This window comes from Labrys sp. WJW, from assembly GCF_001676615.1.
In the GTDB taxonomy this organism is placed as follows: Bacteria; Pseudomonadota; Alphaproteobacteria; order Rhizobiales; family Labraceae; genus Labrys; species Labrys sedimenti.
On record NZ_LYXZ01000001.1, the window covers coordinates 403,191 to 460,861 of the forward strand.

Here is a 57,671-nt window from a genome sequence, read left to right on the forward strand (position 1 = left end):
CTTGACCACGGCGCTTCTTGAATAGACCGGATGGTGCTCGGGCAGCGTGTCAAAACGCACATAGCGGGAGGATCGCGCGCCGGCGGCGTGCGCTTCTGAGCTGTAGCGGCCTTCACGACACCTGCCAGGATATTTCCACGACAATGTGCTGATCGAATGCGATCCAAGCAAATTCTATACTGAAGCTTTCATGAGGTCGTTGCGCTGATCTGAAGTGAGCGGTCTGGTCCTTTCTCCTCTCAGCATCAAAAACAGCTTCGCGGTCTCCTCCAGTTCCTCGCTTGCGTATTGGGCCTCGCGCAGCGACTTTCCTGCGACGACCGGACCGTGATTGGCGAGCAGTACCGCGTGGCTCGTGCGTGCCCTCTCGCGGACCGCCTCCGCCAGAGCAATGTCTCCCGGGGCGAAATAAGGCGCCAGCGGCAGCTTCCCAACTCGCATGACATAATATGCGGTGAGTGGGGGCAGCAGATCTTCCGGATCCAGGCCGTCAATCACGCTGACAGCCACCGCGTGCGTCGAATGGAGGTGGACGACCGCCCCTACCCCCTGGCGCGCGCAGTACATGCATTGATGCAGAAACGCTTCTTTCGTGGGCTTGTCGCCATCGACGAAGACACCTTCCGCGGTGAATCTCGAAAGCCGCCCCGGATCAAGCGCTCCAAGGGAGGCGTTGGTTGGCGTCATCAGAAGATCGCCATTCGAGAGTCTCGCGCTGATGTTTCCGGTGGACCCAAAAGTGAAGCCGCGCTCGAACAAGGACTTGCCAACCGCCGCGATCTCATCTCGAACGCGGGTTGTCTCGGAAATCATGGCTGTCATTGCAGCAGCTCCCAGGCCTTCAGGAAAAAGTCGGCTGCACCGAAGTTTCCCGACTTCAGCGCCAGAGCCATCGGCTCCGCCTCCCCCATCGTCAGTGTCCAGGGAACTCCGGGGTCGATTTCCGGTCCGATATAGAGGGCGGCGGGTGCAAGGGCGCCAACCACCGCCCCGGACGTTTCGCCACCGGCGACGATAAGGCGTCGAACACCATTCGCACGCAGCATGATCGCGGTTTCCGCCAGGAAGTGCTCGATGATTTCACCGGCCTTCTGCCGTCCGAGGGCATTCTGCGCGGCGCGAACTTCGCTGGGGTCGGCGCTCGAGTAAATGAGGGGGGTGTTCTTCCCCTGCTCCAATGCCCAATCCGCTGCGCCGCCGACGGTGACACGCCCCTCGGCGATATCGATCGGGTCGATCCGCATAGAGGGCATGCCGGCGGCAATGGCAGCCTGTATTTGGCCCCTCGTTGCCTCCGAACATGAGCCAGCCAAGACGGCAGCGCCGCCGCGTGGTGCCGCAAAGGGACCGGGTTCGGAATTGCCGGATAGCAATCCGGCACGGCGAAAATTCTCCGGCAGGCCGATCGCGATGCCGGATCCTCCGGTGATCAATGGAAAATCGGCAACGGCCTCCCCGATCGTCCGCAAGTCCTGGTCGGATATCGCATCGACGACCAGCACTCGATCGCCGAGCGTGCGCGCGGCCCCAAAGGCCTCACGCAGGGCGTCTACGCCCCGTGCAACAATCTCTTGTCCAACCAGCCCCACCTTGAGGGACGACTGCGCGGCCATCAGCCGTACCAGGGAGGGATCCGTCATGGGGGTCAGCGGATGATTCCGCATCGGGCTCTCTGAGAGAAGCTTCTCGGCGAGGAAGAGATGGCCTTTGTAGATGGTTCGGCCATTTGCCGGAAAAGCCGGGCAAACGATGGTGAGATCCACGTCGAGCGCGGCAACGAGCGCATCGGTCACCGGCCCGATATTGCCCTTTGCCGTTGAATCAAAGGTCGAGCAGTATTTGAAGATGACTTGCCGAGCGCCTGCCGCACGAAGCCACGCCAAGGCCTCAAGCGACATTGCGACGGCTTCTTCGGCTGGGTTGGTCCTGGATTTGAGGGCAACCACCACCGCGTCGATATGGGTGAGATCGACGTCTCCCGGTGGAATGCCAATCGTTTGAATGGTTCGCATTCCCTCTCGGGAAAGCATGAGAGCGAGGTCGCTTGCCCCGGTAAGATCGTCAGCGATAGCGCCGAGTAACATCCCCTTCTCCTGTTTGCGAAAAGGCGGCCCGACTAGGCGGTCGCGCCTTCAATGATGGAAAACCCTGTGTCGATAATTGCAGGCTCAAATGCGCGGTCGGGAGATTTCAGGAGGGTCTCCACCGCCGTCTTGCCGATAGCAAAACGATTGGAAAGCACCGTCGTGAGAGGCTTCGGAAGCGCCTGGCCAATCTCCAACCCGTTGAATCCCATGAGGGCGAGCCGGTCCGGCACTGGTACAGCAGCGGCCAAACAGTGCATGTAGCCGCCGACGGCCATGTCATCGTTGGAAAACGCGACGGCCTCGATCTCGGCCCCGTCGGCGAGGATTGCCGCCAGGGCCCGCCGGCCGCTCAAGGTCGAGCTCGGTCCATCGACTCTATGTTCCGCGACCAGTGCCAGTCCGGCGTCCCCCAAGCCTTCGCAAAGCCCGAGATAGCGCGCACGGGCCCGGCGATCCGCGTCCCAATCATGCCCGACATAGGCGATCTTCGAGTAGCCGCGACGCGTGAGGTGGCGAGCCATGGCCCGCCCCGCCTCGCGGTGAGAAAGGCCGACGGCAAGGTCGATCGGCCTGCGGTCGATGTCCATCAACTCGCCGATGCGAACCTTGCTTCCCTCCAACATCCGCCTCGCGGCATCGGTATGATCGAAGCCCGTGGTGATGATCGCCGCCGGCTGCCACGCCAGCAGCGACGAGATCAGTTGCTGTTCCTTCTCGAGGTCGTAGTCGGTCACACCAATCATCGGCTGATACGATGTTCCCGCCAGCCCGGCATGAATGCCGCGAAGCAATTCCGGAAAGACGATGTTCGACAGCGAGGGCAAGATCACCCCGACGATCATCGAGGAGGAAGATGCGAGCGAGCCGGCTGCACGGTTTGGCACATAACCGAGGGCATCAATGGCTTCGATGACTCGTCGACGCGTCTCCGGCGCAATCGGCCCCTTGTCTCGGACGACCCTGGAGACCGTGTTCTCACTGACGTTTGCCAGTCTCGCCACGTGGGCGAGGGTTGGCGTTTCAAGCGCTGTCAAAGGACGACCTCACCGCAAGATCAGCGCCCCACGACGAATGCCAGGGCTTTATGTGTAAGCGCTAACATCATTCGCTTGATCCTTGCAATAGGATGTGATTAGGAAATGTTAGCGCTGAGATAAGCAAATTCGAGCTGTATTGAAACTGGGAGGCGCCGTCCAAGATGAGCGACCAATCGACGATTGCCGTAATCGGTCTGGGCTCGATGGGATTGGGGATGGCGCGCTCGGCGCTCCGGGCCGGACGGACTGTAAGAGGGTATGACGTCAATGCAGATGCATTGAAGGCGTTCAGCCAGGAGGGCGGTCTGCCGTCCACCAGCCTGCAAGAGGCGGCTGCCGACGCTGACATTGCCGTCATCGTTGTCGTGAACGCAGCCCAGACAGAAGCTGTGCTTTTCGCCGAGGGCGGCATCGTATCTGCCCTGCGGCCTGGGGCGGTCATCGTCTCGTGCGCCACCATTTCACCCTCGGAGGCGAAAGGATTTGCATCACGCGCTGAAGCCGCAGGCCTGCTTTATCTCGACGGCCCAATTAGCGGTGGCGCCAAGAAAGCAGCTTCCGGCGACTTGACCTTCATGGCATCAGGCTCCGCCCAGGCCTTTGCCGCAGCCCGGCCGGCGCTGGAGGCGATGGCCGGAACTGTCTACGAGCTGGGCGACCAAGCGGGCATCGGCTCGTCCTTCAAGGTCGTCAACCAGTTGCTTGCGGGCGTCCACATCGCCGCGGCTTGCGAAGCAATTGCATTCGCCAAGAGCCTAGACCTCGATATTTCGCGCGTCTTCGAAGTGATCACCAAATCCGCCGGCAATAGTTGGATGTTCGAGAACCGTATTCCACATGTCCTTTCCGGAGACTACACCCCCCATAGTGCGGTTTCCATTTTCACCAAGGACCTTGGAATTGTTTCTGACATCGGGAGGAAGGGGAAGTTTCCGCTCCCGATCACAGCTGCAGCACTGCAGCTGTTCATCATGACGGAAGCGGCGGGCATGGGCCGGGACGACGACAGCTCCGTCGCTCGACTGCTCGCCAAGATCGCCGGCCTTCACCTGCCCGGCATGTCGGAAGAGGTTTGATCGAGATGCCCAAATTTGCTGCCAATCTATCGATGATGTTCAATGAGCGCCCCTTCCTGGAGAGATTTCAGGCGGCCTCCGACGCGGGTTTCGGTGCAGTCGAGTATCTGTTTCCCTATGACCATCCTGCGGAGATCGTCGCGGACGCGCTGGCGACGGCCGGCCTGAAACAGGCGCTCTTCAATATGCCACCCGGCGACTGGGCAGCGGGCGATCGCGGCCTGGCCAGTTTGCCCGACAGGCGCGCGGAGTTCCTCAAAGGGCTGGACCTCGCGGTATCCTACGCCAAGACGATTGGAACACCGTTGCTGCACATGATGGCGGGCAATGCTGCTTGGGATTCCCCCGCGTCGATTGCGGCCTACAAGGACAATCTGCACAGAGCCGCGGATGCGACGGCGCAGGCAGGCATTGGCCTCGTTATCGAGCCGATCAACACACGCGACATGCCGGCATACTTCCTGAACGACTTCGATCGGGCACTCGAGTTCATCGACGACCTCGATCATGCGAATGTCCGCCTGCAGTTCGATGTCTACCATCGCCAGATCCTGCACGGCGACGTCATCATGGCCCTGCGACGAATGGCACCGAAGATCGGACATATCCAAATCGCCGCCGTGCCGACCCGCAACGAGCCGACAACCGGCGAGCTCAATGACCGACTTGTGTTCAGCGAGATCGACGCAATCGGCTATCAGGGCTATGTCGGGTGCGAATACCGCCCCGCCGGTGTAACCGAGGAAGGACTTGGCTGGTTGAAGGCGGTGCAGCTCCCCGAGACCGGACCTCGCCCGACACTCGGGTAAGCAAGTTCGTTGCCTGGAGATTCGCAGTGCAGCGCACAGCACCGGCGAATGAAGGCCATTCGTCGGCCCGAAACTTGATCGGATCCGCAACTGACCATCAGCTCCCGCAAAGATGGTTGCCATCGAGACAAACTCAACGGCGGCCGCAAAGGCCCGGGAGGCCATGCAATCGGCCGTTTCTCGCAGATCCTCCTGAGCCTCAACCCGCGCGAGGCACGCGGACGCCGAGCCCCATGAGATCCGGTTCCCAAAGCAATCGGTAGCTGACGCGGGAACTGTGTTGGGACGTGGCACGTGGGCGTCGCAAGACCCTCGCCTCGATCGGCAAGGGCCGGGACCGATATGAGCGCAAAAGCGCCGATATCTACCGTCCTCGAAAAGCTCACAGCCGCGAAGGACTGGCTGGAGCACGCGCGGGCCAGAACTCCCAAGATAAACGGTGCAGTTGAAAAAATATTTTTTGAAAAAATAACTTTAACATCCCTAAATCAGGATTTAAGAGCACAGAATTTTGGCGTCGTTTTTAATATATTAAATTAATTTGATATGCGATTCTAAATTATATCATTCAATATATCGATATTCTTTGAATTTTTGAAATTACAAACTTGAATGTTCCGTTATGACTCGATAATTTCGGCTCATATTCTGCGGAATGATCCGCTTTTCGCTCCTATTTCGCAGGTGTTGGAGGACGCCCACCCGCCTTATCCCCCTCGTCGCCGGTTCAGGCGGTCGCGCGGAACACGGGACGCCCTTGGCATTCGAAAGGAGAAGGTCCGTGACGTCATCGACTGGAAAAGTTCACGCCCGCCCCGCTCTGCCGAGGGGTCCGCTCCTGGGTTTCCTCCTGGCCTCGAGCGCCGTTCTGAGCTGCCAATCCGCCCAGGCACAAGCCACGGCCAGCGGCGGCCAGACAGTCGAGATTGCGCCAGGGCAGGCAACCTGCAGCGGCAAGGACTGCTTCCAGTCCTTTGATGCAGGTTCGCTGCTGCATAACAATGCGGGCACGCCCATTGACGTGACGACCCCGAACAGTTGGCCGACCGAAGGGCCATTCTACTTCGGAGCCATGGCCTGGAATGGCGGGACCATTCATCTCGACGGCGGCGGAACCTTCCACCTTGGCACGGATACCTGGGGGCTTTGGGCCGGCCATCCCTTCAAGGAGGTCACGCCCGGCACGATCACAGGGCACAACCTGACATTCGACATGGATGCCGGAGCCTTCGGAATCGGCGTCAACTACAACAGTACGATCACACTCGACGGCACGACGACCATGACCGCCCGCGGTGGTGGCGGCTATGGCATCGAGGCCCGGTCGGGCACGGTCACCCTGAATGGCCCGATCAAGGCCAGCGGGGTGTGGCTAGACTTCGCCCATGCCGATAGCGGCGACATCTACTTCAATGGCGGCGGCACGATTACTGCCACGGGTTCGACCCGCAGCCTGTTCTCGTCGGGCGGCGGCCTGATTTCGATGCGAGGCGTGACGGCCAGCGCCAGCACGAATTTCTCCGACGGCACCGAGGGAACCGACCTCCTGGAAAGTGTCTGGGACAACAGCCGCTTCCTCGTCGTCGACAGCACCTTCACGGGAACCAATGCTGGCGGCCCCATCAACGGAATCCATGCCATTGGCAGCGGGGACTCCTCCTCCTTTACGCTCGACAACAGTCAGATCACGCTGAACTCGGTCGGTTCCGGCATTCTGGTGGAGGGCACCCATAGCAACGTCACCTTGCTCAATGGATCGGCAATCACACCTGTCGCCAGCAACAAGGGCGGCCTGCTCGCACACGTCACCGGCCTGGATCTTCCGGCGATTGGCCTGTTCAATGCAGGGAGGCTGGCCCTCCGGGCCCACAATTCCACCTTGTCCGGAGACGTGCAGGTGGACGTGCCGGACAAGGCCGGCGCCAACGAATTCGATGGTCGCCTAGAAGGCACGAGTCTCTGGCGCGGCAATCTGACGGTGGCGAAGGGATCGCTCGGCAGCATGACCCTTGCAGACAGGTCGCGCTGGATCGGCACAGCCAACAATGCCACCTCGATCCAGCTCAGCGATCCCAATGCCCTGTGGGCGATACCGGCCGGCAGCAAGGCCACCGTCACCGGCACGGTCACGAATGCCGGCAGGATCGCCTTCCGCCCCGGCACGCCGTCGACACTGACGGTCGGTAATTTCGTCAACAATGGCGGCACCGTCCAGGTCAATGTCGATGCGGCCGGCCACAGTGATTTCATCCATGCCACCGGCACTGTCACCGTCAATGGCGGCACCGTTTATGTCGTTCCCGTCGAGGGCACCTACGAGATCGGCCAGCACTACAAGATTCTGACCGCCAATGGCGGCATCACCGGGCAGTTCGACAAGGTCACCGACAATGCCCCCTTCGTCGACTTCAGCCTGTCCCAGAATGTCAATAACATCTATGTCAATGTCGCGCGCAACAACGCCTCCTTCGCTTCGCTCGCCGCCCTCGATGGCAACCAGCGTGCGGTGGCGCAGAGCGTGGAGGCGCTGGCGCTTGGCAACGAGCTCTATGACGCCGTCGCCCTGTCGCCGGACGACACCAGCGCACGCCAAGCCTTCTCCACCCTGTCGGGCGACGTGCATGCCTCCGCCAGAAGCGCCCTGATCCAGGATAGCGGCCTCATCCGCGATGCCGTGCTCGGCCGCCTCGCCAATGCCGATACGCCGACCCTCGCTTCCGCTCCCCTCGTTGCGGGCCTGACCTCCTATGCCGAGACCCCGACCATGAAGGGGCCTTCGCCTTTCGGCACAGACGCCACGCCGGCCCCGTTCTCCGGCTTCTGGGCCCAGGGCTTCGGCTCCTGGGGCCATCTCGGTGGCGGTGGCCGCGATGCCCGGGTCGATCACGACACCGGCGGCTTCCTCATCGGCTTCGATACCCTGGTCCAGGGCCCGTTCCTGCAGGATTGGCGCCTGGGCGCCTTTGCCGGCTACAGCCATTCCAGCTTCGACGTCGATGCCCGCGCCGCCTCCGGCAAGGCCGACAACTATCATATCGGCCTCTATGCCGGACGCCAGTGGAACGCCCTCGCCCTGAGGCTCGGCGCCACCTACACCTGGCACGACATCGACAGCGATCGCACCGTGGCCATGCCAGGCTATGTCAACCGCCTCACCACCTCCTATGACGCCGCCACCGCCCAACTCTTCGGCGAACTCGGTTATCGCATCGATGCCGGAACCTTCCGCCTCGAACCCTTCGTCAACGCCGCCTATCTCAACCTGCACACCGACGGCTTTCGCGAGACCGGCGGCGACGCCGCGCTCGCCGGTGGCAGCGACAGCACCAATCTCGGCTTCACCACCCTGGGTGCCAAGGCGGCCACCAGCTTCGATCTGACCGAGGGCACCGTCGCAACCCTGCAGGCGAGCCTGGGCTGGCGCCATGCCTATGGCGACGTCAAGCCTACAGCCGCCCTCGCTTTGGCCAATGGCTCTGTCTTCGCCGCCGCCGGCACCCCGATCGCCCGCGACGCCTTGGTCGTCGATACCGGCGTCAGCGTCGCCTTCTCCGAGGCGATCAGCCTCGGCGTCTCCTACAGCGGCCAATTCGGCAACAAGGCCGTCGACCAAAGCGTCCGGGGCAATTTCGTCTGGAGATTCTAAGCGCCGGCTCCGAAACGAACGGGTGGGCGCTCCTGCTTAACAGGCTGCACCCATGGCGACGAGGATCATGGCGAATGAAACGTCGATGCGCCGCTCATGGTCACGAGCGGCGTCATCTTATCATCCACGCGAATGGTCATTTTCAGATGTCTCTGAAACGGGAACGACAGGTCGTGACCCATTCGGGCCCGGAGCGGATGCATTGGACTTGGCGCCTTCGCGAATGGGCCATGTGAGCCGCGCCGCCCCCAATTCCCCTTCGTTAAGGCCGGCCCGACAGTGTCGCGCAATGCCGGAGTCCCATATTATTTGACTATGAATAGAGTAGGCTCGATACAATCGAGTTTGCGAAGCGCTTTGGTCATGCCATTTGATTTCTATGAGATCGCTACCTCAAGGGAAGCATCCGCATGGTGGATCATCGTTGAGCATGCTTCGCATGGCTATGCCCAGATACGTTTCAAGCTTCTTGCCGAGGCGGTCAACGCTTTTGGACCCGGCCGGTTTGCGTCGAGCAGACGGAGGACACGATGAACGATGATCTGATCGAACGGCTTGAGCTAGGCGTGCCCTCCTGTGGAATGCATGACGACAACGAGACGGAACTGTTCGACATCGATGACGCCAACAATACAATGATCGAAGCTGCCAACGTGCTGCGTGCCCAGGACGCAGAGATAGCACGGTGCCATGCTCGACTCGAAATCGACTACGAATACAATGTTGACGTCACAAAGCATGAGTTTGCACGTGTCGCGGCACCAATGGAAAATCGAATATTGAGGGAAGACGGCATCGCCCGCCGGGACGCGACTGCCGACAAGTTGAAACTACATTTAAACAACGCATTGGAGATCTCGGATCGTTATCGGTACGCATTGTGGGCCATCATTGAATGCGTCCAATACAGCGCCGACTCGAACCCCGTCTGGGCGCAGATCGCCAACAAGGTCCTTGCCGAAACGAGTGACCTGCCCCCGCAGGATGGTCCAGGATGATTGCTCGTGGTTGCTAGGTCAGCGCCGACATCTTACCGAATGGTTTGCGGCAGCCGCCCAAGCTGTCCGATGCGTCCCTGGAGACGCACGATGCTGGGCCGCAGCCAATCAAAAGCGACCCGAACCTGATTTGAACCTATCGATTCAACGGGATAGAGCGTGTCGTAGAGTATCGCTGGTTTAACGTGGTCAGCGTGCTGCAATTTGGTTGCGGGGCTCACAGCCACCGATACCGACATTCACTCCAAAGGCCCGTTTGATAGGGCCGATATATAATTGCCCGCTACTTCCTAAGCTCAATTGGCCAGCGCCTGCTATAGGGATAGGGGGAAGCTCGATGGTCAGGGATGCTGCTGGACGCTGAGGCCGCCGTCCACGGTCAGGCAGGCTGCGTTCATGAAGGGACATTCGTCCGAGATCATGAACACCGCGGCAAGAGCGATTTCCTCGGGCGTGGCGATGCGGCCCCCCGGATGCAGCTTCAACGTCTGCGCCCTGGCGGCCTCGGGATCAGGGAAGCTGTTCCAGTAATCGATCACCTTCTGCGTCGAGACATAGCCGGGCGCGAGCGCGTTCACCCGCACGTTGCGGCCGGCATATTCCAGCGCCAGCGCCTTGGTCATGCCGAGCAGGGCATGCTTGGCCAGGGGATAGGGAAAGGTGTGGGGGATGATGGTGAAGGCATGCGTCGAGGCAATGTTCAGAATGACGCCGCCATCGCCTGCAATCATCCCTGGCAGGACCGCCTTGCAGCAGTTCCAGGCTCCCTTGAGGTTGACGTCGAAGCATCGCTGCCACTCTTCGTCCGTCGTCTGCAACGGCTCTGCGAAAACATTGATGCCGGCATTGTTGACGAGGGCGTTGATCTCGCCGATCGTCGAGGCGGCCTGTGAAACGGCACGCGCAATACCTTGCTCGTCGGTGATATCAACGGCCCGGTGAGCGATCGGCGCGCCCTGCCTCGCCAACTCGTCGCCCACATCGGCAAGAAGCGCCTCGTCCCGATCGATCAGGAAAACGCCTGCCCCTTCGTCCAGGAAAGCCCGGACCATCGCCAACCCGATGCCCTGGGCGGCACCCGTCACCAGAATACGCTTGCCTGTCAGCCGACCCGCCATCGCCGTTTCACCCCTACCATTCGGCCACGCTGCCATCCTCGTGGCGCCAGACTGGATTGCGCCAGCGATGGCCCTGCCGGGCCCGCTCCGCCACATAGTCCTCATTGACCTCGACCCCCAGGCCCGGTCCCTGCGGGATGGAAACGAAGCCATCCTCGTAGTGGAACACCTCCTTGTTGGAGATGTAGTCGAGAATGTCGTTGCCCTGGTTGTAATGGATGCCGAGGCTCTGCTCCTGGATGAAGGCATTGTAGCTGACGGCATCGACCTGCAGGCAGGCCGCGAGCGCAATCGGACCCAGCGGGCAATGCGGCGCAAGCGCCACGTCATAGGCCTCGGCCATGGTGGCGATCTTGCGGCACTCGCTGATGCCCCCGGCATGCGACAGATCGGGCTGGAGAATGTCGACATAGCCGTCCGCCAGCACGCCCTTGAAGTCCCAGCGCGAATAGAGCCGTTCGCCAAGCGCGATCGGCGTGGAACAATGATTGGCGATCTCCTTGAGCGCCTCCTTGTGTTCGGACAGGACAGGCTCTTCGATGAACAGGAGCTTGTAGGGGTCGAGCTCCTTGGCCAGCACCTTGGCCATCGGGCGGTGAACGCGGCCATGGAAATCGACGCCGATGCCGACATGGGGCCCGATCGCCTCGCGCACGGTGGCGATGGTCGCGACCGCCCTGTCGATCTTGTCATGCGTGTCGACGATCTGCATCTCCTCCGAGCCGTTGAGCTTGATCGCCTTGAAGCCGCGCGCCACCGCTTCCTTGGCATTGCTGGCGATGTCGGCCGGGCGGTCGCCGCCGATCCAGGAATAGACCTTGATCTTGTCGCGGCACTGGCCGCCCAGCAGAGCGTGGATGGGCTGTCCCAGCGCCCTGCCCTTGATGTCCCATAAGGCCTGGTCGATGCCGGCGAGCGCGCTCATGTGCACTGCTCCGCCGCGATAGAAACCACCACGATAAAGCACGTTCCAGTGGTCTTCGATCAGCATGGGATCCTTGCCGACGATGTAGTCGGCCAGTTCGTGCACGGCCGCCTCGACCGTCAATGCCCTGCCTTCCACGACCGCTTCCCCCCAGCCGGACAGGCCCTCATCGGTCTCGACCTTCACGAACATCCAGCGCGGCGGGACGATGAAAGTGGTCAGCTTGGTGATCTTCATGGTGCTATCCAATGGTTTCTATGGGATCGGCCCGGGGCCCTGGCCCGGCCGCCCGCCGCAATTCATGAATGAAGGATGAGGTCCGCAGCCTTCCCCGCCGCAGCGAGCACGGCGGCATTGGTGTTGCCGCTGACGATGGCCGGCATGATCGAGGCGTCGACGACCCTGAGGCCCTCGATCCCACGCACCCGCAGATCGGGCGCGAGAACCGCCTCGGGATCGGCATCGTGGCCCATCCTGCAGGTCCCGACGGGATGATATCCCGTCTTGACCGTGCGCCGGCAATGGGCGGCGATCGCCTCGTCGTTCGTCACGGCGGGACCTGGGAAGATCTCCTTGTCGATCAGGTCGCGCAGGGGCGCGGCAGCCAGCACCTGCCGCGCAAAGCGGAATCCGGCCATCGTCGTGGCAAGGTCGTGGGGATGGCCGAAGATCTGGGTGTCGATGATGGGGTCGGCGAGAGGATCGGCGCTGGCGAGCGTCACGCGGCCGCGCGCCTTGGGCCGCAGCAGCAGCGAATTGATGGTGACGCCATCTCCAGGGTTGGTGCCCATCACGTCCCTGTCGAGATAGACTGTCGGCACGCAGAACATCTGGATGGTCGGTTCGGCACTGCTCCCGGTCGGATCGAAGAAGGCGCAAGTTTCCACGCCGGTGGTCGAGGCCGGCCCCGTGCCGAACAGCAGATATTGCAGGCCGGCCTTGATCATCGGCCAACCGCGGTCCTGGCGATAGTAGCCGAAGCTTCCCCGCGTCGTGGCGACGACGGGACACTCGTAATGGTCCTGGAGGTTGCGCCCGACGCCGGGCAGTACAACCTTGGCGGCGATACCGTGACGGGAGAGCTCGTCCTCGGGGCCGACGCCCGACAGCATCAGAAGCTTCGGCGTCTGGTAGGCCCCGGCTGCCAAGATCACTTCAGTGCCGGCCTCCGCTTTATGGCGGCTCCCGCCCTGCAGATAGTCGACGCCGACCGCACGGCCCTGCTTGATGCGGATCCCCGTCACCGTCGCATCGGTCACGATGGTCAGGCGGGGATCACGCATCACCGGGGCGAGAAAGGCCGTGACGGCGCTGCAGCGCCGGCGGGTGGCCCAGTCGATGGTGTGCTGCATGAAGCCGACGCCGAATTGGGAAGCGCCGTTGAAATCGGGATTATAAGGGATACCCATGCCTTGCAGCGTCTTCACATAGGTCCGCGTCATCGGACTGGTATGGCCGAGATGCGAGACCTTGAGCGGACCGCCGACGCCATGGAAGGCGTCGGCCAGGTGATCATTGTCCTCCTGCGCCCTGAAATAGGTTAGCATGTCCTCATAGGACCAGGCGCCGTCATTGGCGGCGCCGGGCGCGGTCACGGCTGCGTTCCAGCGTGCATAGTCGCCGGGCTGGCCGCGCATATAGACCATGGCGTTGACGGTGCTGCCGCCGCCGAGCACGCGCCCCTGCGGCACGATCGGCCCTCGCCCGTCGAGCTGGGGCTGCGGCGCCGTGTGGTGCATGGCCAGATAGCTATCCTTGGCCAGGAACTTCATATAGCCGGCCGGGATGTCGATGATCGGGCTTGCCTTCGCCGGCCCGCGCTCGATCAGCAGCACCCGCGCCTTGGCCCGCCCGACGAGATGGGAGGCGACGACACAGGCCGCGCTGCCTCCCCCGACGATGATGAAATCGAACTGCCCCTTGTCGGACATTGCAGGCTCCAGGACTCAGGCCCGTTGACGGGAATGATCGCCGCGCTGAAGCGGCCGGCCGGAAAGACGTTGCGGTCGAAGCCGGACGCTGCCGGCCAATGTCTCCCCGGGCCCGAGAACCGTCAGATCTCCCAGGTCGGGCAGGTTATGGCCATTGGCCAGGTGCGACATCGGCTCGAAGCAGAAATAGTCCCGCCGGAAGGAGGAATCGAATTGCGTATCGGAGACGAAGAGGAAGGCATGCCTGAACACCGGGTCGGCCTCGAGTCGGAGCTGCATGTCCCGTTCCGGCCAGGTGATCACGGCAAGGCCGTTCCAGCCCTGCAGGCCATTATTGGCCCACCGATCCGGAATGGCACGAGGGGCAGAAAAGTCGAGCTCCTCGGGAATGGCGACGGGCTCGCCGGGGAGCCACTCCTCCACTTCCGTCCACAGCGCCTTCACCTTCGCCATCAGCGTCGTGGCCGGCGTCAGGGGGAAATAGGGGTGCCATCCCAGTCCATAAGGCAGGGGGGCGCTGCCGCGATTGGTCACCGCCAACCGCATCTCGAAGGCGCCGTCGACGAGGGCGAAACGCTGCTCGGCCTGGTAGGCGTAGGGCGTGCCGCCGCCTGTATGCGAGAACACCATCGCAAGGCCCGCCGAGTCCTGCGCGGTGATGCGCCAACCGGCCTGCCAGCCCTCCCCGTGCAGATAATGCCTGTCCCAATCCGTGTTCGGCTCCAGGACATGGTCCTGTCCCTCGAAACGGAAGTGGTTATCTCTGACGCGGTTGCCGAACGGCACCAGCGGATAGCAAGCCGAGGACAGGGCATCGGCGTCCGGCGAGGACGCCGGGCGCAGGAGAGGAATGCGCACGCCGTCCTCCTCCCACCACAGGCCGAGGACGAGCCCGCCTGCCGTCGACAATTGCGCCCGCAGGCAGCCGTGCTGAAGATCGACAACCGGCATGTCCTAGCCCTTGTTTCGCGCCATGGAGCGCTTGATGGCCTGGATGTTGGCCAGCACGGCGATGACGATGATCAATCCGCGCACGACCTGCTGGAAGAAGGGATTGATGCCTAGCAGCACCAGGCCGTTGCCGATCAGGGTGATGACGAGGACTCCGAGCAGCGTGCCGAGCATCGAGCCCCGTCCGCCCGAGAGCGAGGTGCCGCCTACGACGACGGCGGCGATGACGTCGAACTCCAGGCCGCTCGCAGCGGTGGCATTGCCCGAGCCCAGCCGCGAGACCAGGAGGATGCCGGTGACGGCGGCCATGGCACCGCCGATGGCAAACAGCATGACCCGGATGCGCACGACATTGATGCCGCTCAGGAAGGCGGCCTGCGCATTGCCGCCAATGGCGAAGACGCTGCGGCCGAAGGCGGTCTTGCGGCTGACGAAAGCAAAGACGCCGAAGAGCACCAGCATGATGATCGCGGCAGGCGGAATCCCCAGGACCGGCCGGTCGAGCGCGTCGACGATGTCATTGCGCCCAATCGACACCGGCAGGGCATCGGTGATGAACAGGGCAATGCCGCGCAGCGCGCTCCACAGGCCGAGCGTAGCCACGAAGGACGGCACGTCGAAGAACGCCCTCAGCACGCCGGCGATCGAGCCCAAGAGACCGCCGACCACGATGGCCAGGGCGAAGGCCGGCACTGTCGGCACGCCCCACTGCAGGAAATAGGCCAGCACCACCGAGACGAAGGCCACCATCGGGCCGACGCTCACATCGATCTCGCCGGCAATGATGATCAGCGTCGCCGCCCAGGCGGCGATGCCGATCGTGGCGGCGTCGCGCAGGATGTTGATCTGGTTGTTGAACGAAAGGAAGCCGGTGGCGCTGGCCGTGAACACCACGTAGAGCACGATGATCGCTGCAAACAGGCTCAATTCGTTCATGTGGCGAGAGAAATCGAAGCCTGCACGGGCGCCTCGATCCGAAACGGCGCCCCCTGCGGTTCTGTCCTGTGACATCGCGTATCCTCGTCAGTGTCCGGCGATGCAGGCGGCCATGACGGCATCCTGATCAATCTCGGGCGCAGTGAATTCTTCGGCGAGCCGACCCTCGCGCAGCACGAGCACGCGATCGCAGACCAGCGGCAATTCCTCGATCTCGCTGGAGACGAAGACGATGCCGCGCCCCTCGGCGGCAAGCTGCCTTATGATGGCGTAGATCTGGGACTTGGCTTCCACGTCGACGCCGCGGGTGGGTTCGTCGAGCAGCAGCACGCGGCTGCGCGCATGGACCCAGCGGCCGATCACCACCTTCTGCTGGTTTCCGCCCGACAGAGTGCCGATCGGCGTGTCGGTGCGGGCGGTCTTGACGTGGAGATGCTCGACGATCCGACGCGTAGCAGCGGCCATCAGGCCGGCGGAGAGCACGCCGCGGCGGCTGACAGCCGCAAGATCCGTCACCAGCGTATTTTCATCGACGCCGAGTAGCGGAACGATGCCTTCCTCCTTGCGGCTCTCGGGGGTGTAGCCGAAACCGCGCTCGACCATGTGACGATAGCGTGCGCCCGTCACCGGCTTGCCATCCACATGGATCTCGCCACGGTCGGCCGCGCGCACGCCCATCATGGCCTGCAGCAATTCGGTGCGCCCCGATCCCAGGAGCCCGGCAATGCCGAGGACCTCGCCTTGCCGCAGGCGAAAGGACACGGATGACAGTTTCGGCGCCAAAGCGAGATCCCTCACCTCGAGCAGGGTGTTGTCCGCGACCCGGTTCTCCAGCTGTGCGGCCGGCCCGCTTTCCGAGCCGAGCATGAGGCGGACGATCTGGCGCGTGTCCGCCCCCTTCACGTCGACGGTATCGATCACCCGTCCATCGCGCATCACCGTGGCGCTGTGCGCGACCCGGCGGATTTCGTTCATGCGGTGGCTGACATAGATCACGGCGATGCCTTCCGCCGCGATGCGTGTCACCGCCGCCATCACCCGCTCGGCCTCGGCGGCCGCAAGCGAGCTGGTCGGTTCGTCCAGGATCACCAGCCGGGGCTTGCCGATCAGCACGCGTGCGATCTCCAGCAATTGCCTTTCGGCCGGCGAAAGGCTGGCAACGAGCCGCCTGGGCGACAGGTCCAACCCCAGCCTTGCCATGGCCTCGGCAGCCTCGGCCTCCATCCGTGCAGATTGGATGACACCGCCCTGGCGCGGCCAGCGGCCGAGGAACAAATTCTCGGCCAGCGACATGCCGGGCACCAGGCTGAGTTCCTGATAGACCACGCGCACGCCGCTGGCGAAGGCGGCCTGTGCGCGGGCGGAGCCGGTCTGGCCCAGTGCCTGGCCGGCAATCTCGACCAGGCCGCTATCGGGCAGCTCGGCACCGGTGAGCAGGCGGATCAGGGTCGACTTGCCCGCACCATTCTTGCCCAGCAGGGCCCTCACCTCGCCGGCCGCCACCTCGAAGGTGACGTCGTCGAGCGCCAGCACGCCGGGATAGCGCTTGGTGCAATTGCGGATGGAGGCAACCCGTTCGGCGTCGGCCAACGGGCCTGGGGAAATGGCTGGCGTCATGTCGCTATCCTTGCCTGGCCGCAACGGGGAAGCCCTCAGGCGATCCCTAGAGCAAAGCGCGTTCAAGCGTGAACGCGCTTTGCTCTAACTCCTTGTTCTGACGCGTCTTTGCGTTTCTTAGTGATTCCACCAAATCGCAAAACGCTTTAGGGGATGCCGTCGGCATGCGCCTTGAGCCAGGCCTGCCCGTCCGCTGCACTCTTGTAGACATCGATATCGTAGGCGACCTTGATGCCTGCCGGCGGCTGGCCGTCGATCGACTTGATCGCCTGGGCCAGGGCAAGCTTGCCCAGCCCCTGGCCGGAAATGTCGACGACGCCCTTGATGACGGAGTTGTCGGCCAGTTCCTGGGCGATCTCGGTGGTCATGTCGCCCCCGAACACCACGGTCTTGCCGACGCGCCCCTGGCTCTTGACCGCGCGCGCAGCGCCGAGCGTAGCCCCGCCCGCCTCGCCGAAGAAGGCATCGAGATCCGGATGGGAGGACAGCATGGTGCTCGCGACCGAGACGGCCTTGTCGAGGATCGCGCCTTCCTGGTTGGCCACGATCTGGGCGCCGGGCACCTTGGCCTTGAGGGCTTCCTCGAAGCCCTTGCGACGCGTGACGCAGACCTCGACGAATTCGCAGTTGAGCACCGCGATCTTGGGAGCATCCTTCTTCTGCGCGATGAAATAGTCGCCCGCGACCTCGCCCAGCTTGTGTCCGAAATCATAGGGATCGCCGACGGCATAGGCCGAGACATACTCCTTCATGTCGGCCTCGTTCAGGCAGGTGTTGTAGCAGACCACGGGAACGCCGGCATCGTGTGCCCGGCGGATCGCACGATAGGAACCATCGGCCGACACCGGGGAGACGATGATGGCCTGGACGCCGGCCGAAATCAGCGAGTCGATGAAAGAGGCTTCCTTGGTCACGTCGCCCTGGGCATTGGTCTCGATGATGTCGAGCTTGCGCCCGGCGTCGGCGCCGCCGGTCTGAATACCCTTGCGCACGCCGGCGTAAAAACCCTGCGCATCCATATAGATGGCGCCAACCTTCAGATCCTTGCCTTCAGCCATCGCGCTGCCCGCCGCAGCGCAGATGGAGGCAGCAATGGTCGTCATCGCGGCGAATTTCGAGAGCTTCATCGGTTCCTCCCCGTCTTTTGATCATTGACCAGCCCTGCGGCGCCGGATCGTGCCTGAAAACCGCGGCGCGTTTGGTTGCGGCACCATAAAAATAATCATATCATTGTCAAGATAAATACTATTTATTTTCGACTCGCATCCGAACGCGTAGAAATGTGTGGCCGGATGGCCTTGATGAGGCGAGCCGCGTTGCGTCTGGCGCGATTTTGTTTTCCAGCTCGCCTCGCATAGCCTTGCCGGTGCCGAAGCCGCGGCGTGGGGGGAACTGGAAGTGACTGACATCAGGATCGGCTCGGCACTGACCGACAATGGCAATCCGATCGCCGCCCACGGCAAGCGCAGCGTCCGGGAAGCCCTGTTGCGGCAATTCGTCGAGAAGATCGTTTCAGGCGAGTTTCCCGAGAACGCGACCCTGCCCAACGAAGCCGAATTGACACAGCAGCTGGGCGTGAGCCGCACGAGCTTGCGCGAGACCATGCAGTATCTGTCCGCCCTGGGCATGATCCGTTCGCGGACCCGGGCCGGCACCACGGTGCTGCCGCGCGAGAACTGGAACTATCTCGATCCGCTCGTGCTGGATGCCGTGCTGAAATTCGGCACGGACGAGCGGTTCTACGTCTCCCTGATCGAGGCGCGCCAATTGCTGGAGCCGGCGGCCGCGGCGCTCGCAGCCGCCCATGCGGGCGCCCGGGACTTGCTGCATATTTCCAATGCCCTGGAGGAAATGGTCGAGGCCAATTCCCGCGACAACGAAGCCTGGAGCCGGGCCGATCTCGATTTCCACACTGCCATCATCAATGCCAGCGGCAACTGGGTCTATCGCCAGTTCGCCACCGCCATTCGCGCCGCCCTGCTGGCGAGCTTCCGCCTGACGAACCGGGCGAGCCAGTCCCACGAGAATGCCATCACGAAGCATCGGGCCGTGTTCGATGCCATCCGGTTGCGCGAGCCCGAGGCGGCCCGGCAGGCAATGATGCGGCTGATCGACGTGGCTCGTGACGAGATCACCGAAGCGCTGCGCAAGTCCAAGACGCCAACCTAAGAAGGTTTACGTTCCGACGCGCTCCGCGGAAACGGCGGCAGAACCGAATTGATGGGCTCGGTGGTGAAGCCCGTCCGGGCGGCTCCTCCGGGGACTCGACATCAGCGATAGGCTGGCAGCAGATTGCCATGCGCCGCGAAGAGATCGTCGACCAGATGCCAGATCTGGTCCGGCGACAGTTCCGCGGAGGTATGTGGATCCAGCAATGCGGCCTGGTAGACCGCCTCGCGGCGGCGTTCCAGGGCCGCATGCACCGTCAGTTCCTGCACATTGGTGCTCAACCTGATCACGGCCGCGAGCTGGCGTGGGAGAGAACCGACCTTGATCGGCTGGATGCCGTTGCGGTCGACATGGCAGGGCACCTCGACCACGCAGTCGGGCGGCAGATTGTCGATGAGCCCCTGATTGCGGACATTGCCGTAGATCAGCCCGGGCTGGCCCGTCACCAGCGCGTGGATGATGCCGGCGGCATATTCGTTGCTGCGGCAGATCTCCACGGGCGCTCCGCCCTCGAGCTCGGCGCGCAGCTTGTTCCAGCCTCCGATCTGGTCCTCGCAGCGGGTGATGTATTCGTCGAGGGGAATGCCGTAGCGCTCGATCAGATCGTCGCGGCCGCGCTTGATGTACCAGGATGTGTATTCGGAAAAATGCTCGGAGGACTCGGTGACGAAATAGCCGAGGCGCTGCAGCGCGTCGAAGCGGATGCGATCGTCCTGCGGCACCCTGCCATCCGCCGCCAGCGCCTTGAGGCGGGGATAGAGGTCTTCGGTGCTGCCGTCCCGGTGGCGCTTGTTGAATTTCAGGAAGAAGGCAACGTGATTGATGCCGGCGGAGACATAGTCGATATCACCGATATCCTCGCCCAGGCAGCGGGCGAGATGGGCCGAGGTGTGCTGCACGCTATGGCACAGCCCGACCGTGCGCAGCTCCGGCGCGATCTCGCCGATGGCCCAGCAATTGATCGCCATCGGGTTGACGTAGTTCATCAGGAGCGCATCGGGACACAGATCCTCGATGTCCCGGCAGACCTCCTCCAGGACCGGAATGGTGCGAAGGCCACGGAAGATCCCGCCTATGCCGAGCGTGTCGGCAATGGTCTGGCGCAGGCCATAGCGCTTGGGGATATCAAAATCGACCACTGTCGCGGGTCGATAGCCCCCGACCTGCATCATCAGGATGACGAAATTCGCGCCGGCAAGCGCTACGCGCCGCTCGGTCGTGGCCTCGATGCGCACCCGCGGCAGGTCCAGCCCCTCGCAGATGCGCCGGGCGACGATCTCGGAGGTCTTCAGGCGCTCGCCGTCGATGTCGTGCAGGCTGATCACGCAGTCGGCAAACACGGCGTTGCTGAGCACATCGCTCAGAATCGATTGGGCGAAAACCGTGCTCCCGGCACCGACGAGGCAGATCTTGGTCAAGGGGGTACATCCTTGCTGGTTGAGGCATCACCGGGCAGCGCAGGGTGGGTGCTGCTTGCCGGTTGACTGGAAGGCCACATTTATTTCATTCATCGAAACGGGATGTCTTCCGCTCTTCCGGCAATTTATTCCTGAATCAAAGCATCGAATTTGCAGCCATGGCGAAGCAATCACGCGCCGTTCGAGACCCGCTTGCCGATTGGACCGACCTGTTCGATGGCGGTTCCTTCCATGTCGAGAGCCATGTAGCCGGCACGATGGCGGCGGCGCACTGGCACGACCATGTCGAGCTCAACCTGCTGCTGGAAGGGCGCATGAGCTACCTCTTCCAGGGACGGCGGGAAACCGTGGAAACGCGGCGGCTTGCGCTGTTCTGGGCCGCGATCCCGCACCGGGCCATCGAGGTCGCGCCGGGCTCCAGGCTGATCTGCCTCTACATCCCCTTCCAGGACTTCATGGCGCTGCCCATCGCAGGCTCGATCCGGAAAGCCGTCATGCATGGCGCCTTCTTGAGAGCAGCGCAGATCGATCCAACGGACACGGCCACATTCCAGCGCTGGGTCGACGAATGGCCCGCCGCCGACTCCGCCCGCCAGCGCCTGCTCCTGGACGAGGCCTGCCTGCGCGTGCGCCGCCTGGCGCTCGATCCGCTCGAAGCCGATGATTCCGCCCTGCGCGACGGGGGCGGCGAGCGCCGCGAAGGCCGCTCTCCGTCGCTCGATCACGCCGAGCGGATGATCGAGATCATCAATCTGCGCTTTGGCGAAGAGCTCTCCATCGCCGCGATCGCCGCAGAGCTCGGAATCCATCAGACCACCGCCACAGCGGCGTTCCGACGGGTCCTGGGCATGTCCATCAACGAATATATCGTCCGCTTTCGCCTCAGCCGGGCCCTGCATCTACTGGCCGACACGGACCAGCCGATCCTGGACGTGGCCTATGCCTGCGGCTTCGGCTCGGCCAGCCGGTTCTATGACGTCTTCAAGCTCCGTACCGGGGTGACGCCCCGCCAGTTCCGCAGCCAGCTCTCCCCGCGCTGACGAAAACGCTAAAGAGCCCATCCGAGCCATGGAGCGACAGGCCGAGGCCTGGACCCCGCGGCGTTCGACTGCTTTCCCGCCATCGATCGAGGCGTTCCACGACCGGCCCGAGCAAACTTGCCACGGCTCCTGCCTTGCGAAGAGGCGTTGCCGAGCGCTTTCGATCATTGCCGTCAGGACTCGATAAAATCATAAAAAATCATAATCATGATTGACTCTGTCGTTTTATTGGCATTCATTGATTTTATCAGAGCGGGTTTTGACCTGCCATCACAGCGGGGAATGCATGTCTCAGGGGTCGAGCAAACTGGAACGCCTCGATGCGATCCGCGGCCATCTCTACACGCATGGCCCCTCCACGATTCAGGCCCTGGCCGATGCCGCTGGCGCCTCGCTCGCCACCATCCGCCGTGACCTGCAGATCCTCGAGGAGCAGGGCATCATCGACCGGGCTCATGGCGGAGCCCGCATTGCGGAGGGGTCGAGCGTCGAGGTTGCCTTCAGTGCGCGCGAGGGTCGGAACCTGGCAGCCAAGCGGGCGCTTGCCGCAGCCGCTTATGAAAAACTCGCCCCGCACGCGACCATCTTCCTGGATGCCGGCACCACGGTGCGCCAGCTCGCAAGGCTCCTGCGCATCAATCCGATACCGATGACCGTGTTCACCAACGGCCTCCTGGTGGCCCAGGAACTCCTGGATGTTCCCAAGCTGCGCGTGGTCGTCATCGGCGGCCAGTTGCGCAACGAGAATGCCTCGCTGGTCGGGCCGGAGGCCGAGGCGATGCTGGAGCGGCTATGGTTCGACCAGCTCTTCCTCGGCGTCAGTGCCATCGGCCCGGATGCCACGATCTACAGCGTCGACAGCGCCGAGGCGAGCCTGAATGCGCGCATGCTCAAGCGCGCCGAGAAGCGCTTCATCGTCACAGATTCGAGCAAGTTCGGGGTGATGTCCACTTACGCGGTGGCCCCGCTTACCCCCTCGATCAGCATCATGACCGATGCCAACCTGTCTTCGGACTGGCAAACGCAGTTGCATGAGATCGGCGTGCCGCTCGCGCTGGTGGATGTACCGGCGGGTGCTTCCTGATGGCCGGGATCCTCGCAATCGACGGCGGCGGCACCAAGACGATCCTGGCGACGGCGAACCGGGATGGCGTGATCGGCACCTGGCTGGAAGGCACCGGCATCAACCCGGTCGACAACCCCGGTTGGCTCGCCGGTTTCGAGGCGCAGATCCGGGCAGCCGGTGAGGTTGCCCGGGCCTGCGACCATGCCGTGCTGGCCCTCCCGGCCTATGGCGAGATTGCAGCGGTAACGCAGTCCCAGAACCAGGCGGCCGCGTCGGCGCTCGGGCAATCCCACGCGATCCTCAACGATGTCGAGGCGGCCCATGTCGCAGCCTTCGCCGGCGGGCCCGGCGTCCTGATCCTGGCGGGAACGGGGTCGATGGCCTGGGCCCGCGACGAGCATGGCAACAGCCTGCGTGTCGGGGGCTGGGGCGATGCATTCGGCGACGAGGGCAGCGCCTTCTGGATCGGGCGGGAGGTGATCGCCCGCGCCAGCCAGGCCCTCGACGGGCGGCTCATGGCGCCGGCACTGGCCGACGCCTTCTTCGCTTTCCTGGGGCTCGACCGAGCCGATCCTCCGCAAGCCCTGCTGCAGTGGCATGTCGAGCTGTCCCATCCCCGTTCCCAGATCGCAGCCTTGTCGGTCCTGGTTGACCATCTGGCCGAAGCAGGCGACGCGACCGCCGCGGCCATCCTCGACGAAGCAGCCGACCATCTCGCCCGCCACGTGGAGGCGGCCTGGCGCCGCCTGGATGCAGGGCCACGCCGATGCTGGAGCTATGCCGGCGGCGTGTTCGCCAGCAGACACATGCTGACGAGGGTTACGGCTCGCTTGGGGGCCGCTCCCATGCCGCCACGGCTTCCCCCGATTGGCGGTGCGCTGCTGCGCGCCGCGCAAGACCTCGACTGGCCCGTGGATCAAGCATGGATCGAGCGCCTGGGCGCCTCGATCACAGAACATGCAAGCCGCGCGAGGAATGGCCGCACCTGACCATACAAAGAGGGATCATTGACATGTTACGGCACGGATTGCGTGCGTTCGTCGCACTTTCGACCCTGATGCTGGCCCAACCCGTCTGGGCGGACGCGGCCAAGCCCCTGGCAGGACAGACGATCTCGGTATTGCTGCCCTCCGGGCAACGGCCGGGATTGGCGGAGGATTTCGAGAAGGAGACCGGCATTCACGTCGACCTCCAGTCGCTGTCCTGGAACGACATCCGCGCCAAGCTCGTCACGGCCCTGCTCGCCGGCAGCGCGCCGGCCGACGTCACGGAGGTGGACTGGTCGTGGACCGGCCAGTTCGGCGCAGCCGGCTGGTATGCCCCGCTCGATGGCCTGCTCGATGAGGCCACGGTCAAGGATATCGCGACCAGCCCGATCTTCCGCTACGACGGCAAGCTGATCGCCCTGCCTTACAACAATGATTTCCGCGTCCTCATCGTCAACAAGGAGCACTTCGACAAGGCCGGCATCACGGCCATGCCCAAGACGCTCGATGAATTGCTGGCTGCCGCCCGGACCCTCAAGGAAAAGGGCGTTTCCAAATACCCGATCGGCATTCCCCTTTCGCCCGCGGAGGGCACCTCGACCGCCTGGTATCTCCTCACCAAGGCCTTTGGTGGCGAGCTCTTCGACAAGGACTTCAAGCCCTTGTTCACCGACCCGTCATCGGCAGGGCACAAGGCCCTGGCCTTCGAGATCGACGCCCTCAAGCAGGGCCTGATCGATCCCGCCGCGCCCGGACTGATCGACATGGATGTCCACCAGCTTTTCATGGACGGCCAGGTCAGCATGGAGATCTGCGGTGAGGTCGGCCGGCTCGCGCTCTTCAACGACGCCAGCAAATCCAAGGTCGCCGGCAAGGCCGTGGCTGCCCTCTTCCCGACAGCAAGCGGCGTGACGCGCAGCCTGGGCCTGCCCGAGGCCATGGGCATCCCCGTCACCTCCCAGAAGAAGGAGGCGGCACTGGCCTTCGTCAAATGGATGAGCGCCAAGGAACAACAGCTCAAGAATTATACCGAGGCCGGCACGCTGGCGACACGGACCTCGGCGCTCGAAGACCTGAACAAGGCCGGCAAGCTCGAAAGCGGCAAAGTCCTGATCGAGCAGGCTTCCACGGCCGGCGGCCTGTTCCCGCAGGGAACGCCGATCTGGTATCCCCAGTTCAGCTCCGCCGTGTATACGGCCATAAACCAGGCAGCCAAGGGCCAGCTGAGCGTCGACGATGCGCTCAAGCAGATCGCGGATGAAACCGAGCGAGCCATGCAGCAATGAGCGTGGCTGCTCTGACCCGGGCCGGCACGGAGCGGAACAGCGGCGCCCGGAACGACGCCTGGCTCGGGCTGCTGCTCGCCGCTCCGATCGTGCTGACGATGATCGGGCTGGTGATCTGGCCGGTCATCGCCACCATGTGGCAGAGCCTGCATCGGGTCGATCCGATGCAGGCGGGCACGCCCTTCGTCGGCCTGTCCAACTACACGGCCCTGTTCACCGACAAGAATGCCCTGACGGCCTGGGCCAACACGCTCTTCTATGTCGTCCTCGCCGTCGTCCTGGAGACCGTCGGCGGCGTGGCTGCGGCCGTGCTGCTCAACCGATTGACGATCGGCCGGCGCTGGATCCTGGCGATCGTGATCCTGCCCTGGGCCTTGCCGGGCGTGGTCAACGCCATCGTCTGGCAATGGATCTACAATCCCAGCCACGGCCTGCTCAACGGCCTCCTCACGGCCATCGGCTTCGATTTCGACAGGCATGTCTGGTTCAACGATCGCAGCTCGGCCCTGATCCTCGTCACCGTCGTGCATGTCTGGCGAACCATGCCGCTGACGGTGGTGATCGTGCTGGCAGCCCTGCAGTCGATCCCCAAGGATATCTACGAGGCGGCACGGATCGACGGCGCCAATCGTTTCCAGCTCTTCCGCATGATGACGCTGCCTCTCATCCGCAGCGGCCTGGCGATCGCCCTGGCACAATCGACGGTCACGGCTTTCAACCTTTTCGACGAGGTGTGGATCCTGGCCGGCTCGAGCCTGGATACCCGCTCCATCCTGGTCCAGGTCTATCTGGAGGCTTTCCAGAACCTGCGCTTTTCCCGGGGCATGGCGCTGTCGGTGCTGGTCATGTTCATTTCGCTGGCCGTTTCGCTCGTCTTCGTCTCACGCGTCTATCGCGAAACCAGGCTCGATTGACCATGCGCACCCTCCTGTCCCGTTTCGGTCTCATGCTGGCCTGCGCCGTCCTGGTGCTGTGGTCACTGGTGCCCGTCTACTGGGCCTTCGCCACCAGCCTGACGCCGACGCCCGACCTCACCGCCAGCACGGTGCACTTCTTTCCGCAGACGCTCACCCTGGATCACTATGCCAAGCTGTTCGGCATCGGCACCACCATGGCCAACGACACCATGGTCTGGCAGCAATTCCGGGCCGCGCTGATCAACAGTACCGTGACCTCCCTGGGCGCGACCATCCTGTGCGTCGCCCTGGCGGCAGCGGGAGGCTATGCCTTCGTGCGCCTGAACTTCCCGGGGCGCACGGTGATCTTCATCCTTGTGGTCGCCACTTTTGCCATACCGGGATACACGGTCCTGATCCCGCTCTATCGGATCATGACGACGCTGCGCCTGGTCGACACCTATCTCGGCGTTACGCTGATCTATGTCTCGGCCTTTCTGCCGCTGTCGCTATGGCTGATGCGCAGCGTCTATCAGTCCCTGCCCCTTTCCATCGAGGAGGCGGCCCAGATCGACGGGGCGAGCCGGCTCTACATCCTGGTGAGGATCGTGCTGCCGATGGCGGCTCCGGGCCTGGTCGCCGCCGCCATCATCACCTTCCTGGGGGCCTGGGGCCAGTTCATGGTGCCCCTGATCTTCTCGCCCACCATGGCAACCAAGCCCCTGACCATCCTCGTCCCCGAATTCGCGACGAAGAACTTCGTCGACTACGGCCTGATCAACGCGGCCGGTTCGGTCGCGATCATCGTGCCGACGCTGATCGTCATCTTCCTCAACCGGTACCTCGTCAGCGGCCTCGTCGCCGGTGCGGTCAAGTGACCGGCCATCGAACCCATCCAACCCAGTGAGTACAGTCATGAACGTCACCGAGCGTGTCATCTTCGAACAATTTCCGTTCTGGCAGCAGGGCCTTGGGGCATCGCTCCCCGCGATCGACGCGCCGATCACCGTCATCATCGGTTGCGGCACCTCGTATAACCTTGCCGTCTCGCTTGCCGCCGTGTTCAACGCCCATGGCCGCAGGGCCATCGCCGTGCCGGGCGGGGAATGGCTGAGGCGCCCGCAAGCCTATCTGCCCGATCCCGCTGGAGCGCATGTCATCGCGCTCTCGCGCAGCGGCGAGACTACCGAGACCGTGGCTGCCGCGGCCGCCAGCCGCGCGGCCGGGCTGGTGGTGACGGCATTGACCTGCGAACGCGAGGGCGCCCTTGCGCGCGAAGCAGATCATCTCGCCTTCACGCCGACCCATGGCGAAGAGGGCATCGTCATGACCAGCTCGGCCTCGCTGATGCTGCTGCTCGGCCTGAGGATGGCTGGCGTGGCGATCCCCACCGCCGTGACGGAACAGGCCGAAAGCCTGGCGAAAGCCCTGGACGAACGGCTGGCCGGGCGGCTCGCCGACCGCAGCCATTTCGTCTATCTCGGCGGCGGCGCGCATTACGGGATCTGTCTGGAGGCTTCGCTCAAGCTGCAGGAGATGAGCCAGAGCTACACCCAGGCCTTCCATCCGCTCGAATACAGGCATGGGCCTGTCAGCCTGCTCGACGAGCGCACACTCGTGGTCACGCTCTACGATCCGCGCACAGCCCAGGAAGAGGCCCAGCTCGTGGCGGAGCTGCGCGAGAAGGGCGCCCTCGTGGTCGGCCTGGGTGGGCCGGGCGACATCTCCCTCGATCTCGACGTCGCCGACGAGCTGCGCGGCCTGGTCTGCCTGCCCGCGCTTCAGCTCCTGGGCGAGCGTGTCGCCCAACGCCGCAATGTCGATACGGTGGCACCCCGGCATCTGACCAAGGTGGTCAAGCTCGCGTAAAGGCCCGCGCCTTTTGCTGTTCGCTCTGCCGGATCAGGAAACAGAGCGATTCCGGCAGTTTCCACAGGATGAAGGGCAAGAGGAGGAGTGGCACCGCGGCGGCGTTCGGCATCAGGCCGCCGCAGCCGAGGCCGGCGATGAAGCGGAAGGCCTTGAACTGGTCCAGTGAGGTGGCAAAGCCGGTCGCCAGGGTGGCAAGGGTGAACAGCAGGAAGCTGATCGCGATGCCCTTCTTGCGGCCGATACGGTCGGCGAGCGGCCCGAGGACCAGCGCGCCGAACATCATGCCGAACAGCGCCCAGGCCTGCAGCACGCCGGCCTGCGGTCTGCTCAGGCCTCACTCGGCGATCAGCGTCGGCAGCACCGTGCCGGCGACCAAGACGTCGTAGCCGTCGACGATCAGCAGCAATGCGCAAAGCGCCACCACCGCCCATTGGAAGCGCCCGAACGGATTGTTGTCGATCGCTTCGGTCACGTCGATCTTGCGCATTGTCATCCCCCCGGTTTTTTGAAATCTCAGCCCAGCTCCCTCAGTCCAAGTCGTTTCAGCCCAGGTCTCCGCCGGCAACCGGCAACACGCTGCCCGTGATGTAGGATGCCTCGTCCGAGGCGAGGAACAGGATCGGCGCCGCCTGCTCCTCGATGGTGGCGTAGCGTTTCAGGAAGCTCGACTGCTTCACCTGGCTCACCACTTCGGCCATCCAGGCCTTTTCCCGGTCCGTATCGCCGGCCGCGTTGCGCGGAATGCGGCGCGGCGGCGCCTCGGTGCCGCCTGGCGCGGTCGCGACCACGCGAATGCCGAAGCTGGCCATCTCCATCGCCAACGCCTGCGTGATGGCGTTGACGCCACCCTTGGCCGCCGAATAGGGCAGGCGATGGATGCCGCGCGTCGCATTGGAGGAGACGTTGACGATGGTGCCGCCGCCGCGGGCGACCAGCAAAGGCAGCACCGCATGGCAGCAATAGAGCGTCGGCATCAGCGAACGGCGGATTTCCGCGTCGATCTGCTGCGGCTCGAATTCGAGAAAAGGCCGCATGCGGATGGCACCGCCGACATTGTTGATGAGGATGTCGATGCCGCCGAACCTGTCGGCGGCAAAGCGCATCGCCGCCGCGGCCCCCTCATGGGTTTCGAGGTCGGCGCTGAAGGCGGCCGTCTCTCCGTCCGCTTGCGCCGCCACCTCGGCGACGAAATCGGCACGGTCGACGAACAGTACCCGGCCACCTTCCAGAGCCGCGCGGATCGCCACGGCGCGGCCGATGCCTTGCGCCGCCCCGGTCACCACCAGCACCTTGCCGGCGAAGCGGTCGGTGAAGCACGCCGGGTTCATGCCGCTTCCTTCGCCGGGGCGTTCGGGGTGAACTTTTCATAGTGGAAGCTTGCGGGCTTCACGCCGTTCTCGTCGAAATGCCGGCGCACCGCATCGACCATCGGCGGCGGGCCGCACAGATAGACGTCGACATCGCCGCCATGCAGAAGCTCGGCAGGCATGTGCTGGGTGACCCAACCCTTGCGTGGATGGCTGGAGGCTTCCTCGGCCACCACGGTGGTGAAGCTGAAGTTCGGCAAGCGGGCAGCATAGGCCTCGATCTCGTCGACGAGGACGAGGTCGAGATCGCGGGTGACGCCATAGATCAGATGGACCGCCTGCCCTGCCCCCGTGCTGGCAAGGGCCTCCAGCATCGACAGGAAGGGCGCAAGCCCCGTGCCGCCGGCCAGGAAGAGGAGCGGGCGCTTCACGTCCCTGAGATAGAAGCTCCCCAACGGGCCGGTGAGGTCGAGCCGATCGCCGGGCTTTGCGCCGGCAAGCCATCCGCTCATCACCCCGTCGGGAATCTTCTTGATCAGGAAGCCGAGGCGACGGTCCCCCGGCGCCGAGGAAAAGGAGTAGGAGCGGTTCTGGCCGCTGCCCGGCACGTCGATATTGACATATTGGCCGGGAAGGAAGGCAGGCGCGGCGGCGGCATCCACTTCCAGTTCCAGCACGATCGCCGCATCCTGGTGCGGCGTCACCGCCGCCACCGTGGCGGCGAACTTCTGGTGGCCGGTTTTGCAGGCCAGCGAGGTCGTCGGCACCGCGAGCACGCAATCGCTCGAGGGCACCATCTGGCAGGTCAGCACCAGGCCCTCCGCCGCCTCGTCCTCGGTCAGTGCATCCTCGATGAAATCATTGCCGAGATCGTAGGCGCCGCTTTCGGCGCGGCACTTGCAGGTGCCGCACACGCCGTCGGAACAGTCCATCGGCAGGTTGATCTTGTTGCGGAAGGCGGCATCCAGAACCTTCTCGCCCTGCTTGCAATCGACGAAGCGGGTCACCCCGTCCTCGAAGTTCAATGCGATCCTGTAGAAGGTCATGGAACCCTCCTCTTCGCTCCTGTGCGGCCGGGGGCCGTCAGATGTGGTAGACGTCGATGACCTGGCGGATATAGTCGTTCTTCAGCACGATTTTCTTGTTCGATATCAGTATCTTGTCGCCGTCCTGGCGCAGTGTGACGAACATGGTGCCGAAGAACTGGTCGGTGACCTTGTAGCGATGGTTCAGCGTGTGGAAGTTGTAGCGCACGTCCACCTCGCCACCCCGGTCGGTCACCAGTTCGACATTGGTGACGCTGTGGCTGGTGCGCGGCTCCGGCGTCGAAGCGCCGGACCGCTCGGTCTTGATACGGAAGACGCGGTCCTCCAGGCCTTCCCGGCTTGGATAGTAGATCAGCGAGATTTGCGCATGCGGGTCCTCGGTGATCGCATCATCGTCGTCCCAGGCCGGCATCCAGTAGGTGACGTCGGGCGCATAGCAGGTGAGCCATTCGTCCCATTGGCGATCGTCGAGAAGCCGCGCCTCGCGGAACAGGAAAGCACGGACGGCATCGTAGGACATGCTCATGCGACCACCCCCTTCTTCTCGGCGGCGAGCGCCTCGCGCATCACCGTCGCCCAATATTCGTGCTGGCGGACGAACAGCCCCTCGTCCTCGCTGCGCTCGCCCGAGAGCAACGGCTCGAGGCCCATCCTCCTGGCATTGTCGTCGGGACCCTCGATCCACAGCGGCGCACCGCGCGACAGGTCGTTCCACAAAGCCGCCGTGCCGGCATAGCCCGACTGGCAGGCCCGGAATTCCTCGAGGTCGTCGGCCGTGCCCATGCCGGAGACGTTGAAGAAATCCTCATATTGGCGGATGCGCAGCGCCCGGTCTTCCGCGCTCTCGCCCTTCGGGGCGAAGCAGAAGATGCTGACCTCCGTCTTGTCGACGCTGATGGGACGCGTCACGCGGATCTGCGTGCTGAACTGATCCATCAGGAACAGGTTGGGATAGACGCACAGATTGCGGGTCTGGTTGATGATGAAATCGGTCTTGGTCTCGCCGACGCGTTCGCGGATCTTCTCGCGCTGGCCATAGACGGGGCGGACCTCCGGATTCATCGTGTTGGTCCACAACAGGATATGGCCGTTCTCGAAGCCATAGACGCCGGCGACCGACTTGCTCCACGAATTGGCGTCGACGGCCTTGGTACCTTCCTCGCTGCGGCGGCCCATGGTGGCGGCATAGTTCCAGTGGACGGAGGAGACATGGTAGCCGTCGCAGCCATTCTCCATCTGGAGCTTCCAGTTGCCGTCATAGATGTAGGAGGAGTTGCCCCGCAGCACCTCCAGCCCGTCCGGCGCCTGGTCGACGATCTGGTCGATGATGATCCGCGCTTGCCCGAGGAATTCGGTCAGCGGCGCCACGTCCTCCTTCAGACTGCCGAACAGGAAGCCGCGATAATTCTCGAAGCGCGCGACGCGCGTCAGGTCGTGCGAGCCATTCTTGGCGAACTGCTCGGGATATTGCGTGGTCTTTTCGTCCTTCACCTTCAGGAGCTTGCCGGTGTTGGAGAAGGTCCAGCCGTGGAACGGGCAGGTGAAGCTGCCCTTGTTGCCATGCTTGCGGCGGCAGAGCATCGCTCCGCGATGAGCGCAGGCATTGATGACGGCGTTGAGCGTGCCGGTCTTGTCGCGGGTGATCACCACGGGCTGGCGGCCGATTGTGGTCGTGTAATAGTCGTTGTTGTCGGGGATCTGGCTTTCATGGGCCAGATAGACCCAGTTGCTCTCGAAGATGTGCTTCATCTCCAGTGCGAACAGGTCGGCGTCGGTGAAGATGTCGCGGCGGCAGCGAAACACGCCGGCCTCGTGATCATCCTGCACGGCGGAGGCGAGCAGATGATCGAGATCACGGGCCTTGTCGATGATTGCGGACATGACTTCTCTCCCGCAAGGAACGGCGGTCGGCGCGGTCCTTGCAACGATGTCGATGATCGGGGTGGGACGGCCCTCAGGGCCGCCGGTGCTGCCGCCGGCTAGGCCGCGGCGCGCTTGCGCTGGTCGTTGATCTGGTTGTCGACGCCGTCGACCAGTGCAGTCAGATGGATGTCGAACACGATCTCGGCGAAGGCCCCTTCCAGGCCGTTGGCCGCGATGCTGGCCGCATCCGTCCGCTCGACGACGGCCGGAACCAGGCCGTCGCGGGTGGCATAGGCGAAGTCGTCATTGACCAGCGGATCACCCTCGATGTTGATCTGGGTCGTCAGCTTGCGATGGCCTTCGCCGCTGATGAAGAGGTGGATATGGGCCGGGCGCTGGCCATGGCGGCCGAGGGCGGAGAGCAGCTTTTCCGTCGGGCTGCCCGGCGGCACGCCATAGCCGTTCGGCACGATGCTGCGAAACTTGTAGCGGCCCTCGTCGTCGGCAACGATGGTGCGGCGCATGTTGAAGGGCGCCTGCTTTCCGGTCGGATCGAAATGCGAGTAGAAGCCGCGGGTGTCGCAATGCCAGACCTCGACGGTCGCACCCGGCAGCGGCCGGCCGTCGGCGCCGTGGACGGTACCATGCATGATCAGCGTGTGGCCGTTCTTATCCGTGCCGTCGTCGAGGCGGGCGAAGCCATGCGAGACCGGCGCGCCGGCGACATAGAGCGGTCCCTCGATGGTGCGCGGCGTCGGGTTGTCGATGCCGAGCTCTGCATCGATCGCGTCGAGGCGCTCGTCGAGGAAATGGTCGAGGCCGAGGCCGGGCGAGATCAGGCCGGCCTGCCCGCTTGCACCGATATCGTTGAGCCAGGCGATGGCTGTCCAGTATTCGTCCGGGGTGACGTCGAGATCGTCGATCGCCTTGAAGAGGTCCGACATGATCCGATGGACGATTTGCTTGGCGCGCGGGTTGCCGCCGTCCTTGTCGAGCCCGCTCAGGACCTTCAGGAAATCCTGGATGTCGGGCCTTGCGAAGATCTTCACGCTCATTTCAATCCTCCACTTATTGCTTTTGAATTTATGGGGGCCTCGTCATCGCGGTTGCCCCGAGACGCGGTGACGTCAGCCATCACCGTCGCGGATCGAAGAGGGGTGTCGCAGCAGCGGCGCCACCTCGATACGCATGAACTTGAACAGCGGCAGGCCCGAGAGGATCTCGTGCAGTTCCGCATTGTCCTTCACGTCGAAAACGCTGTAGTTCGCGTAGGCTCCGGCAATGCGCCAGATATGCCGCCACTTGCCGCTGCGCTGCAGCGCCTGCGAATAGGCCTTTTCCTTCGCGATGATCTCGGTCGCCTCGCTCTCGGGCAGGTCGTGGGGGATGTTCACATCCATCCTGACGTGGAACAGCATGGCTCTCTCCTCAACCGGCGCTGATCGTCTTGCGCGAACCGTTGCGGGCGAAGAAGGCGACGCGTTCCTCGTCCAGTTCGATGCCGAGCCCCGGCCCGTCCGGAACGGTCAGCTCGAAGTCGCTGTAATCGAGCGGCCGGCGCAGGATCTCCTCCGTCAGCAGCAGCGGGCCGAACAGTTCCGTGCCCCATTGCAGATCGGCAAAGGTCGAGAAGACCTGCGCCGAGGCAATGGTGCCGACCGCGCCTTCCAGCATGGTGCCGCCGTAGAGGCCGATACCGGCCGCGTCCGCGATGGCGGCGACGCGCTGCGCGTTGTAGAGGCCGCCATTCTGCTCGATCTTGACGGCGAAGACGTCCGCGCCGGCAGCCTTGGCGATCTCGAAAGCGGATTCCGGCCCGGTCAGCGCCTCATCGGCCATCAGCGCCACGGGGAAACGGCGGACCAGCCGGGCCAGGGCAGCGGTCGAGGCGACGGGCTGTTCCACCAGTTCGCAGCCGGCGTCGGCCAGAGCCGCCATGCCGTAGGCGGCCTCGGTCTCGCTCCAGGCCATGTTGACGTCGACACGTATTGCGGCGCGCTCGCCGAGCGCCCGCTTGATCGCGGCGACATGGGCGATGTCTTCCTTCAGCCCCTTGGCGCCGATCTTCAGCTTGAAGATGCGATGCCGGCGCAGATCCAGCATATGTTCGGCTTCGGCGATATCCCTGGCCGTATCACCGGAAGCGAGCGTCCAGGCCACCGGCAGCCGGTCGCGGCGGCGCCCGCCGAGCAATTCGCTGACCGGAAGACCGAGCCGCCTGCCATGCGCATCGAGCAGGGCCGTTTCCACCGCGCTCTTGGCGAAGCGGTTTTCCTTCACCACCTTGCCGATGCGCGCCATCAGGGCCTGTACGCGGGTCGCGTCCTCGCCGATCATGATCGGCGCAAAATATCTGTCGATGGCGAGCTTCATGCCCTCCGGGCTTTCCCCGCCATAGGCGAGCCCACCGATGGTGGTGCCCTCGCCGATGCCGGTGATGCCGTCGCTGCAATGAACCTTCACCAGCATCAGCGTCTGGCCGTCCATGGTGGCGACCGACAGTCTGTGCGGCCGGATGGTGGGCAGGTCGACGAGCAGCGTCTCGATCCGTTCGATGACGGGAGCGAGGACTGCGGCCGGAGCGAGGGGGGCGAAAACCGTGTTCATGCTGCGATCCTGCGGCAGCCATGACGCTCCGTCCAACACCATTTGTGTTGGACATGATACCTTACAGGTATGATACTGGAAAAAGCCCTGCAATAACGATACTTACCGCAGTGCAATATACCTCTGAGGGAGGGTAAAATGGACCTTCGCCAGATCCGCTATTTCGTGGCGGTGGCGCGCGAGCGCAATTTCACCCGCGCGGCGGAGCTCCTGCATATGGCACAGCCGCCCTTGAGCCGGCAGATCCAGCTGCTGGAGGAAGAACTGGGGGTGGCCCTGATCATTCGCAAGAGCCGGCCCGTACGCCTGACGGATGCGGGCCGGCTCTTCTACGAGCAGTCTCTCCAGGTTCTCGGCCGGGTCGACCAGATGCTGACGGCAACCCGCCGGGTCGGGTTGAACCAGAATAGCGTGTTTTCGATCGGCTTCGTCGCCTCCACTCTCTATGGCGGCCTGCCCGCGCTCGTGCGCAAGCTGCGCCAGCACGCGCCGGAGCTCGACATCCAGCTCCTGGAAATGGTGTCGGTGCAGCAGATCCCCGCCCTGAAGGAAGGCCGCATCGACATCGGCTTCGGCCGGCTTCGCCACAGCGATCCCAATGTCACCGGCATCGTGCTGCGCGAGGAACGGCTGGTCGTCGCCATTCCCAAGGGCACGCCGCTGGCCGAAAGCAACGCACCGCTGCCGATCAGGACATTGGCCGACCGGAAGATCATCGTCTATCCCAAGGAGCCGCGCCCCAGCTATGCCGACCATGTCCTGGGCCTGCTGCACGGCCATGACGCGCGTCCTGCGGAGGTCCAGGAGGTAAGGGAAATCCAGGCGGCCCTCGGGCTGGTCGCGGCGGATGCGGGCCTGTGCCTCGTACCCGCCTCTGCCCGCCAGATGCGGTCGGACGTTCACTACAGGCTGCTGGAGGAAAAGGACGCCATTTCCCCCGTCATTCTCAACCAGAGGGTCGGGGATAGCTCGCCCTATATCGACCTGGTCAAGAAGCTCATCCAGGAAATGTATGCCGAAGATCCGCCCTGGCTGGACAAGGCGCACAACTATATTCCGTGACTGCCGCCGGGCCGGGGACGAGCGGGATTCCGCCCCTTGGCATCATAAGGCGTTGAATATTCCGCAAATGTGAATGAAAGCCGGATTCAAATCGCCCACATGCGCAGAGACGATCCTGTCCGGCATCGATATGGTCCACATGATGCGCAAATGGCGGGCGAGTTTGCAGGCCGCCACAGATCGACACCCGCTCGCCCCCGATAATGTGTCAGCCCACGCCGCGCGCGGCTCCGCGTTGGAAAACCGTCGGGAACCAGTCTTCGCGCAGTTTTTCGCCCGCCGACATGCCGTGGCCAGGATAGGGAGGCGAAGTGCGTCCGGGCCGCTCGACATAGCGGGCATCATCTCCCACGAGCCGAAGGGAGAAAGCCCTGCGGCGCGTCGCCGCCTCATTGCCGCGAGCGCCATGGAGCGTCATGTAGTTGAAGGCGACGGCATCGCCCGGCTCCATCTCCCACTCGCGAATATCCATGCCTTCCGCATCGGGATCGGGTACGGGGATATAGGCATCGCTGTCGGCGTAGAAATTCTCTTCCGAGAGCCAGCGCGTCGGCAGGACCGGCTTCGGCCAGCGATGCGAGCCGGCGACGCAGCGCAGCGACGCTTCGCGCACCGGATCCAGCGGCGACCAGAAGCTCACCGTCTGCGCTCCCTCGACGAAATAATAGGGGCCGTCCTGGTGCCAGGGCGTTGGCTTCGATGTGCCGGGTTCCTTGACCAGGACATGGTCGTGGAAGACCTGGACCGAATTCGCCCCCATCAGATCAGCCGCGACCTCGCCGGCTGCGGAGTGACGGATCACGGTCTCGAATTCGGGGATGCGCTCCCAATTGCAATAGTCGTCGAAGAAGCGGCCTGCCTCGCCAGGCTTGAGGTTCTCGGCGCCATATTGGCTGGGCTCCGCCATGTTGCGGGCCACACCCGCCCGCAGTCTCTCCACGTGATCCTTGAACAATCCGCGCACCAGCACGACGCCGTCGCGCTGATAGGCCTCGATCTGTTCCTGCGTGACGAGCGGATGTGTCATTGCGTTCCTCCCTGCTTGACGGAACCACCAAACAGGCAATCATTTATAGTTTCAAATAATAAGTACCTAAACTACTCTTAGGCTCATGCTATATCTCACGCTTCGCCAGTTCGAGTATGTTTCCGCCGTGGCCCGCTCCGGCAGTCTCTCGGCCGCGGCCTCGCAGCTCAACGTGTCGCAGCCCTCGCTTTCGGTCGCCATCACGCAGGTCGAGCGGCGCCTGGCACGCAAGCTTTTCATCAGGCGCCGGGGCGCCCCGGTCGAGCTCACCGATTTCGGCCAGGATTATCTTGCCCAGGTCGAGGAGATCATCTCCCTCGCCCGGCAGTTGGACGACCCCACCCGCAACCAACGCGCTACTGTCGGTCGCCTGACACTGGGGCTGTTCGAGGATCTGGCGCCGCTTCATATCGGCCGCCTGCTCAATGCCCTGCGCAGCAAATTGCCGGATGCGGAAATCCGCTATCGCATCGCCGATTTCGAGACGCTCGCCCGCGACATGCTGCAGTCGCGCATCGACCTGGCCGTGACGTTCGACCTTGGTCTCGACGCAAGCTTCCTGCGCCGACCGCTCGCCTCCGTCCAGCCCCACGCCTTGATGCGCGTCGACGACCCCCTTGCCGGCTTGCGGCAGGTCAGCCTCCGGGACCTCGGCCAACGCGCACTGATCCTCTTCGAAGAGGGCCTGTCGGTAAGACACGTCCTCGGCCTCTTCCGGCGGATCGGCGCGGAGCCGGTCGTTCGCCACAGAGTGCAGGCACTCGAGGTCATGCGCAGCCTTGCCGCCCATGGCGAAGGCATTGGCATCACCTATGCCGGGTCAAAAAGCAGCTGTGCCTATGACGGGTCTCCCCTGGCCAGTGTCCCGATTGCCGAGGGCTTCGCCCAGGAGTCGGTTATCCTCGCATGTCCGCTCGACGGTGCGAAGAGCGCGATCCTGACCCCCGCCTCGCAAGCCATTGTCGAGGCGTTCGGCCACGGATGAGCCGGCCATTCCGCAACGCTTGGAGAAGTGCTGCAGCGGCATACTTAATCTATAAGATAAGAATAATCCTATAAGCTATCGTTTTTACATCATTTTTCTGAATTAAATCTCATCTCGATATGCCGCGCTAGTCTGGCGCTTCGAACCGTTCGGGCAGGATCTTTCCCGGGTTCATGATGTTCTTCGGATCGATCGCCGCCTTGATGGCCGCCATCACATCCAGCGCCGGGCCCATCTCGCGCTCCATATAGGAACGCTTGCCCTGCCCCACGCCATGTTCGCCCGTGCAGGTTCCTTCCATGGAAAGAGCCAGTTCGTTCAGCCAGCCGATATAGGATTTGGCGGCGGCCCGCTCCGCCGGGTTCTCCGGATCGAGCACGATCAGATTGTGGAAATTGCCGTCGCCGACATGCCCCGCAATCGGAGCGAGCAGCCCCAGCGACCGGGCCTTCTCAGCGGCAGCGCCAATGCATTCGGCCAATCGCGAGATCGGCACGCACACATCGGTGCTGATGCCCTTGGCGCCGGGCCGCAGGCCCAGGACCGCCCAGAACAGGTCGTGGCGCGCCTTCCACAATCGCGTCCGTTCCTGCGGATCGGTCGTCCAGTCCAGTGCGGTGGCGCCGTGCTCGCGGGCGATTTCCCCGAAACGCACCGACAATTCAGCGACCGTGTCCGGCGTGCCGTGGAATTCGGCCAGCAGCAGCGGCGTCTCCGGCAGGCTCAGCTGCGAGTGGGCATTGACCGCCTTGACCGTGGTTGCGTCCAACAGCTCGATCCGCGCAAAGGGCAGGCCGAATTGAAGGCCGCTGATAACGGCATTGCTGGCATCTTCGACGGTGGGGAAGGAGCAGCGAGCCGCCGACACCGCCTCAGGAATGCCTCGCAACCGAACCGTTAGCTCTGTGATGATGCCGAGCGTGCCTTCGGAACCGACCAGCAGCCTGGTCAGATCGTAGCCCGCCGCACTCTTGCGCGCCCGGTGGCCGGTGCGGATCACCCGGCCGTCCGGCATCACGGCCTCGAGCGACAGCACCGCGTCCTTCATGGTGCCATAGAGCACCGCGGTCGTGCCCGAAGCGCGGGTGGCGGCCATACCGCCGAGAGTCGCATCGGCGCCGGGATCGAGAGGGAAGAACAGGCCGGTATCGCGCAGATAGTCGTTCAGGCGGCTGCGTGTCACGCCCGGTTGGATCACGCAGTCCATGTCTTCGGCGTTGACCGCAAGAATGCGGTCCATCCGCGTCAGGTCGACGGATATACCGCCTCTTGGCGCATTGAGCTGGCCTTCGAGCGAGCTGCCCGCGCCGAAGGGGATGACCGGCACGCCCGCCTCGCCACACAGTCCGACGATATCGGCAACCTCCGCCGTATTCTCGGCGAAGACCACGCCATCCGGCGGCTGGTTCTCGATCCAAGTGGTCGTGGAACCGTGTTGTGCACATATGGCCGCCCCGGTCTGGAAACGATCCGCGAACCGCTCTCGCAGGGTCTGGACGAACGCTTTGGGAAGGGTGCTTTCTCTCGACATGGCACTCCGCTGACTATGTTGTCCGCAGGACGTCTGCGGAATGGACGAAGGCGCCCACGGCTCGCGGGCGGAGCAATGCTATCCCGTCGCGGTCACGATGGTCGATAGGACGCTCCCGCCATAGCCGCGTTGGTGAACAGCATCGGGCAGATCAACCCTTCCCAGCGAACGGCATCCCGATGTTCCGGCCGCCCGCCGTGGCCTCAGCCGATCGTCGCTCTCCCCTCGGCCCTTCACCTCGACAGCCAGGACGCCGCCGCCGTCAACAGGGCTTGGGTGGCAGCCGCCGTCCCCGTCGTGACGCGCACGCCCTCGCCGCGAAAACAGCGCACCGCAATCCCGGCCGCGGACAAATGAAGAGTCAGCGCCTCAGCTTCCGCGCCGACCGCCAGCCACACGAAATTGGCCTGCGAGAGCGCGACCTCGAATCCAAGGGCCGAAAGCCCCTCATACATGTGCCCTCGCTGCTCGAGGCTGGCAGCTATGCGTGCCGCGACCACATCCTCCTCGGCAAGGGCCGCGAGCGCCGCCGCCTGCGCAGTTGCCGGCAGCGGGAATGGCGGCGCAACCGCATTGGCCGCGGCAATGATGCTGCGATCCGCCAGGCAATAGCCGACCCGCATGCCGGCAAGCCCCCAGGCTTTGGAAAATGTGCGCAACACCGCAAGATTCCGATACCGGACGAGGCGATGCGCGGGCGAGGCTACAACCATCGCCGTCTCGTCGGCATAATCGGCGTAGGCCTCGTCGAGGATGATGAGCGTTTGCGCGGGTATCGCATCCAGCAGAGCCTCCAACTCGCCCGGCGCCAGCACTGTGCCGGTTGGATTGTTGGGGTTGCAGATGATCACCACCCGCGCCTCGGACCTGCAGGCATCGAGGATCGCCGCCGCATTCAGCCGGTGACGGCCGTCAAGCGGCACCTCCACAAGGCGCGCGCCGGCTCCGCCGACGATGATCGGATAGGCCTCATAGGAGCGCCAGGGCGTGATCACCCTGTCGCCGGGATCGCAATAGGCACGGATGAGCTGGTCCAGCATGGTGACGGAGCCCGCCGACACCGCGATCATGTCGGCTGGCAGACCATGCCGGCTTGCCAGCGCCTCCGCCAGCGCCTCGCCGCGCAAATCCGGATAACGGTGCGCGCCCGCCGCTGCCTTGGCCACAGCGGCCTGGACGGCCGCGCTCGGTGGATCCGGTGCCTCGTTGGAACCGAGCCTGTGCGCAAACGCGATGCCGGGCCCGGCCCGGCCGCGTCCATAGCCGGGCAATTCCGTCAGCCGCGCGCTGGGCTTGGGTACGCCAGCTCCCTGATCGCCGATTGCAAACATTGGCCCCAACATGTCGGCATCCAAGTTATATAGAGTTGTATATGCAACTTGAATATCTTTCAGATGTCGAGCCCCTGTCAAGGCAGACGACGCCCTTCGGCGAAGGGACGGCGAGGCTGAGCCCGTCAGAAACCCGCCTCTCCCTTCGCGTCAGCGACCGACAGGCATTCGCCCGGCAAGGCTGAAGCGAGGCCCCGGGTGCAGGAAACGCGCGCTGGTAGCAATCATGCCGCGCGACCAGGTGCGCCGGCGCAGCAAAAGCAGCGGTTCGCCCTGCTTCATTTCGAGCAGCTTGCAGCTGAACTCATCGGCCAGGACGGCCTGAATGACATGTTCGACCTCCTCCAGGGGAGCCACGGCCATCAGGTGGACATAGGGTGTTATTTTTGTGAAATCCTGCTCCAGATAATCCGGAGAAAACTGCGGGTTTACGTATCTGTCTTCAATTTGCAGCGGCCTTCCGTTTTCCCGGTGGACCAACAGAGAGTGAAATACCATAGAACCGGGCACGACATTGAGCTCGGTAGCAAGATTGAGATCGCTATTGACCTCCTCCATCTTGATGACGTCCGTCGTATGTCGGTTTCCGCGCGCTTCGATCTCGGAATGTATGTTGCGCAATTCCAGAAAGGTGGATTGGCTTTGGCGGGCGGCGACAAAGGTGCCGGCCCCCTGCCGCCGCACCAGCACCCCCTCCGCGGCAAGATCGCGCATGGCAATATGGACGGTCATGCGTGAGGCGCCCAACTGTTCCGAAAAGCGCGCTTCAGATGGGACCCGATAGCCTTCCTGCCATTCGCCTGAATTGATTTTCGCCAGAATATGGTTGCGCACCTGCTGCCCCAGCGAAACCCCAATCTCGCCGTTGCCGCGGACCATCTCCTTCAAGGCGCCATCTCTTTTCTTGTTCATCTCGTCATGTGCCAATGCGCCTGAATCAAACAGGTCTACATGTTAATACAAGCTGCATAGGGCAGCAGCCGAAAACCGACGACTTCTCCGTAGACAGGCTCGACGGGAAACAGTTCCCAATAATGTATATAGCTATATAGTAAAATGGAATGGTTGCCAGTCCCGATACGCCACCGCGTCGGCAAGAGCCAGAGCGCCGGCTCGACCTCAGCACGTCACGAACCCGGGATTTCCCTGGGCCATGAGGGCGGATCACGCTTGACAAGAACGGTTTCGATTAGTTGTATAAGCTAGTATATACATCTGATCATCAAGCCATCCGGAACCAAAATCCGCGAGCTTCGAGACCACGTCAATGTGGCCCTCGCGACAAACAGGGGACTCAATGCATGGGCAATGAACGTCGTCGTCACGCTCGGTCCGCTTCGGCGACCGCAGCCGCATTGTTCCTGGTCGGAGCATTGCTCGCGGGTACGGCTCTTGCCGATACCGCCATTGCGACCAAGGCGGATCCCAAGATCCAGGCCATGCTGCCGGCCAAATTGAGAGAAGCGGGCAAGATAAGGGTTGCCAGCAACGTCGAATATCCGCCGTTCGAATATTTCGACACCGACAACACCACCATCATCGGCCTCGACAAGGATCTGGCCGAAGCGATCGGGCAGAAGCTCGGCGTCAAGCTCGAATTCCAGCATATGAGCTTCGACGCCATCATTCCGGCTCTCGCCGCCAACCGCTACGATATGGCGATGTCGGCGATGACCGACACCGAGGAGCGACGCAAGAAGGTCGATTTCGTCGACTACTTCACCTCGGGTGGTGGTTTCCTGGTCAAGCAAGGCAATCCCAAGAACGTCCATAGCCTGGCCGACATCTGCGGCATCTCCGTCGCAATCGACAAGGGCACCACGGAAATCGACGATGCGAAGAAGGCTTCGGACGACTGCGTGAAGGCCGGCAAACCTGAAGTCAGCGCCAAGATCCTGCCCGGCACCAGCCAGATCGTCCTGGCCTTGCAGGCAGGCCGGGCCGACGTGGCCATGATCGACACCTCCGCCGGTGCCTATATTGCACAGCAACACAAAGGCACCTTCGAGGTGCCGAGTACCTCCTATGCACCACGTCACTACGGATTGGTGCTGCCCAAGGGTTCCGACGAATTGACCAAAGCCCTCCAGGCCTCCGTGCAGGCTTTGATCGACGAAGGCACCTACGGCAAGATCCTGGCCAAGTGGGGACAGGAGGTCGGCGCCATCGACAAGGCCATGATCAACGACGGCCAATAAGGGATGGAGATCGCCACCCGGCAGCCGCAACTTCGGGAGCCAGCCATGTCGGTCAACGAGACCCGTTCGCAGGGAGCAGATGTCGATCCTACGATAGACCTGGTCATCAGGCCGGCCAGTCATCCCTGGCGCTGGGTGGCCATCGCCTTCGTCGCCCTTCTGGCGGCGATGCTGGTGCACACGCTCTTCACCAACCCACGGTTCGAATGGGCCGTGGTCGGTCAATACTTCACCTCGCAGACGATCTTGCTCGGCGTATGGCGCACTCTGGAGCTGACGGCCATCGCCATGGTGATGGGTGTCGCGCTGGGCGTGATGCTGGCGGTCATGCGGCTGTCGCCGAACCCCATCCTGTCGGGTGCGTCATGGCTTTTCGTGTGGTTCTTCCGCGGAGCGCCGCTGCTGGTGCAATTGCTGGTCTGGTACAATCTGTCCGCCCTGTTTCCCCATATCTCGCTGGGCATCCCGTTCATCGGCCCTGACTTCGTCGAGCTGGATGCCAATGTGCTGATCACGCCCTATGTGGCGGCAATCCTCGGGCTCAGCCTGAACGAAGCCGCCTACAGCGCTGAGATCATCCGCGCGGGTATCATTTCCATCGACCACGGCCAGACGGAGGCGGCCCAATCCATCGGCATGTCGCGCGGGCGGCTGTTGCGGCGGGTGATACTGCCGCAGGCGATGCGCGTCATCATCCCGCCGCTCGGCAACGACACCATCAATATGCTGAAGATGTCGGCCCTGGTCAGCATCATCGCCGTACCCGAACTGCTCTTCGCCGCCCAGACGATCTATACGCGCACGTTCGAGACCATTCCGCTGCTGCTGGTGGCGGTTATCTGGTATCTGATCATCGTTTCGGTGATGAGCGGCATCCAGTATTACATCGAGCGTCACTATGCCCGCGGCAGCAGCCGCAACCTCCCTCCGACGCCCCTGCAAAGCATCGGCGCATTCTTCGGGCTGTCCCGCAGCAGCCCGATCGATCCTGGCGAGAAAGGGAGGAGCGCGCCATGACCTTTCAACCAAAGCCGCCAGCCAAGATCATGGTGCAGGCGACGGGCGTGCGCAAATCCTTCGGTGCCCTGGAGGTTCTCAAGGGAATAAACCTGTCCGTTTCGAACGGCCAGGTGATGTGCCTGCTTGGCCAGTCCGGTTCCGGCAAAAGCACCTTCCTGCGTTGCATCAACCATCTCGAGCGTATCGACAAGGGCCGCATCCGCGTGGATGGCGAGCTGATCGGCTACAGGGAACACAAAGGCCACCTCCAGGAAATGCACGAGCATGAGATAGCGCGCCAGCGCATCCACATCGGCATGGTGTTCCAGCACTTCAATCTGTTCCCCCACATGACGGTTCTCCAGAACATCATGGAGGGGCCGGTCGGGGTGAAGCGGGAACCGCGCGAGGAGGTGAGGGAACGCGCCCACGCCATTCTGAAGCGCGTCGGACTGGCGGAGAAGGTCAACGCCTACCCCCGCCAGCTGTCCGGCGGACAGCAGCAGCGTGTCGCAATCGCGCGCGCCCTCGCCATGCAGCCCAAGCTCATCCTTTTCGACGAACCGACCAGCGCCCTGGACCCTGAATTGGTCTCCGATGTGCTGGACGTGATGCGCGACCTTGCCCAAAGCGGCATGACGATGATCGTGGTGACCCATGAGATCGCCTTCGCCCGCGAAGTGGCTGATCACATCGTCTTCATGGCCGGCGGCGAGATCATCGAGGAAGGCGGGCCCGGGGATGTACTGGGCAACCCATCCCATCCACAGACGCAAGCCTTTCTCTCCAAAGTGCTTGTATAAAGATAGACAAACATCGTTTAGCCGTCGCCTTGGACCGCGAGTTGCCGCCTGGCGGAGAGGCAGGCATAGCAAGTTTGACTATGCGGCCGGTGACGTTACCCCAGGTTTTATCCAGCGCCCAGTTTGCTCGGGTGGTCGAAGATCCAGGCTCGGGTGGCGGGTTGCGGCCCCTGCGGCAAGCGGCCCTTGATAGGAAACAGGGCCGCCCCGAACGTCCCGTGGCTTCGGCCGCCCCTTCCATCGCCGCGTGCCGACGTGAGGGATTGATGGTTACCTCCGAGAAGGCTGCTTCGCCCCGTGCGTCGAGCGCACTTCGACGCGGACGCGAGAGGAAATGGATTTCACGATAAAACGCCATTCATCAAGCCGTTGCGACCGCGCCGTCTTGAAAGGGACGGCGCCGACCCCTTGCCTGCATGCGGCCAGGGGCGGCACTTTTCTTTGGCATCGGTGGTGGCTCAGGCCCTCGACCTTCACCTCGCTGCCCTTGGCGTCATAGAGCTTGCCGTTGAGGAAATAGTCGCCCTCATGCAGCATGGAGATGTCCTGGTAACGCAAGGTGCGCTCCATGCCGGCCACGAACACCGATTGCTGGTCGGAATTACCGGCCCTGCATGGGCAAGAGATGCCGGCCTGCCGCGCCTCTTCATGGACGCCGATATACCGGCAGACAGACGATCGGCAGCGACGGCCCAGCCTCCCAACGTTGGAATACGCTTGATGCTGTGGGTCGAGCTTGTTGATTTCTATTATGCCTACTCAGAATGCTTCATTGGAAAAGGGTTCGACTTCGCCTGATCTTGCAGATTCCACATCGTGAAATTCGTCGGGATTTTGCAACGGACGACTCGCATTTGCCCGATATTCGGATTACGAACCATTGGTATGCGCTTGTTTACGCGTTCGCGATCAAGATGCTTTGAGCGTATTTCAAAGCATCACCGGCAGATATCGTTCCCAAGCAATGCAAGTACTGAAGTATAAGAAATATCAACTAATGGGCCTAAGGATAGAATAATGACAGTCCGATCGTATTTTTCCCCGACTGGCGGGCTGCCTCCTCAAACTCAACTCCTTACAGGCCGTGCCGTATTCACGGAGGCCTATGCCGTCATCCCAAAAGGTGTCTATAGCGACATCGTGACGAGCTATCTGCCGCTTTGGGACAAGACTCGTTGCTGGGTGATCGCTCGCCCGCTCTCCGGCTTCTCCGAAACCTTTTCCCAATACATCGTGGAAGTCGCTCCGGGTGGCGGCAGCGACAAGCCGGAACTGGACGAGGGTGCGCAGGGCGTGCTGTTCGTCGTCGAGGGCGAGCTGACGGTTACGCTCGACGGCAAGGCGCATACGCTGACGCCGGGCGGCTATGCCTATATTCCCTGCGGCAGCGATTGGCGCGTGCGCAACCAGAGCGACAGGCTCGTTCGCTTCCATTGGGTCCGCAAGAGCTACGAGCATGTCGCCGGCATTGCAAAGCCCGAGCCGATCTTTGCCAATGAGCGCGACATTGCGCCCAGCCCGATGCCGGATACCGAGGGCCGCTGGGCGACCACACGCTTCGTCGATCCCGAGGACATGCGCCACGACATGCATGTGACCATCGTGACGCTGGCGCCCGGCGCGGTCATTCCGTTCGCCGAGACCCATGTCATGGAACATGGGCTCTACGTCCTGGAAGGCAAGGCGGTCTACCGGCTCAACCAGGACTGGGTCGAGGTCGAGGCCGGCGACTTCATGTGGCTGCGCGCCTTCTGCCCCCAGGCCTGCTATGCCGGCGGCCCCAGCAATTTTCGTTATTTGCTCTACAAGGACGTCAACCGGCACATGAAGCTCGGTGGGGAATTGCGGCGATGAGCATCCTTCTCGTCGAGCCCCTCACTCGCGAGACCTTCGCGTCCTTCGGCGAGGTGATCGAGACCGACGGTGCCGCGCATTATCCGATCAATGGCGGGCGTTGCGAGCGCTATCATGCCCTCGCCCGGGCCGAAGCCAAGGGGCCGGGCGGCCACGTCATCATCAACATCTTCAAGGGCACGCCCTATGCCCTGCCCTTGAAGCTTACGATGGTGGAACGTCATCCTTTCGGCAGCCAAGCCTTCTTCCCCCTGTCACCGCGCCCTTTCCTGGTGGTCGTCGCGCCGGATGAGGGCGGCCGGCCGGGAGCGCCCCGCGTTTTCCTGACCAGTCCGGGCCAGGGCGTGAACTATCCGGCCAATCTCTGGCATGGCGTACTGACGCCGCTCGGCGAGCCGCAGGATTTCCTCGTCGTCGACCGGGCGGGAGATGGCAGCAATCTCGAGGAATTCCACTTCCCCGAGCCTTACGAGATCCGCCTGCCCTGATTGATCTTTCGTGGATCGACTGAATTCCAGGCCTCCCGCCGCTGCCCGCGACGGGAGGCTTCGTTTTTCGGGAAATGTGCTGCCTGTAGCGACGGGCCGCGCCGAAAAGTGGGTACCGGTTTTCGGAAAAAAGATGCGGCAATCGTCACCCTTACCCTCGCCCCGCAGGCAGCTGGGCCAGGGGGCGCAGACGTTGCGCCTGCTTCTCGAAGCTTTCATCTCGCCCAACCGTCGGGCGAGATGAGGGGATGAAAGACTGCGATAGCCGCGTGGCGCCCTACCCTGCAGCCGCCGCCAGCGTGGTCATGTTCACGATGCCGCGCACCGTCGTCGCCGGCGTGAGGATATGGGCGGGCTTGGCAGCTCCCAGCAGGATGGGGCCGACCGAGACGCCTTGCCCCGCAATCACCTTCAAGGCGTTGAAGGTGATGTTGGCCGCATCCCGGTTCGGCATGACCAGGAGGTTGGCAGCGTCCGTCAGCCGCGTGTCGGGCCGGACCCTGGCCAGGGCGGCGCGGCTGAGAGCCGTATCGGCCTGCAATCCGCCCTCTACCTCCAGTTCCGGCGCGAGTTCCAGGATACGCGCGAGCGCCGCCCGCATCTTGCGCACCGACGGGTCGTCGCTGCCGCCGTCATCGGTATGGGACAGCAAGGCCGCACGGGGCACCTGGCCGAAACGGCGCAGTTCCCTGGCCGCAAGCACCGTCATCTCGGCGATTTCGTCCGCCGAGGGATCGCGATGAATGAAGGGGTCGCAGACGAACACCGTGTGGCGCGGCAGCTGCAGCAGGCCCATGGCGGCGAAGGCATGCGCATCGGACCGCAGGCCGACGATCTTGCCGATCGGGGCAAGGTGATCGGCATAGGCACCGGCGATGCCGCATAGCATGCCCTCGACCTCGCCGGCGGCCAGCAGCCGGGCCGCCGTCGAGGTACCGCCCATGGCCGCATCGTCGCCGACATCGACGACCTCGACATCCTTGCCGGGCCGGATGCGCAGGCCCAGTTCCTGCATCCGGCGGGCGATGACATCGGGCCGCCCGATCAGGACGGGCGAGGCGATACGCTCGTCGAGGGCGATCTGGGCCGCGCGCAGCACCCGGTCATCTTCGCCCTCGGCATAGGCGATACGCTTGGCGCCGGCCTCGACCGCCGCCGCGAACACCGGCTGCATCACCGTGCCGGACGTGTAGACGAAACGCTCGAGGGAACGCCGGTAGGCGTCGAAATCCTCGATCGGCCTGACCGCGACGCCGCTGGCGACGGCGGCCTCGGCCACCGCCGAGGCCACCTTGACGATCAGCCGCGGATCGAACGGCTTGGGAATGAGATAGTCCGGACCGAAGCTGAGATCATGGGTGCCATAGGCGGCGGCCACGACATCGGACTGTTCGACCCGCGCGAGTTCGGCAATGGCGCGGACGGCCGCCAGCTTCATCGCCTCGTTGATGGTGCGTGCGCCCACATCCAGCGCGCCCCGGAAAATGAAGGGGAAGCACAGGACGTTGTTGACCTGGTTGGGATAGTCCGACCGCCCGGTCGCCACGATGGCGTCCGGCCTCACCTCGCGGGCCAGTTCGGGCCGGATTTCGGGCTCGGGATTGGCGAGTGCCAGGATGAGCGGCCGCTCGGCCATGCCCGCGACCATTTCCGGCTTGAGGACACCCGCCATCGAGAGGCCGAGGAAGATGTCGGCGCCTTCCACGATGTCGGCGAGGGTACGTGCCTGCGTCTCGCGGGCATAGCGGGCCTTGCTCTCGTCCATCGAGGCGGTGCGTCCCTTGTAGACGACGCCCTTGCTGTCGGTGACGAAGACGTTTTCCTTGCGCAGCCCCAGATGGACGAGCAGATCGAGGCAGGCGAGAGCCGCAGCCCCGGCGCCCGAGCAGACCAGCCTGGCGTCCTCGATCTTCTTTCCGACCACTTCCAGGCCGTTGAGGATCGCGGCGGCCGCGACGATGGCCGTGCCATGCTGGTCGTCATGGAAGACCGGAATCCCCATGCGCTCGCGCAGCTTCGTCTCGACGATGAAGCATTCGGGCGCCTTGATATCCTCCAGATTGATCCCGCCGAAGGTCGGTTCGAGGCTGGCAATGATGTCGACCAGCTTGTCGGGATCGGTTTCGTCGATCTCGATGTCGAACACGTCGATACCGGCGAACTTCTTGAACAGGCAGCCCTTGCCCTCCATCACCGGCTTGCCGGCGAGCGCGCCGATATTGCCGAGGCCGAGCACGGCCGTACCGTTGGAGATGACGGCCACCAGATTGGCGCGCGCCGTCAGGCTGGAGGCTTCCTGCGGATCGTCCTTGATGGCGAGGCACGCCGCCGCGACACCGGGCGAATAGGCCAAAGCGAGGTCGCGCTGTGTCGTCATGTCCTTGGTCGGCAGGACGGTGATTTTTCCAGCAATGGGATAGCGATGGTAATCCAGGGCAGCTTTGACCAGTTGCTCGTCCACGACGTCCTCCGATTGATTGAACTCGATGCGTTCGGCAGGAAGGGCCTTGCGGCCCGCTCCCGCCCTTGTCTTCAGGGCGCACTCCGCCGTCGACGCCCAAGCGGGCGCCTTTCAGGCGGGCCTTTGCGCGGGAACCGGGTCGTCAGGACATGGTCAGGACGCCCGGCTTGGCTTCAACTGCGATGGTCTCAGCGCTTCTTGGGCATGTAGAGGTCGGTAATCGTGCCTTCGAAGGCCTCCGCGGCCATCCCGATCGTTTCCGACAGGGTTGGATGGGGATGGATCGTCGCGCCGATATCGACCGCATCCGCCCCCATCTCGATGGCGAGCGCGGCCTCGGCGATGAGATCGCCCGCATTGGTGCCGACGATGCCGCAGCCGATGATGCGCTCCGAGCCCTCCTCGAACAGCACCTTGGTCATGCCCTCGTCCCGCCCGAGCGACAGGGCGCGGCCGGAGGCAGCCCAGGGGAAGACGCCCTTGCCATATTTGACGCCGCGCGCCTTGGCCTCGTTCTCGGTCAGGCCGACCCAGGCGACCTCGGGATCGGTATAGGCCACCGAGGGGATCACCTTGGCGTCGAAGAAGGCCTTGTGTCCCGCCGCGTTCTCGGCCGCGACCTTGCCTTCATGCACGGCCTTGTGGGCGAGCATCGGCTGGCCGACCACATCGCCGATGGCGAAGATGTGCGGGACGTTGGTGCGCATCTGCTTGTCGACGGCAATGAAGCCGCGTTCGTCGACGGCGACGCCGGCATTTTCCGCACCGATCAGGCGCCCGTTCGGGCGGCGGCCGACCGCGACCAGGATCTTGTCGAAGCGATCGGTCGCCGGGGCGCTGCCGCCCTCGAACGAGACGGTCAGCCCGTCCGGCCCGGCCTCGACCTTGGTGACCTTGGCCTTGAGATGGATCGCCTCGAATTGCTTGGAGACGCGCTTCATCAGCGGCGTGACGATGTCCTTGTCGGCGCCGGGAATGATCTGGTCCATCAGTTCGACGATGGTGACCCTGGATCCCAGTGCCTGGTAGACCGTGGCCATTTCGAGCCCGATGATGCCGCCGCCGACGACGAGCAGGCGCTTGGGAACGTTGTCGAGCGCCAGGGCACCGGTGGAATCGATCACCCGGCGGTCATCCTGCGGGATGAAGGGCAGCACCACCGGCTCCGAACCGGCTGCGATGATGGCATGCTCGAAGCTGACCGACTTGGTACCGTCCTCGCCCTGCACCTCGATACGGTCGGGCGCGGTGAAGCGGCCGGTGCCGGTGACGACGGTGACCTTGCGCTGCTTGGCGAGGCCGCCGAGGCCGCCCGTCAGTTTCCTGATCACGCTGTCCTTCCAGCCGCGCAGCTTGTCGATGTCGACCTCGGGCGCCGCGAAGGTAACACCGTGAGCTCCCATTTCCTGGCTTTCGGAAATCACCTTGGCGGCATGGAGCAGCGCCTTGGAGGGAATGCAGCCGACATTCAGGCAGACGCCGCCAAGCTGCGGCCAACGCTCGATCAGCACCACCTGCTTGCCGAGGTCGGCGGCCCGGAACGCAGCCGTGTAGCCGCCGGGACCACCGCCCAGCACGACGACTTCGCCATGGATGTCGCCCTTGCCGCCGCTGACGGGTTGGGCGGCGGGCGCGGCCGCCTTCGGCACCTCGTTGGGAGCCGCCGCCGGGGCAACGGCTGTCGCCGCGCCAGCCATCTTCACGATGACGTCGCCTTCGCTGACCTTGTCGCCGATCTTGACCGTGACCTCGGCGATCGTGCCCGCCGCCGGTGCGGGCACTTCCATCGTCGCCTTGTCGGATTCCAGCGAGACCAGGGGATCGTCGGCCTGGACCTGATCGCCCGGCTTCACATGGATCTCGATAACAGGCACGCCCTTGAAGTCGCCGATGTCGGGGACGCGGACTTCGTTTCCATTGCTCATCTTGTCTCTCCCGAGTGTTGCGAAATCCGGCCGGTCAGAGGATCAGCCGTCGAACATCCTCGAGCGAGGTGCACAAATGCCGGGCGAAGCGGGCCGCAAGCGCCCCGTCGATCACCCGATGATCATAGGAGAGAGAGACCGGCAGCATCAGGCGCGGCTTGAACTCGGCGCCATCCCAGACCGGCGCCATCTTCGAGCGTACCACGCCCAGGATGGCCACCTCGGGCGCATTCACAATCGGGGTGAAGGCGGTGCCGCCGATGCCGCCCAGCGAGGAGATCGAGAAGGTGCCGCCGCTCATGTCGGCGGGGCCGAGCTTGCCGTCGCGCGCCTTCTTGGAGATGTCGCCCATCTCCTTGCTGATCTCGTGGATGCCCTTGCGGTCGGCATCCTTGATCACCGGAACGACGAGGCCATCGGGCGTGTCGACGGCGATGCCGATATTGTAGAACTTCTTGTAGATCAGGGCGTCCTTTTCCGGCGAAAGCGAGGCGTTGAATTCCGGGAAGGCACGCAGGGCCGAAACCGAGGCCTTGATCAGGAAGGCCAGCAGGGTGACGCGGAAGCCCTTCTCCTTGGCTGCGGTGTCCAGTTCCTTGCGATAGGCCTCGATGTCGGTGATGTCGGCCTCGTCATTGTGGGTGACGTGGGGCACGTTGAGCCAGGCCCTATGCAGATGGGGGCCTGAGAGCCGCTTGATGCGCGAGAGCGGCTTGGTCTCGATCGGGCCGAACTTGGAGAAATCGACAGCGGGGATTTCGGGGATGCCCGTACCGGCCGCCGCCGGTGCCGAAGCGGCCGGGGCCGGTCCCTTGAGGAAGGCGCGCACATCCTCGAGGGTGATGCGTCCCTTCTCGCCGGTACCCTTGAGCTGGTTGAGGTCCACCGAGAGCTCGCGCGCCAGGCGGCGCACCGAAGGGCTGGCATGCACGCCCGAGAAATCGGCGATGGCGCCGCGGGTCGGCGCGGGAGCGGACACCGGAGCCGCCGCTGCTGGCGCAGGCGCGGCGGCAGGCGCCGGCTCCTGCTGTTCGACGAGGGACGGCGGCTGAGCCATCCCCCCCTCCCCGGCCTGGATCACGACGAGAGGCGCGCCCTCGCTGACCTTGTCGCCGAGCTTGACCAGGATCTGCTCGACGATGCCGGCCGCGGTCGAGGGCACCTCCATGGTTGCCTTGTCGGATTCGAGCGACACCAGCGGGTCGTCGACATTCACCTTGTCGCCCACATTGACGAGGATTTCGATGACAGGGACGTCCTTGAAGTCGCCGATATCTGGAACTTTGATCTCGGTGGGCACGGGAGTTCCTCCTGAAGACGGTTGGCCCGTTTGGGCTGATGCGCGTGATGGGTCGGCAAAGTGGCGTGCGGTGCACCCGGGATCTGGCGGCCACCTGTGCGGCTGCCAGGTCTCGGGGCGCGCCGGCTCAGACGGTGGCGGGATTGGCCTTGGACGGATCGAGCCCGTATTTGCGGATGGCCTCGGCGACGAGCGCAGGCTTCACCGCCCCCTCCTCGGCCAGACTCTTGAGCGCGGCGACCGCGATCCAATGCCTGTCGACCTCGAAGAAGTGGCGCAGGCGCCGACGATAGTCCGAGCGGCCGAAGCCGTCCGTGCCCAGGACGCGGTAGCGGCCGGGCACCCAGGTCCGGATCTGGTCGGCGTACAGGCGCATATAGTCGGTGGCGGCGATCACCGGTCCCTGCCGGCCCCCCAAACAGGTTTCGACATAGCTTTTCCTCGGCGCCGCCTCGGGATTGAGGAGGTTCCAGCGCTCGACCGCGACGGCCTCGCGGCGCAGCTCGGTGAAGCTCGGGCAGCTCCAGATATCGGCCTCCACGCCGAAATCGGCAGCGAGCAGCTCGGCCGCGGCGATGACTTCCCGCAGGATCGTGCCCGATCCCAGGAGCTGGACGCGCAAGGGCGTCTGCTTCTGAGCCTGCCTGAACAGGTACATCCCCTTGACGATGCCCTCCTCGGCACCGGCAGGCATGGCCGGATGCTCGTAGTTCTCGTTCATCACGGTGAGGTAGTAGAAGACGTCTTCCTGCTCGGCGTACATGCGCCGCAAGCCGTCCTGGACGATGACGGCGACCTCATAGGCGAAGGTCGGATCGTAGGAGAGGCAGTTGGGGATCGTGCCCGAGATCAGGTGCGAATGGCCGTCCTCATGCTGCAGGCCTTCGCCGTTCAGCGTGGTGCGCCCGGCGGTGCCGCCCACCAGGAAGCCGCGGGCCCGCATGTCGCCGGCCGCCCATGCCAGGTCCCCGATGCGCTGGAAGCCGAACATCGAGTAATAGATGTAGAAGGGGATCATCGGCGCGTCCGAGGTCGAATAGGACGTCGCGGCCGCGATCCATGACGACATCGCGCCGGCCTCGTTGATGCCCTCCTGCAGGAGCTGGCCTGATTTGTCCTCCTTGTAGAACATCAGCTGATTGGCATCCTCGGGCCGGTAGAGCTGGCCGACCTGACTGAAGATACCGAATTGCCGGAACATGCCTTCCATGCCGAAGGTGCGGCTCTCGTCTGGCACGATAGGCACGACGCGCTTGCCGATCTGCTTGTCGCGCAGCAGCGTGTTGAGCACGCGCACGAAGGCCATGGTGGTCGAGATTTCGCGGCCTTCGGTGGATTTGAGCTGTGCATCGAAAGCCGAGAGCGGCGGCACTTCCAGCGCCGTCGATTTCGCCCGGCGCGAAGGCAGGGAACCACCGAGCGCGGCGCGGCGCTGGCTGAGATAAGCGAGCTCCTTGCTGCCCTCCTCGAAACGGATGAAGGGGATCTCGGCCAGCTTCTCGTCGGTGATCTCGGTGAGGCCGAAGCGGTCGCGGAACTCCTTGAGGGAATGCTCGCCCATCTTCTTTTGCTGATGGGTGATGTTCTGGCCTTCACCCGCCTCGCCCATGCCATAACCCTTGACGGTCTTGGCCAGGATCAGCGTCGGCTGGCCCTTGTGCTCGCTGGCGGCCTTGTAGGCGGCGTAGACCTTGAGGGGATCGTGGCCGCCGCGCACCAGCGCCCAGATCTGGTCGTCCGTCCAGTCCTTGACCATGGCGGCGGTTTCCGGCGACTTGCCGAAGAAGTGCTCGCGGACATAGGCGCCGTTCTTGGACTTGTAGTCCTGATATTCGCCGTCGACCGTCTCGCTCATGATCTTGAGCAGCGCGCCGCTGGTATCCCTGGCGAGAAGATCGTCCCAGCCCGAGCCCCAGATCACCTTGATCACGTTCCAGCCGGCACCCTTGAACTGGGCCTCCAGCTCCTGGATCACCTTGCCGTTGCCGCGCACCGGCCCGTCGAGGCGCTGCAGGTTGCAGTTGATGACGAAGATGAGGTTGTCGAGTTTCTCGCGCGCGGCGAGAGAGATGGCGCCGGTCGATTCCGGTTCGTCCATCTCGCCGTCGCCGAGGAAGGCCCAGACCTTGCGCGGGGCGGTATCGGCAAAGCCGCGGTTGTGGAGGTATTTCAGGAAGCGCGCCTGATAGATCGCCATCAGCGGCCCCAACCCCATGGAGACCGTGGGGAACTGCCAGTAGTCCGGCATCAGCCAGGGGTGGGGATAGGACGACAGCCCCTTGCCGTCGACCTCCTGGCGGAAGGCAAGCAGTTGCTCCTCGCTGAGGCGCCCCTCCACGAAGGAGCGGGCGTAGATACCGGGCGAGACATGGCCTTGCACATAGATGAGGTCGCCGCCGTGATCCTTGGTCGGCGCGTGCCAGAAATGCATGTAGCCGGTGTCGTAGAGCAGCGCCGACGACTGGAAGCTGGCGATATGGCCGCCGAGCTCGGACGAGGTCTTGTTGGCGCGCAGCACGATCGCCATCGCGTTCCAGCGAATGATCGAGCGGATGTGGTGCTCGATGGCCCGGTCGCCGGGATGGGCGGGCTGCCTGTCGGCCGGGATGGTGTTGAGATAGGGCGTGTTGGCCGAATAGGGCACCGGCGTCCCGCGTTTGCGGGCGCCTGCCATGACCTGGTCGAGCAGAAAATGGGCCCGGTCCGGGCCCTCGACCTCGATGACGCCGTCAAGCGACTCGAGCCACTCTCGGGTTTCGGCCGGATTGGTGTCCTTAATCTCGTCGCTCATGCGCGATCCCTACTGTCTGGATAAGCCGATAGGCGGGAATAGTCGGAAACTCGGGAAACTCTGGAGGCAGGCAGGACTGTTCGAACAGTCTGATCGCAGCGGGAATTGTCCGCTCCGGTAGGCATCGTCGTCGATTTTTGCGCGCAGCTGTTGCGTATCTTTCCGGACGCAGGCCGGCACGAGAGCTTCGGTGACAAGTCGACCGTCTTCCGAGGTTGCAAGCGATGAAATCGAATTCATGTCGACAGCGATCTTACCGGCGATCCGGCCAGGCGCCACAATGAAAACGATGCCGGCCTTCCCGGCCAGCTCATAGCCAGTGGCATAGGCGGCGGCGCCCGGTTCAACCAGGTGCTGGGGAACCATCCTGCCGGCACCCGGATGAAGCTCATGCCCGCCCTTGATCAGATGGCCCGCCATGGGCGCTCCCGTGATCCCAGTCCAATGACGTCCGGCTTCATGACACCGCCCTCCCATGCTTCGGCCTGCTAGATTCCCCCAATCCAATCCGCCAATCCAATCCGCGCCCCCCACAAGGAAGCGACTGGCTGCCAGCAAGTTAGAGCACAAAAGCCAACGATTGGCCGGGTGTTTTCACATCGTGGAATGCACAAGTATCGTTCCACGCAAACCTCGATCGTATCAGCGCGCGACGTCAGGCAAGCGGCCGGCGTCATTGCGGGAGAAAGGCGACGCCGACCAGATGCGCACCATGACCGACCAGCCAGCGCGACGCCTCCGGCTTGAACTGCACGAAACCTTCACTTTGCAGCGTTGTCAGCAGACGATGGGCGGTCGAGGGTGCCAAATTCGTGCTTCGAACAATTTCGCGTAGCGTCATGCCATCGGGATCTTGCGCGATGCATTTGAGGATCGACAAGGCACGCAGGACCGCCTGCACACAACCGCGGCCACCTGAGATCTCATAGCCGCCGTTCAAGAGCGCAGGCGTTCCCCGTTCCGCGCCGCCATTTTCGTGACCGCCGAGTTCCCACAGGCGCTGCGCCGTCCCAGCGATTGAGTCCACTGCGACCTCCCCTGATTTCCCGAGATGCAGGCGCGTTATGTCGAGAGAATATTTATACGTCCAATATATCCTTCGGATAGAATTATATCTCAAACGTATTTATCGGTATGTTGTCTGGATGCCCCATACCGCTCTTGCCATGCCGGGCGGAAGACTGAACAAGGAGCTGAACCGAACCGGGTAATGGCCTGTCGTCAGGGCCGGAAATAGTGGCGCGTTTCGATCAGGAAGCGATCGACCGCGGCACTGCGGTCGTCACGGTAGAGCATCATGACATCGGCAACCGGCGCAGTGGGATCGTCGTGCAATTTCGTCAAAAGCTATCCGCAGCCTGGCGATGTGAATAGCGTCTCCGACTCCCTTTTGAGGAGGTCGAGACAGCGAGCGGTGTTGGTCCCTCGACGTCGTACGACGGCGGCGGCTGGACGAACCATCGGGTCCTAGCCGTCACGGCCCCAGAGGTCCGGGTTGCGCTTGAAATACTCAATCAGCATCTGCGTGAGCACCCGCACTTTCCGCGTGGGATACTGCCCCGGCGGGCGGACGACATAGGCGGCTCCCGGAGGGACCGGATAGCGTGTCATGATAGGAACCAGAGCGCCGGATGCCAGATATTCATAGGTGATGCAATCGGGGAGCCAGGCGATGCCGAGACCTGCTGCCGCCGCCGCCGCAAGTGCTATGGCGCTGTCGGCCTTGAACCTGCCTTGCGGCTGAACCGTGACGATCTTGTCGCCATCCATGAACTGCCAGGCTTCGGTTCCCTGCATGAGGGCCTGATGGGCGACGAGTTCGCCCAGAGTTTCCGGTGATCCGTGCAACTCGATATAGTTCGGGCTTGCGACAAGCTTTCCATGGATCGGCCCGACACGCTTGGCGATCAAGTTGGAGTCCTGAAGATAAGCGCCCCTGATCGCGCAATCGAAACCCTCTGCGATGAGATCGACGAAGCGATCGCTGTAGGACGTATGGATGTGAAGCTTCGGGTGCAGACGCGCCATTTCCGCGAGCACAGGAGCGAAATGGGTCACGCCGAAGGTAAGCGGCATGGCAACCCTCAGGCCGCCGCGCAACTCGCCGGTGGGGAGGATCGCTTCCCTGGCCGTATCGATTTCGGCGCTGGCTCTGGCGGCATGGTCTCTGAACGTGATTCCCGCTTCCGTAAGCGCAGCTCCGCGGGTCGTTCGCGCAAGAAGCTGGAC

At 63.6% G+C, this 57,671-nt stretch carries 49 protein-coding genes and 2 pseudogenes (1 of these 51 only partly in view); 19 read left to right on the plus strand and 32 right to left on the minus strand.

Translation table 11 applies throughout. From position 1 onward, the window contains the following. Positions 1 to 174: 174 nt before the first annotated feature. The 3 genes from otnC to BA190_RS01765 are packed head-to-tail and all read right to left on the minus strand — an operon-like array spanning position 175 to position 3,121. Positions 175 to 822: a 3-oxo-tetronate 4-phosphate decarboxylase gene (gene otnC, locus BA190_RS01755; RefSeq protein WP_068281717.1), complete on the minus strand. Its 648-nt coding sequence runs from the start codon at positions 820 to 822 to the stop codon at positions 175 to 177. Beyond that, on the minus strand, positions 819 to 2,084 hold the full coding sequence (gene otnK / locus BA190_RS01760; RefSeq protein WP_068281720.1) for a 3-oxo-tetronate kinase: 1,266 nt from the start codon (positions 2,082 to 2,084) through the stop codon (positions 819 to 821). Before otnK ends, otnC begins: the two co-directional genes overlap by 4 nt. Positions 2,085 to 2,116: 32 nt before the next feature. Next, on the minus strand, positions 2,117 to 3,121 hold the full coding sequence (locus BA190_RS01765; protein WP_068281722.1) for a LacI family DNA-binding transcriptional regulator: 1,005 nt from the start codon (positions 3,119 to 3,121) through the stop codon (positions 2,117 to 2,119). A gap of 164 nt (positions 3,122 to 3,285) precedes the next feature. On the opposite strand from BA190_RS01765, the gene ltnD reads away from it, so the two are divergent. From ltnD to BA190_RS01785, 4 genes are all read left to right on the plus strand, one after another. Continuing rightward, positions 3,286 to 4,200, plus strand: a complete 915-nt coding sequence (gene ltnD / locus BA190_RS01770; protein ID WP_068281724.1) for an L-threonate dehydrogenase — start codon at positions 3,286 to 3,288, stop codon at positions 4,198 to 4,200. A gap of 5 nt (positions 4,201 to 4,205) precedes the next feature. Beyond that, positions 4,206 to 5,009: a 2-oxo-tetronate isomerase gene (gene otnI, locus BA190_RS01775; RefSeq protein WP_068281941.1), complete on the plus strand. Its 804-nt coding sequence runs from the start codon at positions 4,206 to 4,208 to the stop codon at positions 5,007 to 5,009. A 781-nt stretch (positions 5,010 to 5,790) separates the two neighbouring features. Then, complete coding sequence (locus tag BA190_RS01780) at positions 5,791 to 8,655, plus strand: autotransporter domain-containing protein (RefSeq protein WP_068281726.1); 2,865 nt, start codon at positions 5,791 to 5,793, stop codon at positions 8,653 to 8,655. A gap of 530 nt (positions 8,656 to 9,185) precedes the next feature. Continuing rightward, positions 9,186 to 9,653, plus strand: coding sequence for a hypothetical protein (locus tag BA190_RS01785; protein ID WP_068281728.1), 468 nt, complete (start codon positions 9,186 to 9,188; stop codon positions 9,651 to 9,653). Positions 9,654 to 9,994: 341 nt separating this feature from the next. Here BA190_RS01785 and BA190_RS01790 read toward each other — a convergent pair whose 3' ends face one another. The 7 genes from BA190_RS01790 to BA190_RS01820 form a co-directional block, all read right to left on the minus strand. Then, positions 9,995 to 10,771 (minus strand): SDR family oxidoreductase, encoded by a 777-nt coding sequence (locus BA190_RS01790; RefSeq protein WP_068281730.1) that lies wholly within the window; start codon positions 10,769 to 10,771, stop codon positions 9,995 to 9,997. A 13-nt stretch (positions 10,772 to 10,784) separates the two neighbouring features. After that, positions 10,785 to 11,933, minus strand: a complete 1,149-nt coding sequence (gene dgoD / locus BA190_RS01795) for a galactonate dehydratase (RefSeq protein WP_068281732.1) — start codon at positions 11,931 to 11,933, stop codon at positions 10,785 to 10,787. Between the two features lie 62 nt (positions 11,934 to 11,995). After that, on the minus strand, positions 11,996 to 13,627 hold the full coding sequence (locus BA190_RS01800; protein WP_068281734.1) for a GMC family oxidoreductase: 1,632 nt from the start codon (positions 13,625 to 13,627) through the stop codon (positions 11,996 to 11,998). A gap of 15 nt (positions 13,628 to 13,642) precedes the next feature. Further along, positions 13,643 to 14,578 (minus strand): aldose 1-epimerase, encoded by a 936-nt coding sequence (locus BA190_RS01805; RefSeq protein WP_068281736.1) that lies wholly within the window; start codon positions 14,576 to 14,578, stop codon positions 13,643 to 13,645. 3 nt (positions 14,579 to 14,581) lie between these two features. After that, positions 14,582 to 15,589 (minus strand): ABC transporter permease, encoded by a 1,008-nt coding sequence (locus BA190_RS01810; protein ID WP_082979372.1) that lies wholly within the window; start codon positions 15,587 to 15,589, stop codon positions 14,582 to 14,584. A gap of 12 nt (positions 15,590 to 15,601) precedes the next feature. Continuing rightward, a complete protein-coding gene (locus BA190_RS01815; protein ID WP_068281740.1) occupies positions 15,602 to 17,131 on the minus strand; it encodes a sugar ABC transporter ATP-binding protein in 1,530 nt (509 codons plus the stop codon). Positions 17,132 to 17,277: 146 nt separating this feature from the next. After that, the gene (locus tag BA190_RS01820) at positions 17,278 to 18,258 is read right to left on the minus strand and encodes a substrate-binding domain-containing protein (RefSeq protein ID WP_068281742.1); all 981 of its coding nucleotides are present in this window, start codon (positions 18,256 to 18,258) and stop codon (positions 17,278 to 17,280) included. 271 nt (positions 18,259 to 18,529) lie between these two features. On the opposite strand from BA190_RS01820, the gene BA190_RS01825 reads away from it, so the two are divergent. Next, complete coding sequence (locus BA190_RS01825) at positions 18,530 to 19,300, plus strand: FadR/GntR family transcriptional regulator (RefSeq protein WP_245314489.1); 771 nt, start codon at positions 18,530 to 18,532, stop codon at positions 19,298 to 19,300. A 101-nt stretch (positions 19,301 to 19,401) separates the two neighbouring features. Here the strand turns inward: BA190_RS01825 and BA190_RS01830 are convergent, their stop codons facing one another. Then, entirely contained in the window at positions 19,402 to 20,718 is a 1,317-nt protein-coding gene (locus BA190_RS01830; RefSeq protein ID WP_068281744.1) for an alpha-glucosidase/alpha-galactosidase, read from the minus strand. Between the two features lie 158 nt (positions 20,719 to 20,876). On the opposite strand from BA190_RS01830, the gene BA190_RS01835 reads away from it, so the two are divergent. The 7 genes from BA190_RS01835 (at position 20,877) to BA190_RS01865 (ending at position 27,861) form a co-directional block, all read left to right on the plus strand. After that, the gene (locus tag BA190_RS01835) at positions 20,877 to 21,758 is read left to right on the plus strand and encodes a helix-turn-helix domain-containing protein (RefSeq protein ID WP_082979373.1); all 882 of its coding nucleotides are present in this window, start codon (positions 20,877 to 20,879) and stop codon (positions 21,756 to 21,758) included. A gap of 286 nt (positions 21,759 to 22,044) precedes the next feature. Next, a complete protein-coding gene (locus BA190_RS01840; RefSeq protein ID WP_068281746.1) occupies positions 22,045 to 22,842 on the plus strand; it encodes a DeoR/GlpR family DNA-binding transcription regulator in 798 nt (265 codons plus the stop codon). Then, positions 22,842 to 23,813: an N-acetylglucosamine kinase gene (locus BA190_RS01845; protein WP_068281748.1), complete on the plus strand. Its 972-nt coding sequence runs from the start codon at positions 22,842 to 22,844 to the stop codon at positions 23,811 to 23,813. The genes BA190_RS01840 and BA190_RS01845 overlap by 1 nt, the downstream gene beginning before the upstream one ends. Before the next feature lie 23 nt (positions 23,814 to 23,836). Continuing rightward, a complete protein-coding gene (locus BA190_RS01850; protein WP_068281750.1) occupies positions 23,837 to 25,096 on the plus strand; it encodes a sugar ABC transporter substrate-binding protein in 1,260 nt (419 codons plus the stop codon). Further along, positions 25,093 to 26,010 (plus strand): carbohydrate ABC transporter permease, encoded by a 918-nt coding sequence (locus tag BA190_RS01855; protein WP_068281752.1) that lies wholly within the window; start codon positions 25,093 to 25,095, stop codon positions 26,008 to 26,010. Before BA190_RS01850 ends, BA190_RS01855 begins: the two co-directional genes overlap by 4 nt. 2 nt (positions 26,011 to 26,012) lie before the next feature. Next, the gene (locus tag BA190_RS01860; protein WP_068281754.1) at positions 26,013 to 26,870 is read left to right on the plus strand and encodes a carbohydrate ABC transporter permease; all 858 of its coding nucleotides are present in this window, start codon (positions 26,013 to 26,015) and stop codon (positions 26,868 to 26,870) included. 37 nt (positions 26,871 to 26,907) lie between these two features. Further along, positions 26,908 to 27,861: an SIS domain-containing protein gene (locus BA190_RS01865; RefSeq protein WP_068281756.1), complete on the plus strand. Its 954-nt coding sequence runs from the start codon at positions 26,908 to 26,910 to the stop codon at positions 27,859 to 27,861. Between the two features lie 4 nt (positions 27,862 to 27,865). Here the strand turns inward: BA190_RS01865 and BA190_RS36725 are convergent. The 8 genes and pseudogenes from BA190_RS36725 to BA190_RS01905 form a co-directional block, all read right to left on the minus strand. Next, positions 27,866 to 28,351 (minus strand): annotated as a pseudogene (locus BA190_RS36725) (MFS transporter); the annotation flags it as partial. Positions 28,352 to 28,406: 55 nt separating this feature from the next. Continuing rightward, entirely contained in the window at positions 28,407 to 29,192 is a 786-nt protein-coding gene (gene benD, locus BA190_RS01875; protein ID WP_068281760.1) for a benzoate diol dehydrogenase BenD, read from the minus strand. Continuing rightward, positions 29,189 to 30,217, minus strand: a complete 1,029-nt coding sequence (gene benC / locus BA190_RS01880) for a benzoate 1,2-dioxygenase electron transfer component BenC (RefSeq protein WP_068281762.1) — start codon at positions 30,215 to 30,217, stop codon at positions 29,189 to 29,191. The genes benD and benC overlap by 4 nt, the downstream gene beginning before the upstream one ends. 37 nt (positions 30,218 to 30,254) lie before the next feature. After that, positions 30,255 to 30,743, minus strand: coding sequence for a benzoate 1,2-dioxygenase small subunit (gene benB / locus BA190_RS01885; protein WP_068281764.1), 489 nt, complete (start codon positions 30,741 to 30,743; stop codon positions 30,255 to 30,257). Then, positions 30,740 to 32,098: a Rieske 2Fe-2S domain-containing protein gene (locus BA190_RS01890; RefSeq protein ID WP_068281765.1), complete on the minus strand. Its 1,359-nt coding sequence runs from the start codon at positions 32,096 to 32,098 to the stop codon at positions 30,740 to 30,742. The genes benB and BA190_RS01890 overlap by 4 nt, the downstream gene beginning before the upstream one ends. Positions 32,099 to 32,196: 98 nt before the next feature. Next, on the minus strand, positions 32,197 to 33,135 hold the full coding sequence (catA, locus tag BA190_RS01895) for a catechol 1,2-dioxygenase (RefSeq protein ID WP_068281767.1): 939 nt from the start codon (positions 33,133 to 33,135) through the stop codon (positions 32,197 to 32,199). A 72-nt stretch (positions 33,136 to 33,207) separates the two neighbouring features. Further along, positions 33,208 to 33,498: a muconolactone Delta-isomerase gene (gene catC, locus BA190_RS01900; protein WP_068281769.1), complete on the minus strand. Its 291-nt coding sequence runs from the start codon at positions 33,496 to 33,498 to the stop codon at positions 33,208 to 33,210. A 10-nt stretch (positions 33,499 to 33,508) separates the two neighbouring features. After that, complete coding sequence (locus BA190_RS01905; protein WP_068281770.1) at positions 33,509 to 34,687, minus strand: muconate/chloromuconate family cycloisomerase; 1,179 nt, start codon at positions 34,685 to 34,687, stop codon at positions 33,509 to 33,511. Between the two features lie 138 nt (positions 34,688 to 34,825). Between BA190_RS01905 and BA190_RS01910 the strand changes: the two genes are divergently transcribed. Next, positions 34,826 to 35,749: a LysR family transcriptional regulator gene (locus BA190_RS01910; RefSeq protein WP_068281772.1), complete on the plus strand. Its 924-nt coding sequence runs from the start codon at positions 34,826 to 34,828 to the stop codon at positions 35,747 to 35,749. A 208-nt stretch (positions 35,750 to 35,957) separates the two neighbouring features. Here BA190_RS01910 and BA190_RS01915 read toward each other — a convergent pair whose 3' ends face one another. Then, positions 35,958 to 36,776: a phytanoyl-CoA dioxygenase family protein gene (locus tag BA190_RS01915; RefSeq protein ID WP_068281773.1), complete on the minus strand. Its 819-nt coding sequence runs from the start codon at positions 36,774 to 36,776 to the stop codon at positions 35,958 to 35,960. An 85-nt stretch (positions 36,777 to 36,861) separates the two neighbouring features. Here BA190_RS01915 and BA190_RS01920 point away from each other — a divergent pair, with 85 nt between their 5' ends. Next, the gene (locus BA190_RS01920) at positions 36,862 to 37,761 is read left to right on the plus strand and encodes a LysR family transcriptional regulator (protein WP_068281776.1); all 900 of its coding nucleotides are present in this window, start codon (positions 36,862 to 36,864) and stop codon (positions 37,759 to 37,761) included. Between the two features lie 127 nt (positions 37,762 to 37,888). Here BA190_RS01920 and BA190_RS01925 read toward each other — a convergent pair whose 3' ends face one another. From BA190_RS01925 to hutC, 3 genes are all read right to left on the minus strand, one after another. Then, entirely contained in the window at positions 37,889 to 39,292 is a 1,404-nt protein-coding gene (locus BA190_RS01925; RefSeq protein WP_068281778.1) for an FAD-binding oxidoreductase, read from the minus strand. Positions 39,293 to 39,525: 233 nt separating this feature from the next. Further along, positions 39,526 to 40,635, minus strand: coding sequence for a histidinol-phosphate transaminase (locus tag BA190_RS01930; RefSeq protein ID WP_156771317.1), 1,110 nt, complete (start codon positions 40,633 to 40,635; stop codon positions 39,526 to 39,528). A 138-nt stretch (positions 40,636 to 40,773) separates the two neighbouring features. After that, positions 40,774 to 41,535: a histidine utilization repressor gene (gene hutC / locus BA190_RS01935; RefSeq protein WP_245314491.1), complete on the minus strand. Its 762-nt coding sequence runs from the start codon at positions 41,533 to 41,535 to the stop codon at positions 40,774 to 40,776. Between the two features lie 389 nt (positions 41,536 to 41,924). Between hutC and BA190_RS01940 the strand changes: the two genes are divergently transcribed. The 3 genes from BA190_RS01940 to BA190_RS01950 are packed head-to-tail and all read left to right on the plus strand — an operon-like array spanning position 41,925 to position 44,623. Next, a complete protein-coding gene (locus tag BA190_RS01940; RefSeq protein WP_068281782.1) occupies positions 41,925 to 42,821 on the plus strand; it encodes an ABC transporter substrate-binding protein in 897 nt (298 codons plus the stop codon). Between the two features lie 45 nt (positions 42,822 to 42,866). After that, positions 42,867 to 43,838, plus strand: coding sequence for an amino acid ABC transporter permease (locus tag BA190_RS01945; protein ID WP_068281784.1), 972 nt, complete (start codon positions 42,867 to 42,869; stop codon positions 43,836 to 43,838). Continuing rightward, positions 43,835 to 44,623, plus strand: coding sequence for an amino acid ABC transporter ATP-binding protein (locus BA190_RS01950; protein ID WP_305773770.1), 789 nt, complete (start codon positions 43,835 to 43,837; stop codon positions 44,621 to 44,623). Before BA190_RS01945 ends, BA190_RS01950 begins: the two co-directional genes overlap by 4 nt. Positions 44,624 to 45,073: 450 nt before the next feature. On the opposite strand, the pseudogene BA190_RS37155 reads toward BA190_RS01950, so the two are convergent. Beyond that, a pseudogene (locus BA190_RS37155) lies at positions 45,074 to 45,232 on the minus strand (purine permease); the annotation flags it as partial. A gap of 408 nt (positions 45,233 to 45,640) precedes the next feature. Here BA190_RS37155 and BA190_RS01960 point away from each other — a divergent pair. Together BA190_RS01960 and BA190_RS01965 are read left to right on the plus strand one after the other, a co-directional pair. Next, a complete protein-coding gene (locus BA190_RS01960) occupies positions 45,641 to 46,477 on the plus strand; it encodes a bifunctional allantoicase/(S)-ureidoglycine aminohydrolase (protein ID WP_068281788.1) in 837 nt (278 codons plus the stop codon). Next, positions 46,474 to 46,965 carry an ureidoglycolate lyase gene (locus BA190_RS01965; protein ID WP_068281790.1) on the plus strand — a complete coding sequence of 164 codons (492 nt, stop codon included), beginning with the start codon at positions 46,474 to 46,476 and terminating at the stop codon, positions 46,963 to 46,965. The genes BA190_RS01960 and BA190_RS01965 overlap by 4 nt, the downstream gene beginning before the upstream one ends. A gap of 277 nt (positions 46,966 to 47,242) precedes the next feature. Here BA190_RS01965 and BA190_RS01970 read toward each other — a convergent pair whose 3' ends face one another. From BA190_RS01970 to BA190_RS02000, 8 genes are all read right to left on the minus strand, one after another. Further along, on the minus strand, positions 47,243 to 49,426 hold the full coding sequence (locus tag BA190_RS01970; RefSeq protein ID WP_068281792.1) for an NADP-dependent malic enzyme: 2,184 nt from the start codon (positions 49,424 to 49,426) through the stop codon (positions 47,243 to 47,245). A gap of 188 nt (positions 49,427 to 49,614) precedes the next feature. Next, positions 49,615 to 51,351, minus strand: a complete 1,737-nt coding sequence (lpdA, locus tag BA190_RS01975; RefSeq protein WP_068281794.1) for a dihydrolipoyl dehydrogenase — start codon at positions 51,349 to 51,351, stop codon at positions 49,615 to 49,617. A 34-nt stretch (positions 51,352 to 51,385) separates the two neighbouring features. Then, the gene (aceF, locus tag BA190_RS01980; protein ID WP_068281797.1) at positions 51,386 to 52,651 is read right to left on the minus strand and encodes a dihydrolipoyllysine-residue acetyltransferase; all 1,266 of its coding nucleotides are present in this window, start codon (positions 52,649 to 52,651) and stop codon (positions 51,386 to 51,388) included. Between the two features lie 127 nt (positions 52,652 to 52,778). Beyond that, complete coding sequence (gene aceE / locus BA190_RS01985) at positions 52,779 to 55,442, minus strand: pyruvate dehydrogenase (acetyl-transferring), homodimeric type (RefSeq protein WP_068281799.1); 2,664 nt, start codon at positions 55,440 to 55,442, stop codon at positions 52,779 to 52,781. Positions 55,443 to 55,451: 9 nt separating this feature from the next. Continuing rightward, positions 55,452 to 55,862, minus strand: coding sequence for an NAD(P)-dependent oxidoreductase (locus BA190_RS01990; RefSeq protein WP_068281800.1), 411 nt, complete (start codon positions 55,860 to 55,862; stop codon positions 55,452 to 55,454). Between the two features lie 253 nt (positions 55,863 to 56,115). Then, the gene (locus BA190_RS35050) at positions 56,116 to 56,469 is read right to left on the minus strand and encodes a helix-turn-helix domain-containing protein (RefSeq protein ID WP_162275035.1); all 354 of its coding nucleotides are present in this window, start codon (positions 56,467 to 56,469) and stop codon (positions 56,116 to 56,118) included. Positions 56,470 to 56,663: 194 nt separating this feature from the next. Further along, complete coding sequence (locus BA190_RS37030) at positions 56,664 to 56,786, minus strand: hypothetical protein (protein ID WP_256390513.1); 123 nt, start codon at positions 56,784 to 56,786, stop codon at positions 56,664 to 56,666. A 123-nt stretch (positions 56,787 to 56,909) separates the two neighbouring features. Then, positions 56,910 to 57,671 carry the 3' portion of a LysR family transcriptional regulator gene (locus BA190_RS02000; protein ID WP_068281804.1) on the minus strand. 132 nt of this gene lie beyond the right edge of the window, so the window shows 762 of its 894 coding nt (coding positions 133-894); the start codon falls outside the window, past its right edge; the stop codon is at positions 56,910 to 56,912.

Bases quoted from the DNA above. Each gene is read 5' to 3' on its own strand.
- BA190_RS01940 (WP_068281782.1), top strand. From the start codon at position 41,925: ATGGGCAATGAACGTCGTCGTCACGCTCGGTCCGCTTCGGCGACCGCA.
- BA190_RS01950 (WP_305773770.1), top strand. From the start codon at position 43,835: ATGACCTTTCAACCAAAGCCGCCAGCCAAGATCATGGTGCAGGCGACG.
- BA190_RS01990 (WP_068281800.1), bottom strand. From the start codon at position 55,862: ATGGCGGGCCATCTGATCAAGGGCGGGCATGAGCTTCATCCGGGTGCC.
- hutC (WP_245314491.1), bottom strand. From the start codon at position 41,535: ATGAACAAGAAAAGAGATGGCGCCTTGAAGGAGATGGTCCGCGGCAAC.
- ltnD (WP_068281724.1), top strand. From the start codon at position 3,286: ATGAGCGACCAATCGACGATTGCCGTAATCGGTCTGGGCTCGATGGGA.
- BA190_RS01810 (WP_082979372.1), bottom strand. From the start codon at position 15,589: ATGTCACAGGACAGAACCGCAGGGGGCGCCGTTTCGGATCGAGGCGCC.
- BA190_RS01910 (WP_068281772.1), top strand. From the start codon at position 34,826: ATGGACCTTCGCCAGATCCGCTATTTCGTGGCGGTGGCGCGCGAGCGC.
- otnK (WP_068281720.1), bottom strand. From the start codon at position 2,084: ATGTTACTCGGCGCTATCGCTGACGATCTTACCGGGGCAAGCGACCTC.
- BA190_RS01820 (WP_068281742.1), bottom strand. From the start codon at position 18,258: ATGAAGCTCTCGAAATTCGCCGCGATGACGACCATTGCTGCCTCCATC.
- BA190_RS01850 (WP_068281750.1), top strand. From the start codon at position 23,837: ATGTTACGGCACGGATTGCGTGCGTTCGTCGCACTTTCGACCCTGATG.
- BA190_RS01915 (WP_068281773.1), bottom strand. From the start codon at position 36,776: ATGACACATCCGCTCGTCACGCAGGAACAGATCGAGGCCTATCAGCGC.
- benB (WP_068281764.1), bottom strand. From the start codon at position 30,743: ATGAGCATGTCCTACGATGCCGTCCGTGCTTTCCTGTTCCGCGAGGCG.
- BA190_RS01815 (WP_068281740.1), bottom strand. From the start codon at position 17,131: ATGACGCCAGCCATTTCCCCAGGCCCGTTGGCCGACGCCGAACGGGTT.
- BA190_RS01800 (WP_068281734.1), bottom strand. From the start codon at position 13,627: ATGTCCGACAAGGGGCAGTTCGATTTCATCATCGTCGGGGGAGGCAGC.
- BA190_RS01890 (WP_068281765.1), bottom strand. From the start codon at position 32,098: ATGTCCGCAATCATCGACAAGGCCCGTGATCTCGATCATCTGCTCGCC.
- BA190_RS01855 (WP_068281752.1), top strand. From the start codon at position 25,093: ATGAGCGTGGCTGCTCTGACCCGGGCCGGCACGGAGCGGAACAGCGGC.
- catA (WP_068281767.1), bottom strand. From the start codon at position 33,135: ATGAGCGTGAAGATCTTCGCAAGGCCCGACATCCAGGATTTCCTGAAG.
- BA190_RS01860 (WP_068281754.1), top strand. From the start codon at position 26,013: ATGCGCACCCTCCTGTCCCGTTTCGGTCTCATGCTGGCCTGCGCCGTC.
- BA190_RS01840 (WP_068281746.1), top strand. From the start codon at position 22,045: ATGTCTCAGGGGTCGAGCAAACTGGAACGCCTCGATGCGATCCGCGGC.
- BA190_RS01835 (WP_082979373.1), top strand. From the start codon at position 20,877: ATGGCGAAGCAATCACGCGCCGTTCGAGACCCGCTTGCCGATTGGACC.
- catC (WP_068281769.1), bottom strand. From the start codon at position 33,498: ATGCTGTTCCACGTCAGGATGGATGTGAACATCCCCCACGACCTGCCC.
- BA190_RS01925 (WP_068281778.1), bottom strand. From the start codon at position 39,292: ATGTCGAGAGAAAGCACCCTTCCCAAAGCGTTCGTCCAGACCCTGCGA.
- BA190_RS01865 (WP_068281756.1), top strand. From the start codon at position 26,908: ATGAACGTCACCGAGCGTGTCATCTTCGAACAATTTCCGTTCTGGCAG.
- otnI (WP_068281941.1), top strand. From the start codon at position 4,206: ATGCCCAAATTTGCTGCCAATCTATCGATGATGTTCAATGAGCGCCCC.
- BA190_RS01785 (WP_068281728.1), top strand. From the start codon at position 9,186: ATGAACGATGATCTGATCGAACGGCTTGAGCTAGGCGTGCCCTCCTGT.
- dgoD (WP_068281732.1), bottom strand. From the start codon at position 11,933: ATGAAGATCACCAAGCTGACCACTTTCATCGTCCCGCCGCGCTGGATG.
- aceE (WP_068281799.1), bottom strand. From the start codon at position 55,442: ATGAGCGACGAGATTAAGGACACCAATCCGGCCGAAACCCGAGAGTGG.
- BA190_RS01905 (WP_068281770.1), bottom strand. From the start codon at position 34,687: ATGAACACGGTTTTCGCCCCCCTCGCTCCGGCCGCAGTCCTCGCTCCC.
- benC (WP_068281762.1), bottom strand. From the start codon at position 30,217: ATGACCTTCTACAGGATCGCATTGAACTTCGAGGACGGGGTGACCCGC.
- BA190_RS01920 (WP_068281776.1), top strand. From the start codon at position 36,862: ATGCTATATCTCACGCTTCGCCAGTTCGAGTATGTTTCCGCCGTGGCC.
- BA190_RS01805 (WP_068281736.1), bottom strand. From the start codon at position 14,578: ATGCCGGTTGTCGATCTTCAGCACGGCTGCCTGCGGGCGCAATTGTCG.
- benD (WP_068281760.1), bottom strand. From the start codon at position 29,192: ATGAACCCGGCGTGCTTCACCGACCGCTTCGCCGGCAAGGTGCTGGTG.
- otnC (WP_068281717.1), bottom strand. From the start codon at position 822: ATGACAGCCATGATTTCCGAGACAACCCGCGTTCGAGATGAGATCGCG.
- lpdA (WP_068281794.1), bottom strand. From the start codon at position 51,351: ATGAGCAATGGAAACGAAGTCCGCGTCCCCGACATCGGCGACTTCAAG.
- BA190_RS01965 (WP_068281790.1), top strand. From the start codon at position 46,474: ATGAGCATCCTTCTCGTCGAGCCCCTCACTCGCGAGACCTTCGCGTCC.
- BA190_RS01845 (WP_068281748.1), top strand. From the start codon at position 22,842: ATGGCCGGGATCCTCGCAATCGACGGCGGCGGCACCAAGACGATCCTG.
- BA190_RS01790 (WP_068281730.1), bottom strand. From the start codon at position 10,771: ATGGCGGGTCGGCTGACAGGCAAGCGTATTCTGGTGACGGGTGCCGCC.
- BA190_RS01945 (WP_068281784.1), top strand. From the start codon at position 42,867: ATGTCGGTCAACGAGACCCGTTCGCAGGGAGCAGATGTCGATCCTACG.
- BA190_RS01930 (WP_156771317.1), bottom strand. From the start codon at position 40,635: ATGTTGGGGCCAATGTTTGCAATCGGCGATCAGGGAGCTGGCGTACCC.
- BA190_RS01960 (WP_068281788.1), top strand. From the start codon at position 45,641: ATGACAGTCCGATCGTATTTTTCCCCGACTGGCGGGCTGCCTCCTCAA.